At 37.6% G+C, this 56833-nt stretch carries 66 protein-coding genes and 1 riboswitch (1 of these 67 cut by a window edge); of the genes, 55 read left to right on the top strand and 11 right to left on the bottom strand.

Annotated elements, in window-relative coordinates:
- Positions 1–187, bottom strand: partial view of a DUF1189 domain-containing protein gene (locus ABES02_RS21355; RefSeq protein ID WP_430139411.1) — the beginning only. 587 nt of this gene lie to the left of the window's left edge; the window shows 187 of its 774 coding nt (coding positions 1–187); the start codon lies at positions 185–187; its stop codon lies beyond the left edge, outside the window.
- A 113-nt stretch (positions 188–300) separates the two neighbouring features.
- Positions 301–996: a Crp/Fnr family transcriptional regulator gene (locus tag ABES02_RS21350; RefSeq protein WP_430139409.1), complete on the bottom strand. Its 696-nt coding sequence runs from the start codon at positions 994–996 to the stop codon at positions 301–303.
- Between the two features lie 343 nt (positions 997–1339).
- Here ABES02_RS21350 and ABES02_RS21345 point away from each other — a divergent pair, with 343 nt between their 5' ends.
- The 21 genes from ABES02_RS21345 to ABES02_RS21245 all read left to right on the top strand — a co-directional run bounded on the left by ABES02_RS21345 (position 1340) and on the right by ABES02_RS21245 (position 19934).
- Positions 1340–1948 (top strand): superoxide dismutase, encoded by a 609-nt coding sequence (locus ABES02_RS21345; protein WP_430139407.1) that lies wholly within the window; start codon positions 1340–1342, stop codon positions 1946–1948.
- A gap of 116 nt (positions 1949–2064) precedes the next feature.
- Positions 2065–3282 carry an MFS transporter gene (locus tag ABES02_RS21340; protein ID WP_430139405.1) on the top strand — a complete coding sequence of 406 codons (1218 nt, stop codon included), beginning with the start codon at positions 2065–2067 and terminating at the stop codon, positions 3280–3282.
- Between the two features lie 143 nt (positions 3283–3425).
- The gene (locus ABES02_RS21335; protein ID WP_430139403.1) at positions 3426–5528 is read left to right on the top strand and encodes a peptidoglycan D,D-transpeptidase FtsI family protein; all 2103 of its coding nucleotides are present in this window, start codon (positions 3426–3428) and stop codon (positions 5526–5528) included.
- A gap of 186 nt (positions 5529–5714) precedes the next feature.
- Positions 5715–6638, top strand: coding sequence for a phosphate ABC transporter substrate-binding protein (locus ABES02_RS21330; protein ID WP_430139401.1), 924 nt, complete (start codon positions 5715–5717; stop codon positions 6636–6638).
- Between the two features lie 137 nt (positions 6639–6775).
- The gene (gene pstC, locus ABES02_RS21325; RefSeq protein WP_430139423.1) at positions 6776–7645 is read left to right on the top strand and encodes a phosphate ABC transporter permease subunit PstC; all 870 of its coding nucleotides are present in this window, start codon (positions 6776–6778) and stop codon (positions 7643–7645) included.
- Positions 7642–8529, top strand: a complete 888-nt coding sequence (gene pstA / locus ABES02_RS21320) for a phosphate ABC transporter permease PstA (RefSeq protein WP_430139400.1) — start codon at positions 7642–7644, stop codon at positions 8527–8529. The genes pstC and pstA overlap by 4 nt, the downstream gene beginning before the upstream one ends.
- Before the next feature lie 14 nt (positions 8530–8543).
- Positions 8544–9368, top strand: coding sequence for a phosphate ABC transporter ATP-binding protein PstB (gene pstB / locus ABES02_RS21315; RefSeq protein ID WP_430139398.1), 825 nt, complete (start codon positions 8544–8546; stop codon positions 9366–9368).
- A gap of 12 nt (positions 9369–9380) precedes the next feature.
- The gene (pstB, locus tag ABES02_RS21310; protein WP_430139396.1) at positions 9381–10154 is read left to right on the top strand and encodes a phosphate ABC transporter ATP-binding protein PstB; all 774 of its coding nucleotides are present in this window, start codon (positions 9381–9383) and stop codon (positions 10152–10154) included.
- Positions 10155–10167: 13 nt separating this feature from the next.
- The gene (gene phoU, locus ABES02_RS21305) at positions 10168–10827 is read left to right on the top strand and encodes a phosphate signaling complex protein PhoU (protein WP_430139394.1); all 660 of its coding nucleotides are present in this window, start codon (positions 10168–10170) and stop codon (positions 10825–10827) included.
- 200 nt (positions 10828–11027) lie between these two features.
- Positions 11028–11660, top strand: a complete 633-nt coding sequence (locus tag ABES02_RS21300) for a hypothetical protein (RefSeq protein ID WP_430139393.1) — start codon at positions 11028–11030, stop codon at positions 11658–11660.
- Positions 11661–11714: 54 nt separating this feature from the next.
- Positions 11715–11864 carry a 50S ribosomal protein L33 gene (gene rpmG / locus ABES02_RS21295; protein WP_015594975.1) on the top strand — a complete coding sequence of 50 codons (150 nt, stop codon included), beginning with the start codon at positions 11715–11717 and terminating at the stop codon, positions 11862–11864.
- 54 nt (positions 11865–11918) lie between these two features.
- On the top strand, positions 11919–12485 hold the full coding sequence (locus ABES02_RS21290; RefSeq protein WP_430139392.1) for a 5-formyltetrahydrofolate cyclo-ligase: 567 nt from the start codon (positions 11919–11921) through the stop codon (positions 12483–12485).
- Positions 12482–13270 carry a DUF92 domain-containing protein gene (locus ABES02_RS21285; protein ID WP_430139390.1) on the top strand — a complete coding sequence of 263 codons (789 nt, stop codon included), beginning with the start codon at positions 12482–12484 and terminating at the stop codon, positions 13268–13270. Before ABES02_RS21290 ends, ABES02_RS21285 begins: the two co-directional genes overlap by 4 nt.
- A gap of 17 nt (positions 13271–13287) precedes the next feature.
- Positions 13288–14241 carry an L-lactate dehydrogenase gene (locus tag ABES02_RS21280; protein ID WP_430139389.1) on the top strand — a complete coding sequence of 318 codons (954 nt, stop codon included), beginning with the start codon at positions 13288–13290 and terminating at the stop codon, positions 14239–14241.
- 59 nt (positions 14242–14300) lie between these two features.
- A complete protein-coding gene (locus ABES02_RS21275; protein WP_430139388.1) occupies positions 14301–14495 on the top strand; it encodes a hypothetical protein in 195 nt (64 codons plus the stop codon).
- Between the two features lie 91 nt (positions 14496–14586).
- Entirely contained in the window at positions 14587–15621 is a 1035-nt protein-coding gene (locus tag ABES02_RS21270) for a rhomboid family intramembrane serine protease (protein WP_430139386.1), read from the top strand.
- 98 nt (positions 15622–15719) lie between these two features.
- Complete coding sequence (locus ABES02_RS21265; RefSeq protein WP_430139384.1) at positions 15720–16148, top strand: tetratricopeptide repeat protein; 429 nt, start codon at positions 15720–15722, stop codon at positions 16146–16148.
- 88 nt (positions 16149–16236) lie between these two features.
- On the top strand, positions 16237–16443 hold the full coding sequence (locus ABES02_RS21260; protein ID WP_430139383.1) for a YqgQ family protein: 207 nt from the start codon (positions 16237–16239) through the stop codon (positions 16441–16443).
- Positions 16444–16458: 15 nt separating this feature from the next.
- Positions 16459–17433, top strand: coding sequence for an ROK family glucokinase (locus ABES02_RS21255; protein ID WP_430139382.1), 975 nt, complete (start codon positions 16459–16461; stop codon positions 17431–17433).
- Between the two features lie 102 nt (positions 17434–17535).
- The gene (locus ABES02_RS21250) at positions 17536–18723 is read left to right on the top strand and encodes a M14 family metallopeptidase (RefSeq protein ID WP_430139381.1); all 1188 of its coding nucleotides are present in this window, start codon (positions 17536–17538) and stop codon (positions 18721–18723) included.
- Positions 18724–18812: 89 nt separating this feature from the next.
- Complete coding sequence (locus ABES02_RS21245) at positions 18813–19934, top strand: hypothetical protein (RefSeq protein WP_430139380.1); 1122 nt, start codon at positions 18813–18815, stop codon at positions 19932–19934.
- A 58-nt stretch (positions 19935–19992) separates the two neighbouring features.
- On the opposite strand, the gene ABES02_RS21240 is transcribed toward ABES02_RS21245, so the two are convergent.
- Positions 19993–20169, bottom strand: a complete 177-nt coding sequence (locus tag ABES02_RS21240) for a DUF2759 domain-containing protein (RefSeq protein WP_430139378.1) — start codon at positions 20167–20169, stop codon at positions 19993–19995.
- Between the two features lie 225 nt (positions 20170–20394).
- Between ABES02_RS21240 and ABES02_RS21235 the strand changes: the two genes are divergently transcribed.
- Entirely contained in the window at positions 20395–21030 is a 636-nt protein-coding gene (locus ABES02_RS21235; RefSeq protein WP_430139377.1) for an MBL fold metallo-hydrolase, read from the top strand.
- 149 nt (positions 21031–21179) lie between these two features.
- A complete protein-coding gene (locus ABES02_RS21230) occupies positions 21180–22271 on the top strand; it encodes a class I SAM-dependent methyltransferase (protein WP_430139376.1) in 1092 nt (363 codons plus the stop codon).
- A gap of 229 nt (positions 22272–22500) precedes the next feature.
- On the opposite strand, the gene ABES02_RS21225 is transcribed toward ABES02_RS21230, so the two are convergent.
- Both ABES02_RS21225 and ABES02_RS21220 read right to left on the bottom strand, forming a co-directional pair.
- Entirely contained in the window at positions 22501–22743 is a 243-nt protein-coding gene (locus tag ABES02_RS21225; RefSeq protein WP_430139374.1) for a DUF2626 domain-containing protein, read from the bottom strand.
- Between the two features lie 82 nt (positions 22744–22825).
- Entirely contained in the window at positions 22826–23524 is a 699-nt protein-coding gene (locus ABES02_RS21220) for a helix-turn-helix transcriptional regulator (RefSeq protein WP_430139372.1), read from the bottom strand.
- Between the two features lie 215 nt (positions 23525–23739).
- Between ABES02_RS21220 and comGA the strand changes: the two genes are divergently transcribed.
- The 8 genes from comGA to ABES02_RS21180 all read left to right on the top strand — a co-directional run bounded on the left by comGA (position 23740) and on the right by ABES02_RS21180 (position 27980).
- Complete coding sequence (comGA, locus tag ABES02_RS21215; RefSeq protein WP_430139370.1) at positions 23740–24825, top strand: competence type IV pilus ATPase ComGA; 1086 nt, start codon at positions 23740–23742, stop codon at positions 24823–24825.
- Positions 24812–25843: a competence type IV pilus assembly protein ComGB gene (gene comGB / locus ABES02_RS21210; protein ID WP_430139369.1), complete on the top strand. Its 1032-nt coding sequence runs from the start codon at positions 24812–24814 to the stop codon at positions 25841–25843. The genes comGA and comGB overlap by 14 nt, the downstream gene beginning before the upstream one ends.
- 18 nt (positions 25844–25861) lie before the next feature.
- Positions 25862–26176 (top strand): competence type IV pilus major pilin ComGC, encoded by a 315-nt coding sequence (gene comGC / locus ABES02_RS21205; RefSeq protein WP_430139367.1) that lies wholly within the window; start codon positions 25862–25864, stop codon positions 26174–26176.
- Entirely contained in the window at positions 26173–26613 is a 441-nt protein-coding gene (gene comGD / locus ABES02_RS21200) for a competence type IV pilus minor pilin ComGD (protein WP_430139366.1), read from the top strand. Before comGC ends, comGD begins: the two co-directional genes overlap by 4 nt.
- Entirely contained in the window at positions 26597–26929 is a 333-nt protein-coding gene (gene comGE, locus ABES02_RS21195) for a competence type IV pilus minor pilin ComGE (protein ID WP_430139364.1), read from the top strand. Before comGD ends, comGE begins: the two co-directional genes overlap by 17 nt.
- A complete protein-coding gene (gene comGF / locus ABES02_RS21190) occupies positions 26874–27353 on the top strand; it encodes a competence type IV pilus minor pilin ComGF (RefSeq protein WP_430139362.1) in 480 nt (159 codons plus the stop codon). Before comGE ends, comGF begins: the two co-directional genes overlap by 56 nt.
- Positions 27350–27733, top strand: a complete 384-nt coding sequence (gene comGG / locus ABES02_RS21185; protein WP_430139360.1) for a competence type IV pilus minor pilin ComGG — start codon at positions 27350–27352, stop codon at positions 27731–27733. Before comGF ends, comGG begins: the two co-directional genes overlap by 4 nt.
- Before the next feature lie 61 nt (positions 27734–27794).
- Positions 27795–27980 carry a YqzE family protein gene (locus ABES02_RS21180; protein WP_430139358.1) on the top strand — a complete coding sequence of 62 codons (186 nt, stop codon included), beginning with the start codon at positions 27795–27797 and terminating at the stop codon, positions 27978–27980.
- 63 nt (positions 27981–28043) lie between these two features.
- Here the strand turns inward: ABES02_RS21180 and ABES02_RS21175 are convergent, their stop codons facing one another.
- Both ABES02_RS21175 and ABES02_RS21170 read right to left on the bottom strand, forming a co-directional pair.
- Entirely contained in the window at positions 28044–28835 is a 792-nt protein-coding gene (locus tag ABES02_RS21175) for a YqhG family protein (protein WP_430139357.1), read from the bottom strand.
- On the bottom strand, positions 28813–30501 hold the full coding sequence (locus ABES02_RS21170; RefSeq protein WP_430139355.1) for a DEAD/DEAH box helicase: 1689 nt from the start codon (positions 30499–30501) through the stop codon (positions 28813–28815). The genes ABES02_RS21175 and ABES02_RS21170 overlap by 23 nt, the downstream gene beginning before the upstream one ends.
- Before the next feature lie 166 nt (positions 30502–30667).
- Positions 30668–30755, top strand: a riboswitch (glycine riboswitch).
- Positions 30756–31018: 263 nt separating this feature from the next.
- Between ABES02_RS21170 and gcvT the strand changes: the two genes are divergently transcribed.
- From gcvT to gcvPB, 3 genes are read left to right on the top strand one after another with little or no spacing between them, the layout of a single operon-like run.
- The gene (gcvT, locus tag ABES02_RS21165) at positions 31019–32122 is read left to right on the top strand and encodes a glycine cleavage system aminomethyltransferase GcvT (protein ID WP_430139353.1); all 1104 of its coding nucleotides are present in this window, start codon (positions 31019–31021) and stop codon (positions 32120–32122) included.
- Positions 32123–32140: 18 nt separating this feature from the next.
- Positions 32141–33487: an aminomethyl-transferring glycine dehydrogenase subunit GcvPA gene (gene gcvPA / locus ABES02_RS21160; protein ID WP_430139352.1), complete on the top strand. Its 1347-nt coding sequence runs from the start codon at positions 32141–32143 to the stop codon at positions 33485–33487.
- Positions 33480–34940, top strand: a complete 1461-nt coding sequence (gene gcvPB, locus ABES02_RS21155; RefSeq protein ID WP_430139350.1) for an aminomethyl-transferring glycine dehydrogenase subunit GcvPB — start codon at positions 33480–33482, stop codon at positions 34938–34940. The genes gcvPA and gcvPB overlap by 8 nt, the downstream gene beginning before the upstream one ends.
- A 144-nt stretch (positions 34941–35084) precedes the next feature.
- Here gcvPB and ABES02_RS21150 read toward each other — a convergent pair whose 3' ends face one another.
- Complete coding sequence (locus ABES02_RS21150) at positions 35085–35468, bottom strand: rhodanese-like domain-containing protein (RefSeq protein WP_430139348.1); 384 nt, start codon at positions 35466–35468, stop codon at positions 35085–35087.
- A 194-nt stretch (positions 35469–35662) separates the two neighbouring features.
- On the opposite strand from ABES02_RS21150, the gene ABES02_RS21145 reads away from it, so the two are divergent.
- The 4 genes from ABES02_RS21145 to ABES02_RS21130 all read left to right on the top strand — a co-directional run bounded on the left by ABES02_RS21145 (position 35663) and on the right by ABES02_RS21130 (position 41560).
- Positions 35663–36499, top strand: a complete 837-nt coding sequence (locus ABES02_RS21145; RefSeq protein ID WP_430139347.1) for a lipoate--protein ligase family protein — start codon at positions 35663–35665, stop codon at positions 36497–36499.
- A 385-nt stretch (positions 36500–36884) separates the two neighbouring features.
- Positions 36885–39443 carry a vitamin B12-dependent ribonucleotide reductase gene (locus ABES02_RS21140; protein ID WP_430139345.1) on the top strand — a complete coding sequence of 853 codons (2559 nt, stop codon included), beginning with the start codon at positions 36885–36887 and terminating at the stop codon, positions 39441–39443.
- A 310-nt stretch (positions 39444–39753) separates the two neighbouring features.
- Positions 39754–40206 (top strand): C40 family peptidase, encoded by a 453-nt coding sequence (locus tag ABES02_RS21135; RefSeq protein ID WP_430139344.1) that lies wholly within the window; start codon positions 39754–39756, stop codon positions 40204–40206.
- Positions 40207–40687: 481 nt separating this feature from the next.
- Positions 40688–41560, top strand: coding sequence for a patatin-like phospholipase family protein (locus tag ABES02_RS21130; RefSeq protein WP_430139342.1), 873 nt, complete (start codon positions 40688–40690; stop codon positions 41558–41560).
- Between the two features lie 17 nt (positions 41561–41577).
- On the opposite strand, the gene ABES02_RS21125 is transcribed toward ABES02_RS21130, so the two are convergent.
- Positions 41578–41970 carry an SA1362 family protein gene (locus ABES02_RS21125; RefSeq protein WP_430139341.1) on the bottom strand — a complete coding sequence of 131 codons (393 nt, stop codon included), beginning with the start codon at positions 41968–41970 and terminating at the stop codon, positions 41578–41580.
- Between the two features lie 56 nt (positions 41971–42026).
- Positions 42027–42971, bottom strand: a complete 945-nt coding sequence (locus tag ABES02_RS21120) for a DUF1385 domain-containing protein (protein WP_430139339.1) — start codon at positions 42969–42971, stop codon at positions 42027–42029.
- 243 nt (positions 42972–43214) lie between these two features.
- Between ABES02_RS21120 and ABES02_RS21115 the strand changes: the two genes are divergently transcribed.
- The 17 genes from ABES02_RS21115 (at position 43215) to ABES02_RS21035 (ending at position 56028) form a co-directional block, all read left to right on the top strand.
- Positions 43215–43712 carry a YqhR family membrane protein gene (locus tag ABES02_RS21115; RefSeq protein WP_430139338.1) on the top strand — a complete coding sequence of 166 codons (498 nt, stop codon included), beginning with the start codon at positions 43215–43217 and terminating at the stop codon, positions 43710–43712.
- A gap of 78 nt (positions 43713–43790) precedes the next feature.
- Positions 43791–44852, top strand: a complete 1062-nt coding sequence (locus ABES02_RS21110; protein WP_430139337.1) for a M24 family metallopeptidase — start codon at positions 43791–43793, stop codon at positions 44850–44852.
- 21 nt (positions 44853–44873) lie between these two features.
- Positions 44874–45431 carry an elongation factor P gene (gene efp, locus ABES02_RS21105; protein WP_430139335.1) on the top strand — a complete coding sequence of 186 codons (558 nt, stop codon included), beginning with the start codon at positions 44874–44876 and terminating at the stop codon, positions 45429–45431.
- Positions 45432–45741: 310 nt separating this feature from the next.
- Entirely contained in the window at positions 45742–46239 is a 498-nt protein-coding gene (locus tag ABES02_RS21100; RefSeq protein WP_430139333.1) for a DUF6803 family protein, read from the top strand.
- Positions 46240–46398: 159 nt separating this feature from the next.
- On the top strand, positions 46399–46842 hold the full coding sequence (locus ABES02_RS21095; protein ID WP_430139332.1) for a PCYCGC motif-containing (lipo)protein: 444 nt from the start codon (positions 46399–46401) through the stop codon (positions 46840–46842).
- A gap of 11 nt (positions 46843–46853) precedes the next feature.
- Complete coding sequence (locus tag ABES02_RS21090; RefSeq protein WP_430139331.1) at positions 46854–47507, top strand: c-type cytochrome; 654 nt, start codon at positions 46854–46856, stop codon at positions 47505–47507.
- 255 nt (positions 47508–47762) lie between these two features.
- Positions 47763–48815 (top strand): hypothetical protein, encoded by a 1053-nt coding sequence (locus ABES02_RS21085; protein ID WP_430139329.1) that lies wholly within the window; start codon positions 47763–47765, stop codon positions 48813–48815.
- A 13-nt stretch (positions 48816–48828) separates the two neighbouring features.
- Positions 48829–49281: a cytochrome c maturation protein CcmE gene (locus ABES02_RS21080; protein WP_430139327.1), complete on the top strand. Its 453-nt coding sequence runs from the start codon at positions 48829–48831 to the stop codon at positions 49279–49281.
- A gap of 25 nt (positions 49282–49306) precedes the next feature.
- A complete protein-coding gene (locus tag ABES02_RS21075) occupies positions 49307–51289 on the top strand; it encodes a heme lyase CcmF/NrfE family subunit (RefSeq protein WP_430139325.1) in 1983 nt (660 codons plus the stop codon).
- 1 nt (position 51290) lies between these two features.
- The gene (locus ABES02_RS21070) at positions 51291–51794 is read left to right on the top strand and encodes a cytochrome c-type biogenesis protein CcmH (protein WP_430139323.1); all 504 of its coding nucleotides are present in this window, start codon (positions 51291–51293) and stop codon (positions 51792–51794) included.
- Between the two features lie 12 nt (positions 51795–51806).
- Entirely contained in the window at positions 51807–52181 is a 375-nt protein-coding gene (locus tag ABES02_RS21065; RefSeq protein ID WP_430139321.1) for a hypothetical protein, read from the top strand.
- The gene (locus ABES02_RS21060; RefSeq protein WP_430139319.1) at positions 52178–53173 is read left to right on the top strand and encodes a hypothetical protein; all 996 of its coding nucleotides are present in this window, start codon (positions 52178–52180) and stop codon (positions 53171–53173) included. The genes ABES02_RS21065 and ABES02_RS21060 overlap by 4 nt, the downstream gene beginning before the upstream one ends.
- A 22-nt stretch (positions 53174–53195) precedes the next feature.
- Positions 53196–53900 carry a heme ABC exporter ATP-binding protein CcmA gene (ccmA, locus tag ABES02_RS21055; protein WP_430139317.1) on the top strand — a complete coding sequence of 235 codons (705 nt, stop codon included), beginning with the start codon at positions 53196–53198 and terminating at the stop codon, positions 53898–53900.
- Entirely contained in the window at positions 53897–54577 is a 681-nt protein-coding gene (locus ABES02_RS21050; RefSeq protein WP_430139315.1) for a heme exporter protein CcmB, read from the top strand. Before ccmA ends, ABES02_RS21050 begins: the two co-directional genes overlap by 4 nt.
- Before the next feature lie 3 nt (positions 54578–54580).
- A complete protein-coding gene (locus ABES02_RS21045) occupies positions 54581–55342 on the top strand; it encodes a cytochrome c biogenesis protein (RefSeq protein WP_430139313.1) in 762 nt (253 codons plus the stop codon).
- A gap of 12 nt (positions 55343–55354) precedes the next feature.
- Positions 55355–55486: a CcmD family protein gene (locus tag ABES02_RS21040; protein ID WP_430139311.1), complete on the top strand. Its 132-nt coding sequence runs from the start codon at positions 55355–55357 to the stop codon at positions 55484–55486.
- 29 nt (positions 55487–55515) lie between these two features.
- On the top strand, positions 55516–56028 hold the full coding sequence (locus tag ABES02_RS21035; protein ID WP_430139309.1) for a TlpA family protein disulfide reductase: 513 nt from the start codon (positions 55516–55518) through the stop codon (positions 56026–56028).
- Between the two features lie 51 nt (positions 56029–56079).
- Here the strand turns inward: ABES02_RS21035 and ABES02_RS21030 are convergent, their stop codons facing one another.
- On the bottom strand, positions 56080–56745 hold the full coding sequence (locus tag ABES02_RS21030; RefSeq protein ID WP_430139307.1) for an SIMPL domain-containing protein: 666 nt from the start codon (positions 56743–56745) through the stop codon (positions 56080–56082).
- Positions 56746–56833 lie beyond the last annotated feature (88 nt).

Here is a 56833-nt window from a genome sequence, read left to right as displayed (position 1 = left end):
TAATGATTGATTGAGCCGAATTTATTCCAGTAGAAAGTGCTGTACTTAAGAAAATAATAGACGGCAAAACGGAGATAAGTGATAGGAAGAACACATATAAAATGGTTTTTCCAATTCCTTGAAAACGGAATAAAGCAATATCCTTTGGAGAATATATACTTTTAATAAATTGCTTAAAAATATTCATAAAGACCACCTTCAGTTAGATTCACCATTCTATTGTAGCTTTTGTAAACCTTATATACAAGAAATGAGCTATTATTGAAGCTTATTTGCTTGTTGAAATGAAGGTGGCAAAAATTAGTTTAATCCACAAATTTCAAATGAACAATTTTGACAATCAACTTCCTCTTTTAAATAATGGATATTTTTAACGGTGAATGTCTGATTTTCATATAAAATAACGTCTTTTTCCCGCAATTCTTTTAAGGCTCTTTGAATAACTTCTCTTGTTCCATATGTTAAATTAGCTAATTCTTGGTGGGTTAATGGCAGGTCAATGAGGATTCCATTTTCAGTCATAACGCCATAGGAATTGCATAAGCGGATAAGGATTGAATATAATCCACCCTTTTTCCCATTCATAATTAAATCTTGGCATTTCATTTGTGCTTTTAAATAACCTGTACTCAACCAAGAGACAAGGGAATTCATAGCCTCTGGATCCGTTAATATAAAATCTTCAAATTGTTCCCGTTTAATGATAATGAGCTCACAGTCCGTCATAGCCTTAGCGTAGAATTGATAATGCGGATTTGTCTTGAAAAGCTGATACTCGACAATTAATTCCCGGTCATTTAGGATTTTTAAAATGAAATCCTTTCCCCTGAGATGGACTCTGCCAAGAGAAATACTGCCTTTAAGTAATAAATAAACATTGTTGACAGGGTCTTTCTCTTGAAAAAGAACGGAACCTGATTTAATCTTTTGTACTGGCTCTAATTTTTGAAAAAATTGAACCATTAAACTATATATGGAAAAGCTGCTTTTCTGCATTTTTGTCACTCCTTTTCACCCTTCATTTTGATTTAAATGCTTTATTAACATCATGTCAATAAAGCATTTACTTGTTTTGGGTGTGACTAAAGTCAGATATGACAAATATCGTTGACAGAAAGCCTTTTGCTTATTTATGACAACTTTTCGAAAGTTCAATAAGTAATTAATTTTTAATTCTGCAAAGAATAAAAGTTGTTCAAATGGGGATGGTAATGATGGTGAATGTAAGCATTTTATTTGAAACGAAGTCACAACTTTGGTATGTTAAGAACAAAGCTTTAGAAATATTCTAAATATGGCTAAAGCCAATAATTTCATGGATACATAGGAGGAGTTTATCATGGCATTTGAATTACCAAAATTACCTTATGCAGAAGATGCGCTTGAACCACACATTGACAAAGAAACAATGAACATTCACCACACTCGTCATCACAACACATATGTGACAAATCTAAACGCTGCATTACAAGGTAATGAAGAATTACTATCTAAATCTGTAGAAGAAGTAATTGCAAATTTAGATGCAGTGCCTGAAGCTGCTCGTACAGCAGTTCGTAACAATGGTGGCGGCCATGCTAACCATTCATTATTCTGGCAAATCCTTTCACCAAATGGCGGCGGTGCACCAAGTGGTGAACTTGCTGATGCAATCAGCAATAAATTTGGCAGCTTCGAAAGCTTTAAAGAAGAGTTTGCAAAAGCTGCAACAACTCGCTTTGGCTCTGGCTGGGCATGGTTATCTGTGTCAAATGGCGAATTAGAATTATCAAGCACTCCAAACCAAGACTCTCCATTAATGGAAGGTAAAACACCAATTCTTGGACTTGATGTATGGGAGCATGCATACTACTTAAAGTATCAAAACAAACGCCCTGATTATATTGCATCCTTCTGGAATGTAGTAAACTGGGATGAAGTAGCAAAGCGTTATAACGAAGCAAAATAAACAACATTAATACGTTAATGAAGGCAGCCTAATCAGCTGTCTTTTTGTTTCCCCAAAAATTGAATAATAACAACCGCATTGTTAAAAACTACCCATAAGATAAAGGGGAGTTTTTTATGGCAAAAAGATTTAAGCTTTTAGGTGATGTTGAATTAACAAAAGATTTATCACTATTACTGATAATTGGCGGATTGTATTCATTGAGTGTTGCTTTATCCAATACGTTTGTGAATATTTATCTTTGGAAGCAAACAGGGAAATATTCGGATATCGCCCTATATAACCTTTCGATTGTTGTTTTGCAGCCCTTGACGTTTATTCTGGCAGGGCGGTGGGCAAAGAAAATTGACCGGGTGATTGTTCTTAGAATTGGGGTTATCTTTTTGTCACTTTTTTACCTGATGGTATTAATCACAGGTACAAAGGCGGCTACTTTTTTGCTTTTATTAGGAAGTTTGCTTGGAATCGGCTACGGTTTTTATTGGCTTGCCTATAATGTCTTGACCTTTGAGATTACTGAGCCAGAGACAAGAGACTTTTTTAATGGTTTTTTGGGAATATTATCTTCCATTGGTGGAATGATCGGACCTATTGCATCAGGAATCATCATAACCAGATTTGAAAAGTTCACTGGGTATACGATTGTATTTGGATTATCATTAGGCCTTTTCGCGCTGGCAGTTTTAATGAGTTTTTCATTGAAACCACGGCCTGCAAATGGGAGATATTGCTTTAAACGGATTTTAGAGGAAAGAAAATTGAATGAAAATTGGCGTCTCATTACCAATGCCCACTTTTTTCAGGGTCTAAGAGAAGGGACGTTTTTATTTGTTATATCCGTCTTTGTTTATTTGTCGACCGGAAGTGAGATGGCTCTAGGAACTTTTGGTCTTTTGAATTCAGGAATATCATTTATTGCTTATTTCTTAGCCTCACGTTTGATTAAAAAAAGTCAGCGGAAAAAAGCGATTCTTATTGGTGGAATCATTCTATACGCTGCTGTTATCATCGTTGTTTGGGATGTAAGCTATGCAAAATTGTTAATCTATGCAGGTATGATTGCGATTGCTTATCCGCTTTTGCTCGTCCCGTATATGTCAACGACCTATGATGTTATCGGAATTGGTTGGAAAGCGGCGGAAATGCGAATTGAATATATAGTTGTTAGAGAAATTTTTTTAAACTTTGGAAGGATTGTTTCCATATTATCCTTTTTAGCAGCCGTAACCTGGTTTAATGCGGAAAAAAGCATTCCAATCTTACTATTATTTTTGGGTGCGGGTCATACATTGATTTATTTTTTCATAAAAAGAGTCCATCTGCCAGTTGCTTAATGCGATGAGTATTTCTACAATACTCATCGCATTTTTGTCGAAATTTAAAAATTGGTAAGGGTTATTCATAGAAAAAAGGGACATTATCTAATAAAATAGAGAAAGTTATGTTAGCCCCTGAAAAAAGGAAGTGTATATAGACCTTGAATAATAAAAAGAAAAAGAAGACGCATGTCCCATTCCGCTTGAACATGTTATTCTTTGTTGTGTTTATGCTATTTTCAATCCTCATTCTCCGACTAGGGGAATTACAAATAGTTTTTGGGGATGATTTTAAACGTGAAATTGAGAGAACAGAGGATGTTACTGTAAATAATCCAGTTCCCCGCGGGAAAATGTTTGACCGAAATGGCAAGGTTATCGTGGATAACACCCCGTTAAACGCGATTACCTATACTAAAACTCAAAAAACATCCCAAAAGGAAATGATCGATACAGCCGAGAAATTAGGGAAATTAATTAGTATCGATACCTCAAAAGTACCTATCCGTGATAAAAAGGACTTCTGGATTTTAAAACATCCAAAAGAAGCAAAAGCAAAAATAACCAAAAAAGAATGGGATTTATTTAAACAAAAAAAATTAGACGATAAACAAATATATCAGAAACAGCTTGATCGAGTATCTGATAAAGAAATTAATAGTATTAAAGGCGAAGAACTTGAAACATTAGCGATTTACAGACAATTTAATAGTGGGTATGCCTTAACACCGCATATTGTTAAAAACAAAGATGTTACGCCGGAAGAATTTGCGATTGTCAGCGAAAATCTAGAGAATCTCCCAGGTGTTGATACGACAACCGACTGGGATCGAAAGTATGCATTTGAAGATACGCTAAAATCGATATTAGGGGATGTTTCCTCGTCACAGTCAGGTTTACCTAAAGAATTGTTAGATAAATATCTTGCCCGAGATTATAGCCGTAATGACCGTGTAGGAACGAGCTATCTTGAAAAGAAATACGAAGATGTTCTCCATGGTCAAAAGGCAAAAATTAAAAATGTAACAGATAAATCGGGCAATATCCTCTCAACAGAAGTAGTTTCCGAAGGTAAGCGAGGAAAAGATCTTGTTTTAACAGTAAATATGGATCTCCAACGTGAAACAGAAAAAATCATTGAAGAAGAAATGTGGAGTGCTAAGCAAAAACCGAATACAGGCCTGTTAGACCGAGCCTTTGTTGTCGTCATGGACCCACACACAGGTGAAATATTAACAATGGCCGGAAAGCAGATTGGAAAAAATAAAAAAACAGGCAAAACGGAAATGCAAGACTATGCCTTAGGCACGTTCACTTCCTCTTATAATGTTGGTTCCGCCGTTAAAGGTGCGACCATACTAACCGGATACAAAACCGGAGCAATTAGACCAGGCAGTACTCAACTGGATGAACCATTAAAAGTAAAAGGTACCCAGGTTAAAAAATCGTGGAAAACCTTTGGTACCATCAATGACTTAAGAGCTCTTCAAGTTTCATCAAACGTCTATATGTTCAAAACAGCCATTGCCATTGCAGGCGGGCATTATGTCTACAACCAACCTTTGGATCTAGACTATTCTGCCTTCGATACGATGCGCAGATCCTTTAGTCAATTTGGCCTCGGAAGCCGAACAGGAATTGACTTGCCCGGAGAAACGGCTGGAGTTACCGGCGCCGAAAAAAAACCTGGTTTGCTCATGGACTTAGCAATCGGACAATATGATATGTATACACCTTTACAACTTGCCCAGTACGTGTCCACGATTGCTAACGGCGGCAATAGGATTCAACCACATATTGTGAAAGAAATACGTGAGCCAGTCATGGAAAATAATGAACTGGGTCCTATTATTGAAGAAATCCAACCCAAAGTATTAAATCACCTGGATATGAAGGATCAATGGATCAAACGTGTTCAGGAAGGGTTTCGAATGGTCATGCAGGTTGGCGATGGAACGGCAGTCAGTTTCTTTAAGAGCGCTGCCTATCACCCGGCTGGAAAAACGGGTACAGCACAGGCCTTTTACTATGGTTCAGATAGAAAGAAATGGGGTACTCCTGTCATGAACTTAAGTCTTGTCAGCTTTGCACCATCTGACAATCCTGAAGTTGCCATTGCCGTATTGGTACCCTGGGCCTATCAAGGAAACACTGGTCCGAGCATCAATAACTTAATTGGCCGAAGAGTTTTAGATGCATATTTTAACTTAAAGAATACAGGACAAGCTACTGAAACTACTGATACAAATACTAATAGCCATTAAATATTCTTAACACCTGTCTCCGTCAGAGGCAGGTGTTTTTTTGTTTTTTCATTTACACAATCTCAACATTGATTTACAAAACCTTTACAATTCATTCAAACTCGCTTAACAGTAACTGATTATTATTAAACATGTAAGGCAGACAAACATAGTAATACACCAAATTTCTTAGGGGGAATAAAAGGAATGAAAAGTATGAAAAAATTAAGCCTACTTACAATATTTGCAGCGTTAATGGTATTTATGGCTGCATGTGGAGGCGGCACTTCTAAAGATAAGTCAGAAGGAACCGACAAAACTACAAAAACTGAAGAAAAGAAAGAACTTTCCGGCTCATTAGTCGTTTCTGGTTCATCAGCTATGCAGCCATTAGTGGCAGCGGCAGCTGAAGAATTTATGGCTGCTAATCCAAATGTCGATATTCAAGTAAATGCAGGCGGATCTGGTACAGGCTTGTCACAAGTTGCTGAAGGATCTGTTCAAATTGGTAACTCCGACGTTTTTGCGGAAGAAAAAGAGGGTATCCCAGCTGATCAGCTTGTTGACCATAAAGTAGCGGTTGTTGGAATGACCGCAGCAGTTAACCCTAAAGTTGGCATTAAAGATATTAAAAAAGAAGATTTAATTAAAGTTTTCACTGGAAAAATCACGAACTGGAAAGAACTTGGCGGGAAAGACAAAAAAATCGTTCTTGTAAATCGTCCTGACTCTTCAGGTACACGTGCAGTATTTAATAAATTCGCACTTGATGGTGCAACTCCAGCTGAAGGTATCACAGAAGATTCTTCAAACACAGTTAAAAAAATTATTAATGAAACAGATGGCGCTATTGGTTACCTTGCATTCTCATACTTCACTGATGATTCTGTAACGCCGCTTGCGATTGATGGTGTAGAACCAACTGCGGAAAATGTACAGTCTGGTAAATTCCCAGTATGGGCATACCAGCATTCTTATACAAAAGGAGAAGCTACTGATCTTACAAAAGCATTCCTTGACTATATGATGTCTGATGAGATCCAAAACACCTTATTAAAAGAGCAAGGATATCTTCCTGTAACAAAAATGGAAGTAGAACGTGACGCAAAAGGAAATCAAAAAAATAAATAATGCTTGGTTCAAAATAATGAACGGGGTAAATGCACAATTGCATTTACCCTATTATGACGTAGTTTAGGAGTGATTGTCGAATTATGGAAAAGTTAGCTCCTGCAAAAGACAGGTTGTTGAAATCTAAAAAAAATTATATGAATGGAGAAATGCGGGGAAGATTAATTGTTCTTTTGTGTGCCGTGATCATGATATCTGCCACAATATCCATTACCATTTTCTTAGGTACAAAAGGGTTACAATCCTTTATTAAAAATGGTGTAAGTCTTATTGAATTCATAACCAGTAAGCACTGGAATCCTACCAATCAAGCCAGCCCTGAATATGGTGCTTTACCATTTATTTTTGGATCGTTTGCTGTTACCTTTCTTTCTGCACTTATAGCAGCACCATTAGGGATTGGCGGAGCGATTTTTATGACGGAGATTGCACCATCTTGGGGAAGAAAAATCTTACAGCCTGTTATTGAGCTATTAGTGGGGATTCCATCCGTTGTTTATGGATTCATCGGGCTTACAGTTTTAGTACCATTTATTAGAGAAAAAGTTGGCGGACTTGGATTTAGCTTGCTTTCCGGAATGATCGTATTGTCAATTATGATTTTGCCAACAGTTACAACTATTGCTACGGATGCAATGAGTTCTTTGCCAAAAAATCTGCGCGAAGGTTCCTATGCATTAGGTGCAACACGCTGGCAGACAATCAGAAAAGTGTTAGTCCCTGCCGCTATGCCTACACTATTAACCGCAATCGTGCTTGGGATGGCAAGAGCATTTGGGGAAGCACTTGCCGTTCAAATGGTCATCGGTAACGTTAGAGACTTACCAACAAGCTTATTAGACGCGTCTGCGACATTAACCACCATCATTACGTTAAATATGGGCCATACCACTTATGGCAGTGTGGAAAATAATACACTTTGGTCAATGGGCTTAATTTTATTAATTATGTCGTTCGCGTTTATTCTCCTGATCCGTTATCTTTCTTCAAGGAGGAAAATGAAATGAACAGTAAAACAGCCGATCGGATTGCAACGGGCGTCTTTATTGCCATTGCCATCATTATCGTTTCCATACTAGTAGGGTTATTCTATTATATTTTGGTCAATGGGTTAAAACATATTTCTCTAGAATTTTTAACCACTCCTTCAAGCAATGTACGTGCTGGAGGTGGAATTCGTGACCAATTGTTCAATTCATTTTATATATTACTCATTACGATGTTAATTGCCGTTCCTCTTGGGGTTGGTGGGGGAATCTATATGGCTGAATATGCTAAACCGGGAAAAGTAACAGATATTATCCGTTCTTGTATTGAAGTATTGGCATCACTTCCGTCCATAGTAATTGGTATGTTTGGTTTATTAATGTTTGTTAACGTAACGGGATGGGGTTATACCATCTTAGGGGGAGCCTTAGCATTAACTGTATTTAACTTACCTGTCATTGTACGCGTTAGTGAGGATGCTATTCGTTCTGTTCCTCGTGATTTGAAAGAAGCCAGTCTTGCCTTAGGGATTACTCATTGGCATACAATTAAAACGGTACTTTTACCTAGTGCTTTTCCATCTATTTTAACTGGGGCGATTCTTGCTGCAGGCCGTGTGTTTGGAGAAGCCGCTGCACTATTATTTACAGCAGGTCTATCAACACCAAGACTCGATTACGCAAACTGGAATCCATTTTCCCCGCAATCGCCATTAAATATTTTTCGTCCAGCGGAAACGCTGGCAGTCCACATTTGGTCTGTAAATACACAGGGATTAATTCCGGATGTGGAAGAAGTTTCGAATGGATCGGCAGCTGTTTTAGTACTTTCAGTATTAATTTTTAACTTATTGGCAAGATGGATTGGAAGTAGGATTCATAAGAAGATTACTGCAACTAAATAAAAGGGCGGGGAGATATGATGGTTACAGCTTTTAAGGAAAAAGAAATCGGAGAACAAGCTGTTCAATCAAACAGCCAAACACAAAAAGAACAAATATTAAAGGTCAATAATTTAGAAATATTTTATGGAGAAAAACGAGCAGTAAATGGCATATCCTTGGATATTGAAAAAAATTCCGTTACAGCTCTCATAGGACCATCCGGCTGTGGAAAGTCTACTTTTTTAAGAAGTATTAATCGAATGAATGACCTGATTCCTGGAGCAAGGGCTGAGGGAGAAATCATTTATGAGGATCTTAATATTCTGTCAGATCAAATTAATGTTGTTGCCTTACGTAAGGAAATTGGCATGGTATTTCAGAAGCCAAACCCATTTCCTAAATCAATTTATGAAAATATTACACATGCCCTTAAATTTGCAGGTATCAAAAAGAAAAGCTTGCTAAATGAATTAGTTGAAGAAAGTCTGCAAAAAGCAGCATTATGGGATGAAGTAAAGGATAGGCTCCACAAATCGGCTCTGTCACTTTCAGGCGGTCAGCAGCAACGACTTTGTATTGCTAGGACGATTGCCATGAAACCAACTGTCATGCTCCTTGATGAGCCGTCCTCAGCACTCGACCCGATTTCAAATGCTAAAGTTGAGGATCTGATTGTTGAGCTGAAAAAGGATTATTCCATTATCATTGTTACCCATAATATGCAGCAGGCATCACGTATTTCAGATAAAACTGCGTTCTTTTTAAACGGTGATTTGATTGAATTTGACAATACAGAAAAAATCTTTACCAATCCATCTGTCAAAAAAACAGAAGAATATATTTCTGGAAGGTTTGGATAAGGGGGAAAAGGTATGGCAATTACGACATTAACCAGAGAAATATTTGATATTAAAGACCTTAATTTGTGGTATGGTGAGCATCATGCTTTAAAGAACATCAACTTTCCGATTAATAAAAAAGAGGTTACGGCTATCATTGGTCCTTCTGGCTGTGGTAAATCTACGTTTATAAAAACACTAAACTTGATGATAAATATGGTCCCAAATGTAAAAATGACTGGGGAAATCAATATTAATGGTCAAAATATCTTAGATAAAAAAATAGACTTGGTAGAACTGCGCAAACATGTTGGGATGGTTTTTCAAAAGGGTAATCCGTTTCCACAGTCGATCTATGATAACGTTGCATATGGGCCAAGAATTCATGGGATTAAGCGGAAAACCCATTTAGACGAAGTTGTCACAAAATCATTAATGGACGTAGCTTTATGGGATGAAGTGAAGGACCGTCTCCATGCCCCTGCTTTAGGGCTTTCTGGTGGACAGCAGCAAAGATTATGTATTGCGCGGGCCCTTGCAACAAAACCAGATGTGCTATTAATGGATGAACCGACCTCCGCGCTAGATCCGATTTCAACTTTAAAAATAGAGGAATTAATTCTTGAACTGAAAGAAAAATATACGATTGTGATTGTTACCCATAATATGCAGCAAGCCTCGAGGGTATCAGATAAAACAGCATTCTTTTTGATGGGTGAATTAATAGAATTAGATTCAACTTCGACTATTTTTTCAAATCCTAAAGATTCGCGCACTGAAGGCTATATTACGGGAAGATTCGGATGATGGGGTGGCTAATATGAGTACAAGAGCAAACTTTGATCAAAATTTAAATGAATTGAAAGCCATGCTTTTAAAAATGGCAAAAAAGTCGGAGCAAGCTATCAAGGAAGCCATGATTGCTTTGATTAACCAGGATATTGAAAGAGCGAAGGTAGTCATCGATGGTGATAATGAAATTGATGAATTGGACCAAGTAATAAACGACAAAGCATTATTATTGATCGCAAGAGAATCTCCCGTGGCAACTGATCTTAGGAAGATTAATGTCGCTTTAAAGGTATCATCAGAATTGGAAAGAATGGCTGATATGGCCGTAAATATTGCTAAATCTGCCGTGCATATAGGAAGAGAAAAACATATAAAAGAACTAATTGATATCCCTAATATGATGGAAATGGCACTAGAAATGGTTTCAGATTCTATTACTTCCTATTATTCCGAAGATATTACAATTGCAAGAAAATGTGCGGAAAAGGATGACAATGTTGATAAAATGTTTGGAATCTTAATCCAAGAGCTGTTGGGATACATTCCACGAAATCCAAGCTCGACGAACCAAATTATCCAATTAGCATTTGTGTGCAGATTTTTAGAGAGAATTGCCGATCATTCAACCAATATTGCCGAGAACGTCGTATATCTTGTATCTGGACAACGTGTTAATTTGAATGCCTAAGGTGAAGCATAATGCTTCACCTTTTTTGTCGAAGCCAAAGCAAAAAGCGACAATTTGCGTTTATTGTCTCCTTGCCAATCTGATGATAGGATTAAATTAACAATAAGTATGAATAATTTGTCTATTTCCACATATATTGATTGTTTGCACTAACGCCAATAATTTGTATCATCAAATAATTTGTAAAAGGTGAAGGTAATATGAATCTAACAGAGCATCAAAAAAGAAAACAAAATCTCGTCAGTCCAGCTGCAATAGAATCGCTTCAGTATATTCCTGGGATTTGGGTAAATGGAAAATATTATTGGTTTCCTAATAGCACAGAAAAGGTAATATTTGATGAAGAGTTGGTAATCAAAGTAAAGAAAGAACAAATCCACTCGAAAATTCGTTTTTCAAGTATTTATGTAAGTAATCACAGTAATCAAAAAAAAGAAGTTAAAGTTTTAGCGATGCACCATTATTCAAATATTAACAAAGACAATTTAACGTTTGTTTCGCCAACTGATAATAGAATTTTTCATGTGGCAGAAAATAATGTTTTTCTCATAAATGCCAAATATGAAGGTTTTGGAATAAGAGAATATACAACTATTCCTCAATGGTCTGCTTTTACAGATCAAATATGGAGTTCACTTCAAACAGGAAGCTTAAAATATCAACCGATGGCTGGTGGTCCTGCTGCTAGTATTTTTGCTATGAAAATGACTTTAGGAAAGCATGAGACCAGAAAAATGAACACTTGGTCGATTGTTGGATCCAACAAAAATGAATTGATTTCCATGGAACAAGGGCTTTTTAAAAATCCACTAGCATTTCCTTTTGAAAAATGATATTATAGAAAAGTCGTATGAACGAACTAGCTTAATCGTTTGGAGGGAAATAACATGCGTGTTAATATTACGTTAGCTTGCACTGAGTGTGGAGACCGTAACTATATTTCAACAAAAAATAAACGTAACAACCCAGATCGTCTTGAGCTTAAGAAATATTGCCCAAGAGAAAAGCGCACAACAGCACACCGTGAAACAAAATAAGCAGTAGGGCTTCCTGCTGCTTTTTTTGTTGCATAAAAAAGGAGGTCATTTTATATGTTTGACAAAAACACCCTTCGTAAACAAATGAAAGAAACACTCTCAAAGCTTTCAAAACCCATCTACGAGGATTATTCTTATAAAATTGCCAGCAGGCTGTATAATGAAGACGTCTGGAAACATGCAAACATAATTGGAATCACCGTTTCAGCACAACCTGAGGTCGATACATATCAAATTATTCGGAAAGCCTGGGAAGAAGGAAAACAAGTCGTAATCCCCAAGTGCTATCCTAAGGAAAAAAGATTATCGTTTAGAACTTTGACTGAATTTTCACAACTGGAATCCGTGTTTTTTGGCTTATTTGAACCAATAGTTGATCTGACCACAGAAATAGAACCCGCCTCCATTGATCTTTTAATTGTACCTGGTTTAGCATTCACAAGAGATGGTTATCGGTTGGGATTTGGCGGGGGGTACTATGACCGGTTTTTAACTAATTACATCGGAGAAAGTTTATCACTGGCCTTTAACCAGCAAATCATTCCACAATTCGCTGTTGAAAAGCACGATATTCCTGTTTCGAAAATTATTACACCTGAAGAGACCGTAAAAATAACATGATGGAAGCCGTTTTGATATCAGGTATGATCATCATTGCCAGCTTTGTAGGTTATAAAGATAGATCCTTAACTAAATCAGGCGCTTTTGCGGCTATTTTTGTTGGACTGGCTGTTTATTTAGGTTTTGGTGTTAAGGGGCTAATCCTGCTCGGCACCTTCTTTGCCTCATCAAGTTCTTGGTCAAAATATAAAAGCTCGGATAAGCGGAAAATTGAAGAGAAGCTAGCTAAAGGTGCAACTAGGGACTGGCGCCAGGTTGCAGCAAATGGAGGTGCTGCCGCACTTTTTAGTATCATCTATTATTTCCATCATGTTGAACTTTGGTTAATTGGATTTGTTGTCTGCTTAGCAAGCGCTAATTCTGATACCTGGGCATCTGAAATAGGGAGCTTAAGTAAAAATAACCCTATATACATACGCACATTTAAGCGAATTGAAAAAGGGACTTCCGGGGCAATCAGTTTATTAGGAAGTTCAGCGGCATTAGGTGGATCCCTATTGATTTCATTGATTAGTATGTGGTTTTTTCAATTAACAATTTTTGAAAGTAGTATCGTTTTTCTGTTAGGGTTTTTAGGGAATATCATTGATACTCTGATAGGGGCCTTTTATCAACAAGAATTTAAATGTAAAAAATGTGGAATTCAAACAGAAAAACGGGTTCATTGTGGGCTGACAACAACTCGAACAAAAGGTTTTCCGTTTGTGGATAATGATATGGTTAACTTCATTTCAGGTTTGACAGCTGCCATTATTGCGATAGGGTTTATTCATCTTATTGATTAAGTTAGGAGGAAGTCAGTATGTTAAATCGTGTAAATAGGGTTGCTCTCATAGGAACAGGCTTTGTCGGGTCAAGCTATGCATTTGCCTTATTAAATCAAGGAATCACTGAAGAGCTTGTATTAATCGACTTAAATAAAAATAAAGCAGAAGGCGATGCAATGGATTTAAATCATGGGCTGCCTTTTGCCCCATCCCGAACAAAAATATGGTACGGCGGCTATGAAGATTGCGGGCAGGCAGACCTTGTTGTGATAACGGCAGGCGCCAATCAGAAGCCAGGTGAAACCCGGTTAGACCTTGTGGAGAAAAATTCAAGAATTTTCAAGGGCATCGTTGAAGAAATCATGGCTAGCGGCTTTGATGGGATCTTTTTAGTAGCCACCAATCCAGTAGACATTTTAACCTATGCCGTATGGAAGTTTTCTGGACTTCCAAAAGAACGCGTTATCGGATCTGGTACCATATTAGATACAGCCCGATTTCGCTTTTTACTGGGTGATTATTTTGACGTTGATACGCGAAATGTTCATGCTTATATTATTGGGGAACACGGTGATACAGAGCTGCCAGTTTGGAGCCATGCCGATATTGCTGGAACCTCCATCTCTGAGTGGACAAAAAATAAACAAGACTTTAGACAAGAGGATCTTGACCAAATCTTTTTAAACGTTCGAGATGCAGCCTATCATATCATTGAGCGAAAAGGGGCTACTTACTATGGTATTGCCATGGGCTTAGTGAGATTGACAAAAGCATTATTACAAAATGAAAATTCAGTTCTTACTGTATCCGCTTATTTAGACGGTGAATATGGTCAAAACGATATATACATTGGTGTTCCTGCTGTGGTAAATCGAAATGGAATAAGAGAAATTGTCCAGCTTGAATTGAATGAAGAGGAAAAACAAAAATTTACGAATTCTGTAAATGTATTAAAGAAAACAATGGAGCCAGTTTTTAAAAATATTTAAGTACTACAATTGGATAAAATAGTTATTATCATCACAGAATAGTAGCAGGAGGGATGAAAATGTCTCGAATGTTAACGTCTATTTTAATGATAGGGTCAATTGGTTATTTTGCATTCCGTTACCGATACCGTCTGATTAATGTTTTGCTCGGTTCTAGCTGGATGCGCAGGATTGCAGTAGGTTCATTTATGAGTATGCCAGGCGTAAAACAGAAAATGATGCAATCGGTATTTGGAAGACCATCTGAATGGTGAAAACCACAGATGGTTTTTTATTTTGATATTAATGGAACGAGCCATTTCGGTTATAATGAAGGAAACGAGGCTTATTGAAAGTTGGTGAGATATGAATAGTAAAGAGGGGTACATATTCTGGAGGCTGGCCTATTTTTTAATAGCTGATCATGGCTATAGAATGATCCAATTATTTGAGAACCAACGAGAGCTATGGCTTGAAAAATTTGAAAATAAACAAGCTCCTATTATTAGAATGCTTCTCCATGATTTAGATTGGAGCAATACAATGCAAAGAGACATTGAGTTCACTGCAGCAAATGGAGAAAGGGTGCGCGGGCAGATTGGTCGCCATGAATTAAATGTTATCAACATTTATGTCAGTCAACATCCACCTGTAGATGATTATGAATTCCGTATCGACAAACCGTATGTCTATCCTGACTCTAATAAAACCACTGTTCGTTCAATCATCTTGGCAAAGGATATATATGATTCCGGTTTCAGTCAAATGTCCAACTTGCTCCAAAAAGAGGTTCATTTTCCGATTAAAGAGGATGTTTTAGAAACAGAAGTGGAAACGCTTAAAAAGACAGCCTTGGGCCATGCTATTCAAAAAATGAAAACGGAAAAAGCCATCCTTTCGCACGGCAAACCTTTTTACACCTATCTATTTATCTTCATTCAAATAGCGATGTACATTTGGCTTGAGCTACATGGAGGAAGTACCAATACTTCAACACTACTTAAATATGGGGCGAAATTTAACCCCTATATCCATAATGGAGAATGGTGGAGATTTATAACACCGATTTTTCTCCATATTGGATTTGGGCATCTTGCTATGAATTCCATCAGTTTGTATTTTCTTGGAACAGCAGTGGAACGAATCTTTGGAAATCTTCGCTTTTTATTTATCTATTTATTTGCAGGGGCCGCGGGTTTTATTGGCAGTTTTTTATTTAGTGATAATATTTCGGCAGGAGCAAGCGGAGCGATTTTTGGTTGTGCTGGTGCACTGCTTTATTTTGGACTTTCTTATCCGAAACTTTTTTCACGAACAATGGGTCCGGCATTCATCATCATTTTATTATTGAATCTTTTCTTTGGATTTTCCAATCAAGGTATAGATAATGCAGGCCAATAGGCGGGTTAATCGGCGGCTTTCTCGCGTCAGGAGTGGTTCATCTCCCTAAAAAGAAGAAGCCCTTATGGCAGCTTTTATTTTTACTAGCGGCAACAGCTGTGTTATGGGGGACTTTATCATATGGTTATAGTAATGTTGCTGAAGGTAAAGATCAACAGTCTAATTTAATTGTTGCACAGGAATATATTAAACAAGAAAATTATGAGCAAGCATATCAAATACTAAGAGAGGTAGAAAAAGATTCTACACATCCCTCTGAACAAGTTTATTTCTTATTGTCTTTTGTCGAAATTAAACAGAGGATGCTTGAAGATGCCCAAAGTCATTTATTACGTGCAATCCAATTAAATCCTAAATTCACTGAGGCTCATTATAACCTTGCACTCGTTTACTTAGAAGAAAATGACTTTATAAAAGCCAAAAAATATGCTGAGGAAGCGGCAAAGTTAAATCCTGATAAAAAGCAATATGCAGAGTTAGTCAAACAAATTAATCAGTTACTTCAATCATCTGGCCATTTAGAATAATATTGCCTTGAGGAGACTGGTGGCTTGGGTTATACTTTTTCTATTAGAATAAATATTTTCTCCATTTTTCAGACTAAGGAGACCCTAGATGAAGACGATTTATGATATTCAGCAATTTTTAAAGAAATTTGGAACGATTATTTATATTGGAGATCGGGTTGCAGACCTTGAAATGATGGAAGCAGAATTAAACGAGCTGTTTCAATCCCAATTGATTGAGCAGAGAGAATATCAAACCGCTCTATTAATTTTGAGGCAAGAAATACAATTCCAAAAAGAAAAAAATCAAGCATAAAGATGGGTGAATAAAATGTCAGAACAGCTGATAGTCGGAGTAGATTTAGGTGGTACTACAACGAAAATAGCTTTTATTACAATGGATGGAGCAATTAGCTACAAATGGGAAATTCCAACAGATAATTCAAATGAAGGTCAAAATATTACTTTTAATCTTGCAAAATCAATTGATGAAAAAATTCATGAGTTAAACATTCACAAAGATCAGTTAATAGGAATCGGGATGGGTGCACCAGGACCGGTAGATTATGAATCTGGGATTATTTTAAATGTAGTGAATTTGGGCTGGAAGGATAATTATCCATTAAAGAAAAGCCTTGAAGAAGCAACGTTTTTAACAGCAGCAATTGAAAATGATGCAAACTGTGCAGCATTAGGAGAAATGTGGCAAGGTGCAGGGAATGGAGCGAAGGACCTTGTTTGTGTAACGCTTGGAACGGGAGTAGGCGGCGGTGTCATTGCAAACGGGAACATTATCCAAGGTGCAAACGGTGCAGCCGGAGAAATCGGCCACATTACCGTGATTCCATTTGGTGGTGCTCCTTGCAATTGCGGGAAAACAGGATGTCTCGAAACCGTGGCCTCCGCAACAGGTATAGTTCGGTTGGCAAGAGAAGAAGTTTCGAAAAGCGGTTCACAGGGTGAATTAGCTGAAAAGCTTCATACATCCGGAAAAATCACGGCCAAAGATGTTTTTGATGCTGCTCGAAATGGTGATCCTCTGGCTGTAAAGGTTTTAGAAGAGGTTTCCTTTCATTTAGGATTTACTTTAGCTAGTATCGCCAACACACTCAATCCGGAAAAAATTGTGTTGGGCGGCGGTGTTTCAAAAGCTGGTGATATTTTATTAAACGGTGTTCAGGAAAACTTTGAGCGATTTGCCTTTTCTTCAGTAAAGAATTCTACTAAAATAGCAGTTGCCACACTAGGGAATGATGCAGGTGTTCTAGGTGCGGCATGGCTCATAAAAAATAAATTAAATAAATAGGATTAGATAAAGACTGAGCCTGCATTTTTGCAGGTTTTTTCTTTTAAAAATCATTTTTTCTAATCTCTTTCATATGTTACATATAAAATGGAGGGAGATAATATGGAAATTATTGTACGCTCCGGGGATACCTTTTCATATTTAAGTAATTTGTTTATGGTACCACTCAATCTTATTGTTGATTCCAACCCTAAAATTGATCCAGCTAATATGAAAGTTTCTGAAAAGATACAATTACCTGGTTATATTTCTATTCCATATACCATTAAAGAAGCCGATACTATTTGGAAAATAGCAGAATCGAAACATTTAGCAGTGGATGCGATTCAAATACTAAATCAAAACAAGGATTACAATCAATTAACGATTGGTGAAACAATTTACTTGCCAGAAAGAATTAAGAAGCCTTTTACAACAACAAAAGCTGCTTATGATTATAAGAGTTTAATAAAGATTATCAATCATTTTATAAAAACGTACCCATTTATTAACGTTAATACAATCGGAAAAAGTGTCCTTGGGAATTCAATTCAGGAAATTCGGATTGGAAAAGGTATTAAAAAAGTACATATGAATGCCTCTTTTCATGCGAATGAATGGATTACAACCATGGTCTTGATGAATCTGTTAAATAATTATTTACTCTCGTTAACAAATGGCTGCTTGATACATGGTAGAAATGCCATAAATTTATATCAAGAAGTGGAATTATCGATTGTTCCGATGGTAAACCCCGATGGTGTAGACCTGGTCTTAAATGGCCCCCCATCCAGTTTCAAGGACGAGGTCATCAGTATCAATGATGGCAGTGATGATTTTATTCATTGGAAGGCAAATATAAGGGGAATTGATTTAAATAATCAATTTCCGGCTAACTGGAATCTATGCAAACAAAACAAACGGCCAAAAGCTCCTGCACCAAGAGACTTCCCTGGCGAACAGCCATTAACAGAACCTGAAGCTATCGCCATGGCTGATTTGGCTAAAAATAATCCATTTGATTGTATTTTAGCCTTTCACACCCAAGGGGAGGAATTTTATTGGGGCTATGAAGGTTTTGAACCAGAGGAATCAGAGTCAATGGCAAAAGAATTTGAAAGAGTCAGTGGTTACGAAGCAATTCGTTATGTAAATAGCCATGCAGGATATAAAGATTGGTTTATTCAGGAGTTTAAACGGCCAGGTTTTACTTTAGAATTAGGAAAGGGGATAAACCCCCTGCCACTTTCACAATTTCCTGAAATCATGAAACGCTCGGAAGGGATATTTTTTGCAGCCCTTTATTTATAAATTTTCAAAGCTCATTACTTGTAATGTGCATATATTCTCATTAAAATTAATTATCAATATAAAATTCAGGGATTAAAGGAGGGGGATAGGTGAATCAATTAAGAGGAACTTTGTCGATCATTTTAATTGTTTTGACCCTCCTTTTGGCAGCATGTGCCAACAAAGAACAGCAAAAGCCTAAATTGACTAATGAAAATAATAAACCCAAAACAACGATTACAACACAAGTAAGTGCTTGGAAATTACCGATATCTTCGCCAGATGGTGAATTTTACAAGATTGCTGGGTGGCTTTCAGATACTGAACTTATTTATATTACCAATTTAAATCAGACTTCAAATGTTTATCGGTATCATTTATTAACAGGTAAAAGTGACTTGATTTTTAAAAGTAAGTATCCAATCGTGACAGTCCAAATTAGTCCATCAAAAAAGTATCTCTTGATTCATTCCTCTCCATCTTCGTATGAAGGCTTAGTAACGATTATCGATGCAAAAGGAATAGAAAGGCTTAGCAAATCATTTGCCTCTTATGAGTTAGAATTTGAGTGGAATCCTTATAACGAGGAGCAAATCCTCGTTTCAAATTTTGCTGAAGATTGGACATTTAAAGTGTTGTTACTTGATATGAAAAAGGCAAATACGAACGAAGTATCACTACCGCAGCCTTTTATAAAGTGGCTAAATGTGAAAAATATTGCTTTTTTAAATTGGGATAAGAATAGCCCGTCATTATTTGCTCCCCTCATAGAAAAGGACTTAGAAAGTGGAACCGAAAAAAACATAGTTCCTTCAGCAATTCAATTTTCGGCATTTCCTAATTTACTAATGATTATCTCGGTGAATAAGCAAGATCAATCAGTTGCAACCTATTCTTTTTCTAACCAAAGTAAAAATAAAATTTTCACGTTTTCTATCCCACAGCTAACAAATTTCTCTGATTGGTTAGTGCCTTTTTATGATTACAATGAGAATAAAGGGCAATTCTATACTCTAAAACCGCTGAGCAGTGGTGAGATGGATTCTTATACCGATGGTTTTCAGCTTGCGCAATATGATCTAAAGAAGGGGACCAACAAAGTAATAATGGATGGCTTAAAAAATGAGCCCATTAATATTTCACCATCAGGTGAAGCCATTTTATATGGAAACAACTTTGAAAAAATGATTGATATCAAAACCAAAAAAATATATGAACTGATAAAAGAATAAAACCTTACAAATTCTGAATAAAAAAAGACTGTCAGCTGACAGTCTTTTTTTCCTAAACTTAGTGAGCTCCAGTTGGAAAACCTGATTCAACAATTGTCATGACTGTAAACCAGCCAAAAACAAGAAACGAAGCTACTCCCCAAAATGCACCTAGCATATTTTTATTCTTTAGTGATCTTAATCCTCCAAATGCAGCAAGAACGGTTATGAGAGCAAAAATAATAACCAAACCCATGAGAAAACCCCCTTTATAAGTATTAAGCAGGCAGATAGCCTAAGTACTAAGAAAATTATGTAACTATATTATATACATTCGATTCCTATTTTATATTTTTTTCTTTCATTTGTCGAGAGTCCTTCCTCAATTTTAATATCCCCCTTTAATCGCATTTCTTTCTCTCAACCTGAGTAATAGTGTAAAATAATTGTATCTAAATTCCAAGTTGGAGGAACTATTAAAATGAAATGGCAGCAAATTCCCTTAGGAAGCATTCAAACTAATTGCTACATCGTTGAAAATCCTGATAAGTCATGCTTAATTTTCGACCCTGGTGGTGAAGCAAAAAAACTAATCAATTTGTTAACAAGGAGAGCTTTAAAACCTGTTGCCATCCTGCTAACCCATGCGCACTTTGATCATATTGGTGCAGTAAATGAGGTAAGAGATTCTTATGAAATCCCTGTCTATGTTCACAAACAGGAAGAAAAATGGCTTGGCGACCCTGCGTTAAATGGCTCGCAATTCTTTAGGTTAATGGAAGAAATCAGAGTTCGACCTGCCGATCATCTTTTAAAAACTGAGGGCGTCATGAAAATTGGTGAATTTGAATTTACAGTTTTTCATACACCAGGTCATTCTCCAGGAAGTGTATCTTTTTATTTTGAGCAGGAAGGGTTTGTCATCTCTGGTGATGCTTTATTTCAAGGTAGTATTGGTCGTACGGACCTTGCTGGAGGGAATCATAACTTGCTTCTAAAAAGTATTCATGACAAGCTTTTAACCTTACCGGAGGAAACATATGTCCTGTCAGGCCATGGCCCTGTAACCACCATTGTCGATGAAATGGACAGCAATCCATTTTTGAACGGGTTTTAAAATAGAAAGACCCTTCTCCTAATGAGAAGGGTCTTTCTGGGGGATGTTCTATTAATTAATAATGGGAGGGGATATTGTTAAGCTACTAACCTTACAATATAATAAAGTTTCCACTATGTCAATAGTGTTAATTAAAAGGAGCAGCAGAGATGAAAACCTATTTAAAACAGTTAATATTAAATTCACCATCCCAGCAAATTACATATGCTGATTTCATCGGTGCAGCACTTTATCACCCAGAACAAGGATATTATATAAAAGAAAAACAGAAAATTGGTCGTCAAGGTGATTTTATTACGACGAGCAATATTTCTGACGTGTATGGCAGAATCATCGCTAAATGGTTTTCACGATTATGTGATAGCGCAAAAATTGAACCTGTATTTTGCGAAATTGGTGCAGGGAACGGCCGCTTTGCCCAGTCCTTCTTACAAGAGTGGAACGAAACAGTCAAAACCCCATTAAAATACGTGATTGTAGAAACGAGTCCTTATCATAGGAAATTGCAAAAGGAATTACTACAGGCGTTTCCTTCAGTTTCACAAATAACGAGCTTGAAGGAAATGCAAATGTTTGACGGTGTGATCTTTTCAAATGAACTTTTTGACGCACTCCCCGTTCAGGTAATCGAAAAAAAGAATGGTCAGAATTATGAAGTAATGGTGGGGCTTGAGAATGAAGAATTCATTGAGCAAATGATTCCATTGGAAAATCAAGATATTCTCAACTTTTTACAGGAGAGTAAAATTGTTTTGAAGGAAAATCAGCGAATTGAGGTTCCACTGGCCATGGCGAACATGCTAAAGGATATCTCAAGTGTTCTAACAAGAGGGCTTGTCGTGACAGCAGACTATGGCTATACAAATGATGAGTGGATGGAACCAAGAAGAGCACGCGGAAGCCTAAGGGGATATTATCAGCATAAAATGATCGATAATATCCTGCAAAATCCTGGAGAGATGGATATTACAACCCATATCCATTTTGATTACCTTATTCAAAAAGGGGAACAGGTTCATTTACGATGTATAACCAAGCTTAGACAGGATGAATTCTTACTTAAAACCGGTATTTTAGAGGAATTAGAGAATCATTATGATCCCAACCCTTTTTCAGAGGTTAGCAAAAGAAACCGCGCCATCCGCAGCTTAATATTGCCTTCTGGAATGAGCGCTTATTTTCATATAATCATTCAACAAAAAGGTCTGTCCTTAAGTGAAAATGAAGTTTTCACCCTATAAAAAATGGCTGTGTTAAATTTGGTTGTTGATTTTCGCTCGGGGCACTCGCTTTCCGCGGGGAGGCCCTGGAGCCTCCTCGGCGCTTTTGCGCCTGTGGGGTCTCCAGTGACCTCTCTATCCCGCAGGAGTCGAGTGCCCTCCGCTCCAATCAACAAGGTTCAAAATCAAAATTGACCTTTAACACACCCTAAAAAATAAAAACGCCGGATAAACGGCGTTTTTACTTTTTTTATTCTCCTCCACCAAGCGGCATCATGAACGTTGTCCAATATGTAAAGCCCGCGAAGAAAATCGTTAAATATGCTCCGAACACATACATATACATACGCTCGGAAAGTTTTAAATAGCTAAGTAGAACGAAGAATCCTGTTTGGGCTAAGAATAGCATAGCTGTCTTATCCAAATCACCAAGAAATAACATAACGGTGAAAATTCCCGTCCAGAACCCACAAACTCTGAACATGCGATCCATATGTATCCCTCCTTTTACCCTACGATACCATCATTACAATATTATAAAGAAAAGGAGGTGCAATGTAAATAATGGTTTCGAATTAGTTTGTAACAAGCGCCTGATAGGAGCAGGTTTCACATCCAGTAATCATATTTTCTTTTTCAATCAGCTCAACGGATTCAAAAAGAGCTCCAAACATTCCTTTTAAAAATTCGTGGTGCATACTGCAAACTGTTTCCGTATGCACCTCTGCTACTTCTTTAAAAGGACAATTGAATATTTGGAAGTAAATTTTTGTCTTGTCACCATTAGCCTCAAATTCCGGATAGAATCCTGCAAGTGTTGCAGCACTTTTTAATATAGTTAGCTTTTGATCGAATTCTAATTCTTCGCCTAAAGATCTTTTTGCCATTTCCTGCTCAATAATCTCAGCCCCAAAACGCTTTCCTGTTAAGAAAAGAGCCTCTCTGCCTGCTTCTCCAAGAGAAATCATGGTTTGAATCGCAACTTTTGATAAAAGCATATAATCGCGGTATGGGAAGTGAAGCTGAATCACATCATCTGATAAACGGTATAATCTGCTTGGTCTCCCGCCTTTACCTGTTTTCTTTGTTTCTGATACCAGCATATTGACATCTTCGAGCTTGGATAAATGCAGCCTTGCCACATTCGGATGAATATTAAAATTATCTGCTACTTCCTGAACAGTTACTTCTTGATGGCGTTTCGTAATGTATTGATAAATGTAGTACCGCGTTGGATCTGATAAAACGTTTGTTATTTTCAATGTCTGTTCCATCTCTAGTTCACCTCGGACCCCCATAATTTATTCCATTATAATACAGCCATAAAAAAGAGGGAATGAGGTTAACAACGTAAACACTATATGTTTAGAAAATGTTCACAATTACAGACTTTATATTGTAACAATATAAATAAAAAAATTTTATTTTTTAAAAATAAAGAAGGAAAAGATAGAACTATGTCGAAAATTTACACAAACAAAATTAAAAGGTGGTGTTACCCATTGGCAGCTCAATTGAAATTTTAGCAAACAAGATCATCACAGATGCGGCCAGGAACCAGGCAACAGATATACACATTATCCCACAGAGGAAAGACACACTTGTCCAGATTCGTTTAACCAACAAGCTTATTCCCCGATTATCACTTCCAAAAGAAGAATGCGACAGATTAATTTCACATTTTAAATTTACAGCAAATATGGATATCGGAGAAAGAAGACGTCCGCAAAACGGGGCCATTTTTTGTGAGGTTGACGGAAAGTTAATGGGCCTAAGGCTTTCTACCCTACCATCTAACAGCAGAGAGAGTCTGGTCATCCGGCTTCTGCCACAGCAAGAACAAATCCCTTTTCATCAACTATCACTTTTCCCTTCTATGACAAGAAAACTACTAGCTCTCCTTAAACACGCTCATGGATTAATCATTTTCACCGGCCCTACAGGCAGCGGAAAGACCACCACACTCTACTCCCTATTGAATGAAACTGCCCATCTATTTCACCGCAATGTTATTACCTTGGAAGATCCAATTGAAAAAAACTATGATTCCGTTTTGCAGGTTCAAGTTAATGAAAAAGCAGGCGTTACCTATGCGGCCGGACTAAAAGCTATTCTTCGGCATGATCCCGATATCATAATGGTTGGGGAGATCAGGGATGCCGAAACGGCAAAAATTGCCGTGAGAGCAGCTCTCACCGGGCATTTGGTTCTATCTACGATGCATACAAGGGATGCTAAGGGTGCTGTTTATCGCCTTCGGGAATTTGGCGTGAATTGGCTAGAGGTGGAACAGACATTAATTGCTGTCACAGGACAAAGATTGGTTGAGTTGACCTGCCCATTTTGTCAGGGAGATTGTACACCATTTTGTTATTCGTATGGAAGATGGAAAAGAGCTAGTGTATTTGAGTTGTTGTCTGGAAGAAATTTAAACTCAACTATGAAAGCGGCAAAAGGAGAAAATATTGAACCCCGCTACAGGACGATTAAAGACGTGATAAAAAAGGGAATTGCCCTTGGATATATTCAAGAGACTGAGTTTGACCGATTGGTGTACGATCATGAAAAAACGTAAATGGTCTATGAATGAACAGTCAAGTTTCTTAAAAAGGATTGGTGAACTTTTAGCCAGGGGGTATCCAATTGCAGCAGCAATTGAGTCCATATCTTTTCACTTACCTAAACATCGAAAGGAGGAATTAAATGATTGTTTAGAGGAATTAAAAAGAGGTATACCATTTCATCATGCCTTAGAAAATCTTGGGTTTCACAAAGATTTAATCGGTTATGTTTATTATGCTGAACAGCATGGCAGTTTTGCAGAAGCGCTACTTGAAGGAAGCAGTCTTGCCCAGTTGAAGGGGAAGGAAATGAGCAAACTGTTAAAATTACTTCAATATCCATTATTATTAGTTTTTATCACTGGTATTCTATTTGTGTTTGTGGAGAATACCCTGCTGCCAAGATTTACAACCCTCTTTACATCACTTGGCCTTGAAGCGAATTTCTTCACTAAGGTTATCTACACCTTTGACAATTATTTTCCTATCATTATTGAGTCTTTGCTGGGTATTTTTTCCTTAACAGCAATCTACTACTACTACATCTTCCGAAAATTCTCTATCCTGAAGCAACGGGAACTGTTAGTCCGGATCCCTATTGCTGGCAGGATCCTCAAATTGCTGTTTACCCACTACTTTTCCATTCAATTAAGTTTCCTTTTATTCGGCGGAATCTCGGTCTCAGAAGCTTTGTTACTTTTTGAACAAAATGAAAGACAGCCCTTCTATAGCCAGCTCGGGAAAATGATTAAATTAAAACTTGTTTCTGGAGAACAATTAGAATCGATAATAGCTTCTTTTTCATTTTTTGAAAAAGAATTTTCGATGATTGTGCGACACGGTCAAGAAAATGGAAAATTAGAGCAGGAATTACTATTTTTCAGCAAGCATTGTGTGTCAACCATGGAGGAAATGATTGAAAAATGCTTGAAAACGATTCAGCCAACTCTTTACTTATTTATTGGATTTCTTGTTGTGTCAATGTATCTAGCAATTTTATTACCAATGTTCCATCTATTAGATGGAATATAAAAATGGGAGGTTAAAAGGATGAATATAAAAAAAATGAATAATGAAAAGGGCTTCACATTAATCGAAATGATGATCGTTATGCTGGTTATATCTGTTTTATTAATAATCACCATCCCGAATGTCGCAAAACACAATTCCAATATAAATAACAAGGGCTGCGATGCCTATGTAAAAATGGTACAAGCCCAGGTTCAAGCCTATCAAATGGAAAAAAATAAAATTCCGACTCTTGATGAGCTCGAAACAGCGGGATATTTAAACAATAAAGGCTGCCCAAATGGTAAGTCTGTTGTGATTGATTCAGAAGGAAATGTCACAGTTGCTTCATCATGAGGAATAGCCAAAAGGGATTTACATTAGCTGAATCCTTAGTCGTTCTTTCCATCTTTATGATTCTTTCCCTAGTGACTGCTATTTCCTTAAAACCAGAGCAAATTGTCATCGAAGATACAGCCTTTTTTACGCAATTGAAGGCGGATTTATATTATGCCCAAAATTATGCTATTTCCCATCAACACGAAGTTTCTGTTGTTTTTACTCCCAGTGAATATAAGTACACAATGTTTTTGCGAAATGGGTTGCCACCAATCGTTGAAAGGAAATATTCGACCAATATTTATATAACGGAAGGAACGCTCCCATTATATTTTAAATTCCTGCATGATGGAAATGTGAACAAATTTGGTTCCTTGGTGATTCAAACTCAAAAAAATGATTATTTAATGACTGTTTTGATTGGAAAGGGACGGTTCTATGTTACGGAAAAATAACGGATTCTTTTTGCTTGAACTATTATTATCTCTTTCAGCGCTTTTGATGGTTTGTCTGTTTCTTATCCCTTTGGTTATCGAAATGAGGGATCAAACAAGAACGTTAGAAATAGAAAAAAAGGCACGGCAAATCATGTTTGAGGAGCTACAAGCAAAATTAACCAATAATCAGCCACTTACAAATTACTCAGTAAATCTGAATAACATTAATTACAAAATCTCTTGGACTGATTCCATTCAGCCTAAGGAGGTGTGCGTAAGTGTTGATAAAGAACCATTTCATAAACAAACCGAAATCTGCGGAAACCTTGAATGAAAAAGGTTTTACGCTCATCGAAGTGCTGATTGCCCTGTCTATTTTTTCAGTCATTGCCCTCTTTATGTCGCCCATTTTTCAAATTATCCTAAATAATAAAGACTCCCAAGCAGAATTACAGGCAATGGAGTGGGAGGTATTTTGCAGTCAAATTAAAAAAGAAATCCGCTTGTCAACGAAAGCACAAGTGATATCTGGTCGATTGATTCTTACTAAGGACGCAGACACCATTCAATATGAAAAATATGGATCCAATCTGCGGAGAAGGGTAAATTCTACTGGACATGAAATTCTTCTGCAAAATGTATCGGAGTATTCTTTTTCCATCCTCAATAATTCAGTAAAAGTAATGGTAAAGGATCTTTTGGGAAAAGAGTATTCTATGGTGGCCTATTCATTAGTGAATTGGAATGCAGGACCATGAAAAATGCGGAGAGTGGATTTACCTATCCTTTAACACTATGCATGCTAATCATTTTTCTTATGTTTTTCTCAATTCATGTTGAAAAATTACTAAGTGAAAGAAAAATAGCACATGAAACGTCTACAATCCTGCAAGAGGAGTATTATTACCTCATTTCAGTGAAAAAGATTGAAAGCCTTTTCCAATCTGGAGGTTCGATTCCTTCAAAGGGGACGCTCGTATACCAAAAAGGAAACATGGGATACCAGGCTGAGGTACCTGCTGGATATGTTCAAAGAGTTAATTTTACTTTATGCATGAATTCAGGTGAAACTTTAAATGGGATTGGCTATTTTGATACAAGGTCAAAAAAATTAATAAAATGGGTAGAAATGAATTAATTTGATTCGAAATAATAAAATTTGGACATACTGTTATTTGTACTAAAAGGCAGGTGTGTCCATGAAAACGAATGATTATGTAAAATATATGACCCAAACCATCGTTAAATATGCAGACCAGCCAAAAGAGGAACGAAAAAGGCTTCGTCAAGAGCGTAAGGAAGCAAAGGCTTCATTTTGGTATCGATGGTTTGGAATTCTCCCTTATGTCCTCTACACGGAAGTAAAGAAAAGAAGAAAAATGTAATTGGATGACAAAAAACCTGTGTAGATTTAATCTATACAGGTTTTTCTCGTCTTTATAGATTTTTCATATAGCCTTTTCGGTTAAATAGAAGAGGCCGCCATTGATGAAAGAAATGTTAATTTTGGGCTCGTATTGTTCCTTAAGAGCTTGTCTTTCGGTTTCATAGCTGTCGTTTTCTTCTTCAGCATCCTCATAGAAATGATCCAATAACTGTAAATCTTGCTCCCACCGTTTCTTTGCGTCCTCTGCCCAAGAATGGTCCTCTTCTGCAATCATAGATTTTAGATAATTTTCAATTCTAGACATTCCGCTTTTCGGCTTTACTAATGGTGATAAAGTAAACGAGTAATCGGGTATTTTGGGTGTCAGTGGAATTTTCAGTAACCGTTCATGGAAATCCTCCACCATTTGCCCATTAATCAGCTGCAAACCGATGGATTTAAAAATATCCCGTTTTCGGTCGCATTGATAAGAAATTTTTACATTCATACATAGCCATGGCAGCATGGGAGTTTGGCTGCTGCCATACCGATGGTTTTCGTAGAGCCTAATATAGCTGGCTAGATTTTTCGTCGATTCAAATATTTGGTGAAGCCGTGGTGAGCCAAAATGGATGATTTCTCCTTTCACATTTTCAGGGGCTACCTCTTGATTGGTAATAAACGTCAGTTTCATCGGATTCGGAATTCCGCCAGTTTTCTCTAAATAGTGCCAGTAAAAAGGGCGGTTCATTAATTCTTTATCGAGTTCAATCGTTAGCTGTACGGTTAAAAACCCCGGTTTATTTTCGACAATCTGACAATCGTTGGCTTGAAAATAACTCATAAGAAAGTTATGAATTTCCTGCTGCTGCATGTGTATCTCCTTTCTTCATGCTTTCGGCAAATTCAATCATTGATGATAAATTTTCCATTTTAATCCGCATTTCACCTTCCGAGGCGGATTGTCCGAAAATTTCAATTAAATGATCTTCAATGTTGCCGAATTCCAGTTTCGTTAGAATATCATCCAACTCGCCAATAACCTTTTCAAATAAATGTATTTTTTCATATAAAAGCTTTAGAATATGTTCTTCGACGGTGTTTTTTATTGCAAAATTATAAATCATAACATCCTTTTCTTGCCCGAGGCGATGGATACGTCCTATCCGCTGCTCCAGCCTCATCGGATTCCATGGTAAATCAAAGTTAATAATATGGTTGCAAAATTGCAGGTTAATCCCTTCTCCGCCCGCTTCTGTTGCGATTAGTACTTGTGCTTGTTTTTGAAACAGTTCTCGCATCCAATCTTTTTTACCTCGCTTAAACCCACCGCGAAAAGGGACAGAAGAGATTCCGTGCTGCTTTAAAAACCATTGCAAATACAACTGTGTAGCCCTGTATTCGGTGAAAATAATCACTTTGTCATTCACTTTTTGAATTAACTCAAGCGCTTTTTCGGCCTTTGAATTTTTCTGGACGGCTTCTACTTTTTTGATCAGATACTGGATTTGGTTCTCAAAGGCTTGTGATGGATTTTCCTTTTTTTGAAGCATATTTTTTAGTGTGTAAAAAACTGCTTCCCTGCTGCTACAAGCTTCCCTTTGCAATGTCATGACTGAGAAGGCACTTGTTTGTACCCAGTCACCCTCACTTTTAAGGTCTGAAATGGACTCATAGAGTTCTTTCTCCGGTGGTGTGAATTCAATTGGAATAGTTTCAACATGACGTTTTGTCCATTCAATCCCAGTATCAGCACGACGGTTTCGAATCATGACCTTGTTTACTAATTGTTTTAAATGTTCATCATCATTTAGGGAACGTGAATCGCGTTTGTACTTTTCAAAGAATGCTGTTTCGCTGCCTAAATGTCCTGGTTTAAGGAGGGAAACAAGATTGAAAATTTCTTCGATTCTATTTTGAATCGGTGTGGCAGTCAACAACAAACAAAATTTCTTTTTTAGATTTTGAACAAATTCATAGTTTTTCGTTTTATTATTTTTTAGTTTATGTGCTTCATCGATAATAATAAGGTCATAATCCTGCTGGTAAATAATGTCCCGGTGAGGATTTCGCTTTGCTGTATCAATCGAAGAAACCACCACATCACATTGTTCCCATACATAGCTTTTTCTTTGGGTAATGGCAGGGATAAAGAACTTGCTATTCAGTTCAATTGCCCATTGGGTGACTAATGAGGCAGGAACAAGTATTAACACCTTTTTTACAAGTCCCCGAATCATGTATTCTTTTAAAATCAACCCTGCTTCAATGGTTTTTCCAAGTCCGACTTCATCGGCAAGTATTGCTTTTCCGTTCATATTTTCAATTACTTGTTTAGCCGTTTCGAGTTGGTGCGGGAGCGGGGTTAAATTAGGCAGGTGATTCGGTGCCTGAAGACCCTCGAAATCAGGGATAACCAAATGTTTTTCGACCCCTATTGCTAGTTTAAAAAGCTCCCAATTTCCCCATGGACCATCGTTGTCAATTCTATGTAAAAATTCATCCTGCCAAGAGGAATCAAATTCAATTTTTACCGACATGGTTTCAGCTCCTTTTCCTGCATAAGTTCGTTATAAAAGTTATTGCTCAATGTATTGTTTTAATGGTAGGATGATATTAGCTTTGAAAGTTTTAAATATTTTAATAAGGTAAATTATTTTAGAAGTATAATTAGTATGACCAAATTGGAAAATATTATAAATGCGAATGATAACAAGGGGAGAGACTACTATGTAGCGCCGAAGGAGCAAGCAGATGATGTGAATCTCTCAGGCAAAAGAACTCTTGTTTGACGCAGCTCTGGAGAGTGCTGTAAAAGCTTTAGCAGCCACCAAAGGGGAAAGCCAATCCAGGTTAAACTTTCAGGTGCAAGGACAGAGACCTTCTTACGTTTCAAGGGAGGTTTCTGTCCTTTTTTATGTTTTCCTTTGTCTTAATGCTTTTCTTATGATGAGAAAAGGATAATAATTTTCCTGATTTTGTTAATGGGTTTTATCTCTGTTAAAGAGTCAATTTTTACGAATAATGAACATGTAAATGATTGAAAGGGGATTTATGATGACTGAATTAAAACGCACTCCGCTTTTTGATGTTTATAAGGAATACGGCGGGAAAACGATTGATTTTGGAGGATGGGAGCTTCCAGTCCAGTTTTCAAGCATAAAAGAAGAGCATGAAGCAGTCCGTACCAGAGCTGGTCTCTTTGATGTTTCCCACATGGGGGAAGTAGAAGTAAAAGGCACTGACAGCTTACATTATTTACAAAAAATGATGACGAATGATATTTCTAAAATTAAAAACGGCGGTGCCCAGTACACAGCAATGTGCTATGAAACCGGTGGTACAGTTGATGATCTCCTTGTATATAAAATCGAAGACAATCACTACTTATTAGTGGTGAATGCATCAAACATTGAAAAGGATTATAAATGGCTTGAAGATCATGTTGAGGGTGACGTCAGTCTTGAAAACCTTTCTGAAAAAATGGCTCAGTTAGCTATCCAGGGACCTCTTGCTGAAAAGGTACTTCAAAAACTTACGAAAACTGATTTAAGTGAAATTGGCTTTTTCAAATTTCAACAGGAAGTTACTTTAAATGGTAAAAAGGCACTTGTATCCAGAACTGGTTATACAGGTGAAGATGGTTTTGAAGTTTATTGTGATTCCTCAGATGCAGCCTTGCTTTGGAAAGAAATTTTACAAGCAGGGGAAGAAGATGGGGTGCTTCCTTGCGGATTAGGAGCACGTGATACATTACGTTTTGAAGCCGTATTAGCTCTATATGGCCAAGAATTATCAGCGGAAATATCACCGCTGGAAGCCGGTATTGGTTTCGCAGTGAAATTAAATAAAGAAGCAGATTTCATTGGTAAGGAAGTATTAAAGGGGCAAAAAGAAAACGGTCTTCCTAGAAAACTAGTGGGGATTGAAATGATTGACCGTGGTATTCCACGTCATGGTTATCCTGTCTACAATGGTGAACAATTAATTGGTGAGGTTACTACAGGTACACAGTCACCAACTTTAAAGAAAAATATCGGACTTGCTTTGATTAAGACTGAATTTGCAGGTCTTGAGTCAGAAGTGGAAGTTGAAATTCGCGGTAAACGCTTGAAAGCTACAGTAGTTCCAACACCTTTTTATAAAAGAGAAAAGAAATAACAGAAGGGAGCTAGGTTTATGAAACATCGCTATTTACCTATGACTGAACAAGATAAGAAGGCAATGCTTGACACGATTGGTGTTTCCACGATTGAAGAGCTCTTTAGTGATATTCCTGAAAAAGTAAGATTTAAGGGAGAGTACAATATTAAAGAGGCCAAATCTGAAACTGCTTTAATGAAAGAACTTTTTAAAATGGCTAGCCGCAATGCGGATTTAAAAAGAAATGTTTCATTCTTAGGCGCCGGTGTTTATGACCACTACATGCCTGTAATTGTCGACCATGTCATTTCACGCTCAGAATTCTATACGGCTTATACACCCTATCAGCCAGAAATCTCACAAGGTGAACTTCAAGCCATCTTTGAATTCCAAACGATGATTTGTGAATTAACCGGAATGGATGTTGCAAACTCTTCAATGTATGATGGCGGAACTGCCCTTGCAGAAGCTGCGATGCTTAGCGCTGGTCATACAAAACGAAAAACAATTCTAGTGTCAGGTGCCGTTCATCCGGAGTCCCGTGAAGTTCTTAAGACTTATGCAAAGGGGCAATACCTAGAAGTAATTGAGGTGCCAGCGAACGAAGGTGTTACTGACATTGACGCCTTAAAAGGATTGGTAAATGAGGATGTTGCAGCCGTGATCGTTCAATATCCAAACTTCTTTGGTAGAATAGAACCTTTAAATGAACTGGAAGAAATCATTCACGAAAATAAATCAATTTTTGTAGTCTCAAGCAATCCATTATCACTTGGAGTATTAACACCTCCTGGCAAATTTGGAGCCGATATCGTCATTGGTGATGCGCAGCCGTTTGGTATCCCAACTGCGTTTGGTGGACCGCACTGTGGATTTTTTGCGGTGACTAATAAATTAATGCGTAAGGTTCCTGGACGTCTTGTTGGTCAAACAACGGATGACCAAGGCCGCCGCGGTTTTGTTTTAACCCTGCAGGCTCGTGAACAGCATATCCGTCGTGATAAAGCGACTTCTAATATTTGCTCGAACCAAGCGTTAAATGCCTTGGCTGCATCCGTCGCAATGACAGCTCTTGGTAAAAAGGGTGTTCGTGAAATGGCTGCTGCCAATTTGCAAAAAGCTTATTATGCGAAAACAGCCTTTAAAGAAGCAGGCTTTGAAGTGATTAATGATGGTCATTCCTTTAATGAGTTTGTGGTCAAATTAAATAAGCCAGTAAAAGAAATCAATCAGCAGCTTCTAGCAAAAGGAATCATTGGCGGTTATGATTTAGGCCGTGATTACGCAGAGTTGTCTAACCATATGCTTGTTGCGGTAACTGAGCAAAGAACTAAGGAAGAAATAGATACTTTTGTGAAAGAATTGGGGGATATGCATGCATAATCAAGATCAAGCGCTCATTTTCGAACTAAGCACACCCGGCCGAATTGGATACAGTCTTCCGGAAATGGATGTTCCAGAAGCAGATCTTACTGGCCTTCTCCCAGAAGGATATTTACGAGTAGATGAGCCAGAGCTACCTGAAGTATCTGAGCTTGATATCATGCGCCATTATACGGCCCTTTCCAGAAGAAATCATGGGGTAGATTCTGGTTTTTATCCACTTGGCTCATGTACGATGAAATACAATCCAAAAATCAATGAAAATGTTGCCCGCTTTAATGGGTTTGCCCATGTACATCCATTACAGGACGAAAGCTCTGTCCAAGGGGCACTTGAGCTTTTATATGACTTGCAGGAACATTTGATTGAAATTACCGGAATGGATGAAGTAACCCTTCAACCAGCAGCTGGTGCTCATGGAGAGTGGACAGGATTAATGATGATCCGTGCCTACCATGAAGCTAATGGGGATATGAAGCGTACGAAGGTAATCGTACCTGATTCTGCGCATGGTACGAACCCAGCTTCTGCAACAATAGCTGGACTAGAAACCATCACGGTTAAATCAAATGAGAACGGACTCGTCGATCTTGAGGATTTAAGAAGAGTTGTCGGTGAAGATACGGCTGCGCTCATGTTAACCAACCCTAATACATTGGGTCTTTTTGAAGAAAATATTCTTGAAATGGCTGAAATTGTCCATGGTGTAGGAGGAAAGCTCTATTACGATGGTGCGAACCTAAATGCTGTCCTTTCAAAAGCAAGACCTGGTGACATGGGCTTTGACGTCGTGCATTTAAATCTTCATAAGACATTCACTGGCCCGCATGGCGGCGGTGGTCCTGGTTCAGGTCCAGTCGGAGTTAAAGCAGACTTGATACCATTCCTGCCAAAACCAGTGATCGCAAAACGCGGTGAAGAGTATATCCTTGATTATGACCGTCCGCAATCAATTGGCCGTGTGAAGCCATACTACGGGAACTTTGGTATTAACGTTCGTGCATACACTTATATCCGTTCTATGGGTCCAGATGGCTTAAAAGCAGTGACGGAATATGCAGTATTAAACGCGAACTATATGATGAGAAGATTGGCAGAATATTATGATCTTCCATTTGATAGACATTGTAAGCATGAGTTTGTTTTAAGCGGCAGACGCCAGAAAAAATTAGGCGTGCGTACGCTCGATATCGCCAAGCGCCTGCTTGACTTTGGCTACCATCCGCCAACCATTTACTTCCCGTTAAACGTGGAAGAGTGTATTATGATTGAGCCGACAGAAACGGAATCAAAAGAAACGCTTGATTCATTTGTCGATATCATGATTCAAATTGCCAAAGAGGCAGAGGAAAATCCAGAGGTTGTTCAAGAAGCACCGCATACGACTGTTGTCGGCCGTATGGATGAAACAACTGCGGCAAGGAAACCAGTTTTGAAATATCAAAAGGCTTAATAAATTTAGGGATGATTCGTTTGTGAATCATCCCTTTTTATTGGGGAAAAATGTCTAAATGTCCGAAGTGTTAATAAAAATGTCCAAAACCAAAACTACACAAAAAAGGTTCCGGACTCGACTCCGGAACCTTAATTTAATCAATTATTTCTTTGCTTTTACTTTACCAGACCACTTTTTAAACCCGCCTTGCAGCTGAGTTAAATCTTTATAGCCTTTACGGTGTAAAAATTGCGCCGCACGTGCACTGCGCATGCCGCTTTGGCAATATAGAAATACTGGCATGTCTGGGCGAATTTCTTTACTGCGCATTCTCATTTGTGACATCGGAATATTACGTGCTCCTAAAATATGACCGCCTTCGAACTCGTTGGGTTCACGAACATCTATGAGTTGTGCCTTTCGGTATCCTGCACGGAACTCTTCTTCAGTAACCGTTTTTACAATCCTCTTTTGATAGAAATAAGTGAAAACGGTGTAAATAATGACTGCTACGATAACGATTAATAAGAAATATAGTTGATTCAATTTCTTTTTGCTCCTTTCAAGCTTTACTGCACTAGTAATTATTATATAAGTGAATCCAAGAAAGATAAAGATGCATGGAAAAAAATCTTTTCATAATGACTAATAAAATTATACCAGAAACCTTTCATTTTGAATTCCTATCAGATTTTGGTAGACTAAACTTTGAATTAATACTACAAAAATGAGGTTTTTGCATGGAAAAAGAAGTTTGGCGGTTTATTGATACAGGAAATAGTTCACCATCCTTTAATATGGCGTTAGATGAAGCATTGTTGGACTGGCATAGTGAAGGGAAAATTCCGCCAGTAATCCGTTTCTATGGCTGGAATCCTCCTACATTATCTGTCGGATATTTTCAAAAAGTAGAAAAAGAAATTGATATGGAGGCAGTAAAGGCACACCAACTGGGTTTTGTCAGAAGACCTACTGGCGGACGAGGGGTGCTGCATGAGCATGAACTTACATATAGTGTGATTGTTTCAGAGGACCATCCAGAAATGCCTAAAACTGTCACAGAGGCTTACCGCGTGATTTCGGAAGGAATTTTAAAAGGGTTTCACCATTTAGGACTAGAAGCTTATTTTGCTGTTCCAAAAACAGCGGAAGAACGTGATGCTCTAAAAAACCCCCGTTCTGCTGTGTGCTTTGATGCCCCGAGCTGGTATGAGCTTGTGGTAGAGGGCAGGAAAGTGGCAGGCAGTGCACAAACGCGGCAGAAGGGCGTTATTCTTCAACACGGATCGATTCTATTAGATTTGGATGAAGAGAAACTGTTTAGCTTATTTAAGTATCCGAGTGACCGCGTAAAGGAACGGATGAAGAAGGCCTTTAAAGACAAAGCGGTTGCGATTAATGCGATTAGTCCAAGGAGGATTACGCTGGAGGAAGCCAAGGAAGCGTTTTATAAAGGATTTGCCGAAGGGCTGAATATTGAACTGGAATCGTATCAGTTGAATGAAGAAGAATTAGCGTACGTTAATAAAATTGCGAAAGAACGTTATGAAAATGATGAGTGGAATTTTAAAAGGTAATAAAGGCGAATTGACTCGCCTTTTTTTAATGCACTGAAATTTCCTCAATTGCCTTTGTCCAATGATCCCATTTTAGATAGATAAATAAATCTCAAACCTCAAAAATTGCTAAATTTTGCTGTTTTTTGCCGAAAAACCTATGAAATCTTTTATTTTCTTTTAATCTTATTTGTTTTTAAGTTTGACAAAATCGATGTTTTTTGCGTTGTCTACAATATATAGTAGTGTCGAAAATATTTTCGGTACCATATATTGATTTTTAGTTGATTTATTCTGCGATTCTATGTTAACTTATGTTTATTAAGACAACTAGATATAGCATAGCTTACTAGAATCTGACACAATATACAGAATTTATTAATTGTAAATAGAAGGAGATGTTTTCATGTCTATAGTTTTTAGACAAAAAATGAATATCGATTTTGAGAGGTTGAATGAGGACATCCGCTTGTTTCCCCAAGTGCACCCAGTAACCCCAGATATGAAAATTACCCACAAGGGCGTTTCACGATTGGTCATGCTTGATCGATATACCTTTAAAGATACTGCAAAAATTACCCTGACGAATGGTGACTTTGTTGTTTTAACTATTAAGGAAGACCCTAAATTCCCAGCACGTGGTCTTGGCACCATCATGGAGATTGACTGGGAGAATAAAAAGGCAAAGGTTTTAGTGGAAGAGGAATTCAGAGGTGTTCTGGATGACCCACAGGAATCTGAAACTGGACTTATCTGGCGCTCGCTTGACATAATCGAAAAGCCATTGGAGCTTTTCTACGAGCAGATTGCCAAAAGGAATGCAACTGGTCTAGCATCGGTTGAAGAAACAGAAGAGAAGCGGATTGAATGGACTGAAAAGTTTTATCAAGAGCTTGTGAATATGAACTTCATTCCGGCTGGACGCGTTCTCTATGGAGCGGGGTCAGGAACAGAGGTTACATTCTTCAACTGCTACGTAATGCCGTTTGTTCCGGACTCTCGTGAAGGGATCTCAGACCACCGTAAGCAGGTTATGGAGATTATGAGTAGGGGCGGTGGTGTTGGTACGAACGGTTCGACATTAAGACCTCGTAACACCTTGGCTAGGGGTGTAAATGGTAAGTCATCCGGGTCGGTTTCTTGGCTGGATGATATTGCGAAACTCACTCACCTAGTTGAACAGGGTGGGTCAAGACGTGGGGCTCAAATGATCATGTTGGCGGATTGGCACCCAGACATTATTGAATTCATTATTTCAAAAATGCAAAATCCAAGAATTCTACGATTCTTAATTGAAAATACAAACGATGAAACAATTAAAAAACATGCAAAAGATAAGCTAAAGTTAACTCCACTTACACTTCAAGAAACAGCAATGTACCAAGGAATTGTGAATTATAAAAACATTCCTGGCTTAGGTGGTTTTAGTGATGGCATTATTGCCGAGGCAGAAGAAAAACTGGAAACTGGTGGTAATTATACAGTTCACAATCCAGAATTCTTGACTGGTGCAAACATCTCCGTTTGTTTAACTAAAGAATTTATGGAAGCTGTTGAAAATGACAGTGACTATGAACTTAGATTCCCTTATGTTGAACACTACAATAAAGAGGAAATGAAAGTTTACAACGAAGAATGGCATAAAGTCGGCGATGTTCGAGAGTGGGAAAAGCTTGGTCACAAAGTACGTGTTTATAAAAAAATCAAAGCTAAAGAGCTTTGGAATCTAATCAATATTTGCGCAACCTACTCTGCGGAACCGGGAATATTCTTCATTGATAATGCTAATGACATGACAAATGCGAAAGCATATGGTCAACAAGTTGTAGCGACAAATCCGTGTGGTGAGCAACCTCTCGCACCGTATTCTGTATGTAACCTTGCAGCAGTTAACCTCGCTGAAATGGCTGATAAGGATACAAAAACTGTCGACTTTGAAAAATTAAGTCAAACAGTTGCTGTCGGCGTCCGCATGCAGGACAACGTCATCAATGCAACGCCTTATTTTTTGGAAGAAAACAAAAAGCAAGCACTTGGTGAACGTCGTGTTGGGCTTGGAGTTATGGGGTTACATGATTTACTTATCTACTGTGAAACCGAATATGGTTCACCTGAAGGTAACCAACTCGTTGATCAGGTATTTGAGACAATTGCAACTACTGCATATAGTACATCGATAGAATTAGCTAAAGAAAAAGGAAGTTTCCCATTCCTAAATGGTGAAACATATGAACAAACAAGTCGTTTACGCCAGGCATTCATTGAAACTGGATATATGAAAAAAATGCCTGAAGATATTCGTGAGTCAATTCTAGAAAGCGGAATTAGAAATTCTCATTTACTAACTGTTGCTCCTACGGGATCCACTGGAACAATGGTTGGCGTTTCAACAGGATTAGAGCCTTATTTCTCATTCTCATATTTCCGTAGTGGCCGTCTAGGCAAATTTATTGAAGTAAATGCAGATATTGTTCAAGAATATCTTGAAAAGCACCCAGAAGCAGATCCAAACAATTTGCCAAAATGGTTTGTCACTGCAATGGAGCTTGCTCCTGAAGCGCACGCTGATGTACAATGTGTCATCCAGCGCTGGATTGACAGTTCAATTAGCAAAACGGTTAATGCACCAAAAGGATACAGTGTAGAACAGGTTGAAAAAGTATATGAGCGTCTATACCGGGGTGGTGCAAAGGGTGGTACTGTCTATGTCGATGGTTCACGTGATTCTCAAGTACTAACTCTTAAGGCAGAAGAAAACACCAATGAGCAGTTATCAATGTTTGATGAAAAGCCAAAGCAGCATGTCGTCCTTGTCGATACCATCAGTGACCTTCGTTCAACTGACGTAACCATTGGTTCTGAAGTTGGTAACACATGCCCGGTCTGCCGCAAAGGTAAAGTTAAAGAAATTGGCGGCTGCAATACTTGTACAAACTGCAATGCTCAATTAAAGTGTGGATTATAGAATTTTTACGGCGGATGGAAGAGAACTTTCCATTCGCTTTTTTATTATTGGGATTGTTTAAGTCTAACTTTTTATGCATTGTCCCAAAAACGAAAAAAGTGAGCTCATACGGTAAATGCAAGCGAGTTCCATTTACCCAAAAACGTAAAAGTGAACCTCAACGGTAAATAAAAGAGTGTACTAAACAATATACATGCAAAAAAATATTCTAGAATAATTTTTGTAACATAAATGTAATATGGATGTGACCTCTATGTCACTCTTTCCTTGTATAGTATGAGTATCAAATCACTCCAAGGGGGACTGACAAATGTTAAAGAAACTTATCGCAGCTCTAGCAATTACAGCTACAATAACAACTTCTTTATTTGCCACAGCGGGTGATAAAGCGGAAGCAGCATATTATCATACAAAAGCAATATCGGTAGCAAAAGCCAATTTAGGCGTTCCTTATAAATGGGGTGGAATTACACCAAGAGGTTTTGACTGTTCAGGTCTAGTAAAGTATTCGTTCGGACAAGCAGGTAAAGTATTGCCAAGAACAGCAGCAGAAATGTATTACACAAAAGGGTACCGAGTTAGTTCATTACAAGTAGGGGACTTAATGTTCTTTGCGCCAACTAAAGCAAGCAGACCTGATCACGTTGCGATCTATATTGGAGCAGGTAAAATGATTATGGCATCATCTTCGAAGGGTGTAATCACTACCTTTACAAGCAACAGTTACTGGAAACCAAGATATATCGGAGCAAAACGTATCTAAATAAGGATTAAATGAAAAAGGACATCGTTATCGCGATGTTCTTTTTGTATAGTATTTTAATTCCATTCTCATATAGATTCTACGTGACCGTATTAGCAGATTAAGCCTTAATTGGGTAACGTAGTCAGTCTCTACGTGACCGATAACAAAGTTATAGACCTAATTGGGTAACGTAGTCAGTCTCTACGTGACCGATAACAAAGTTATAGACCTAATTGGGTAACGTAGTCAGTCTCTACGTGACCGATAACACGGTTATAAACCTTACTGGGTAACGTAGCCGCCTTCTACGTGACCGAAAACAATGTTTCAACCCATATTTAGTAACATAGCATGAACAATTTAAGAATTTATCTGGTCCCCTACACAAAAGATGCCGTCAAAAAGCTTCATAAAAAAAATTTTCTCCTTGTCCACCGTACTATTTTGCTTTAAAGCCGCTTAAAAATGTAACAATGACTTCATCTTGGGAGTGGCTGCCATGAAAATAGACGGCGTTTTTTCTGGGGGAGGTATTAAAGGCTTTGCACTCGTTGGAGCCTGCGAAGAAATCGAAAACAGGGGATTGCAGTTTGTCAGGGTAGCAGGTACCAGTGCAGGTTCAATTGTGGCGGCATTAATTGCTGCCGGCTACACAAGCAAAGAAATTTATCAAATGATTGATGAGCTGGAAATGTCCAAACTGCTTGATGCACGAAAACCGATTATACCTTTGCCATTTATAAAATGGCTATCTGTTTATTGGAAACTTGGTCTTTACAAAGGAAATGCATTTGAAAAATGGATGAAAAAAAAGCTGGAAGCTAAAGGGGTTCGAACATTTTCCGACCTTCCTCCACAAGCACTCCGAGTCATTGCATCAGACCTTTCAAATGGACAAATGGTCGTATTGCCAGATGACCTCGGAAAATATGGCATCGAGCCTGGTTCATTCCCCATCGCCAAAGCAATTAGAATGAGCTGCAGCATTCCATATTTTTTCGAACCCGTTAAGATGCGATCGAACATTTTAGTGGATGGCGGAGTATTAAGTAATTTCCCAATGTGGCTGTTTGATAAGGAAAACATTCAAAAGGTTAGACCAGTTCTTGGAATCAAGCTTAGTCCCAATGAATACGAACATAAAAAGCATAAAATTAACAATGGCATACAATTAATGGGCGCACTGTTTGAAACTATGAAGGATGCCCATGATGCCAGATATATCTCCAAAAAACATGCAAAAAATATCATCTTTATTCCTACAGAAGGTATTTTCTCAATAGAATTCACCTTAACAGAGGAAAAGAAGCAAAAGCTGTTTGCTCTAGGAAAAGAGCATGCAGAGCAGTTCCTAAAAACATGGTGTTATTAAAGAAAAAAATCGAGCCTCTAAAAAGATGCTCGATTTTTCTTTTTGCTCTTTTTCCCATCAATGACCGTGAGATGAGCAGGAGATTTCTTTTTTGTCTTGCTACTTTTCTTTAATGAAGATAACGTCCCAAGAGTAGGGCTCTTAATAGTGGAATCCCCACTCTTTTGCTGTAATCGTTTTTTCGACTGTTTTGCTGCTTTAAGAAATGCCCGCTGCTCTTTTTTCTGGGGGCTAGAATTTGAAAACTTCCGCACTACAAAATAAATGACTAAACCAATCAATGCGATGACAGCTATTCTCTGAATGAAACCGGCAGGATTAGCTGTAAATGAGCCATAAATACCAAGTAAGGCAAGAATAATAAGAACGCCAACAATAAACACGGATGTCCGATTTTTCAAGAAAGCCACCTCCCTAAGAGCATCTTAAGCATTTTTTTTATCTTTTAAACCCTTTAAAACAAAGATTAAACAATTTCTTCCTTTTCAAAAGAGATCTCTGAATCCTGCTCTCTTCTTAACAATTCGTTAAAGGAAAGGATTGCAACTTCCACTTGGTCATCATTTGGTTCCTTGGTCGTTAATAACTGTAGCCAAAGACCGGGCAGGCCTAAATATTTTAATACAGGAATATCTCTTAGTTTGTTCGTAATTTGTAGTACTTCAAAAGCAATGCCCAGTACAACTGGTATTAAAAGAATTCGGTCGACAATCCGTAGCCAAAGTGGAGAAGTTGGTACAAATAAATAGACAAATACACCAACAACGACTGTAAAAAGGATGAAACTGCTGCCACATCGATAATGAAGGCGAGAATGAGCCTGAACATTTTCAACTGTTAATTCGACCCCAGCCTCAAAGGTATTTATTACTTTATGCTCAGCCCCATGATATTGAAACACTCTTTTAATTAGAGGGGTAAGTGAAACAAAATAGATATAACAAAGGAGCAGCAAAAGTTTAAATAAACCCTCTACTAGTACTTGAGCAACATCTGATGGAAAGACGGGTTTTGTTAACTCAGCCAAGAAGACTGGAATTAAGGTGAAGGCGAATTTTCCGAATAAAAAAGAAATGACCCCTATCGCGGCTACCCCAAGATACATCGTTAATTTGGAGACCTCTTTTTCTTTTATAGTCGGATCATCTTTTGGATCAACATCAAATCTTTCGGTGGAAAAGTTTAAATGTTTGGAGCCATTTGCACTTGCTTCAATAATGGCGATAATCCCTCTAATAAAAGGGATTTTTTTTAAAACGGAAAAAGTATGATTTGCTTTACGAGGTAAATGAAAATATTCTACAGAATGATCTTTTCTGCGGACCGCGGTCACATAATGATGTTTTCCGCCAAACATGACTCCTTCTACAACGGCTTGACCGCCATAAACGGGTTTTTGAGTATGGGACATAGTATGAACACCAACCTATTACAAAAGTTGCACAATAGCAGAAATGATAAATCTGTATGTACTTAAATGTATTCTACTAGAAAAATGAAAAAACCTCTAGGAATGACATGATTTTTCCATCTTAATCAGTAAAAATTTTTTTATATGCAAGGGATTGACCCCCTAGGGACATAATAAGGTGGAATTTATTCTAACCCTTACAAGTTTTGTAAAAAATATAAAGGAAAAATGGAGGTTCTATCTATGGCTAACGTACTACAAACAGATGATTATCCAAAACCAATGTCATTTCCTGTGATGGTATTTTGGACTGGTTTATTTGGTGGTGTTTTTTGGGGATTTATCGGGTTTATTGCCAATTATTTAAGCTTTACGGAAATTCACCCCAATGTCATCCTCGAGCCATGGGCTTTTGGGGATTGGAAGAACAAATGGCTGGGAACAATAATATCCTTAATATTACTCGGAATTATTTCGGTCATCGCTGCTTTTGTATACTATTTATTTTTAAGAAAATTTAAAGGATTTTGGTTTGGAATTGGCTACGGGATTATCTTGTATTTATTAGTATTCTTTGTTCTAAATCCTCTTTTTCCAGGGATAAAACCATTTTTGGATTTAAGCAGGGATACCATCATTACTACCATTTGTATATATATCGTATATGGAATCTTTATTGGTTATTCCATAAATTATGAGTATCAAAATAATATCGCACAAGAGAATGAGACTTCCACATAATTTGTAATTAGTCTGAATTCGCAGGTTGTGGTAAAATATTTGTGTCCTTGATTGGATTTGAAAAGGAGAGTGGAAACGATGGAGAAATTAGAAAAATTAAGATCAAGCTTCGGATCAAATGGAATTGATGGGATTTTAATTACAAGCCCATATAATCGCCGGTACATATCAAATTTTACAGGATCAGCTGGAGTTGTATTAATAAGTGCCGATAAAGCTCTTTTTATAACAGATTTCCGCTATATTGAGCAGGCAACTAAACAATGCGAAGGTTTTGAAATTATCAAGTTTTCTAGTTCCATTCCTGAAGAAGTGGCCCTGCAGGCTAAAAATTTGGGCATTCAAAAGCTGGGAGTGGAAGAGGATTATTTAACATACTCTTCCTTTAAAGTATATGAAAAAGAAGTAAAAGCTGAACTTGTTCCTGTATCAGGGGTTGTTGAAAAATTACGCTTGATTAAGACTGATGCAGAGATTAAGATATTAAAGGAAGCAGCGGATATTGCTGATGCTGCATTTAAGCATATTTTAGATTTTCTTCGTCCTGGAAAAACTGAACTTGAAGTATCGAATGAGTTGGAATTCTTTATGAGAAAAGCAGGAGCGACCTCGTCGTCTTTTGATACCATTGTTGCATCCGGATATCGTTCTGCGCTTCCGCATGGTGTAGCCAGTGATAAAGTAATCGAAAAAGGTGATATGGTAACTCTTGACTACGGTGCGTATTATAAGGGTTATGTTTCTGACATCACAAGGACAGTCGCGGTTGGTGAGCCTGAAGCGAAGCTGAAAGAGATTTATGATATTGTTCTTGAAGCCCAATTACGTGGAATGGCTGGAATCAAACCTGGAATGACTGGTAAGGAAGCAGATGCTTTAACGAGGGATTACATAACAGAAAAAGGTTATGGTGAATATTTTGGACATTCAACTGGTCATGGAATCGGGCTTGAGGTTCATGAAGGTCCTGGACTTTCCAGTAAAACGGATATTGTATTGGAACCAGGAATGGTTGTAACGTGTGAACCGGGTATTTACATTCCAGGCCTAGGCGGCGTTCGAATTGAAGATGATACATTGATTACCAAGGACAATAATGAAACACTTACTCATTCTACAAAAGATCTCATTATTTTGTAACGAACTTAGGAGGATTTAAACATGATTTCTGTTAACGATTTTCGTACCGGGTTAACTATTGAAGTGGATGGCGGCCTATGGCGCGTTCTTGATTTCCAACACGTAAAGCCAGGAAAGGGTGCAGCTTTTGTCCGTTCCAAACTCCGTAACCTTCGTAATGGAGCCATTCAAGAAAAAACCTTCCGTGCGGGTGAAAAAGTTGAAAAGGCACAAATTGATAACCGCAAAATGCAATACCTATATGCAAGCGGTGACGGGCACGTGTTTATGGATATGGATTCATACGAACAAGTAGAACTGCCAGCAAACAACATTGAATATGAGTTAAAGTTTTTAAAAGAAAATATGGAAGTTCACATTATGATGTTTAATCATGAAACACTTGGAGTAGAATTGCCAAACACGGTTGAACTAGAAGTAACTGAAACAGAGCCAGGAATTAAGGGTGATACTGCTTCCGGTGGAACGAAGCCTGCCACACTTGAGACGGGATTAATTGTTCAAGTTCCTTTCTTCGTAAACCAAGGTGACAGATTAATTATCAATACTACAGAAGCTTCATACGTTTCAAGAGCATAATTAATGAACGAAAAAAGCCTTAGTCCGTTTGTAACGGTACTAAGGCTTTTTTTATTAAGGCTTTTTTCGCAAAGATTATTGTTTTCGTATAAGTTTATCAACCCGTATAACTAGAAGCTTCGTAGCATCTTTTCGTAAGAACATTTGCGAAAATTGCCTAGAAACTTAGTAAATGAACCTTATTAAGTTTCAAAAGCAACAAAGCTTACGAAAAGAGCCTTTATTAACAAATTCTCCAAAGTTTCTCCTTAGTTTCTGCACACATTTTTTTTACATTAAAAGTGTAAACAAACTAAAGGAGTAGATAAACATGAACATGACGCATTATATGGGATTATTAGCCGACAATCAGCCTTGGAATTTAATTATTTTTATGGCAATTCCAGTTATCTGTGCTGAAACCATTGCGATTACTGAATTGGGCATCCTATTTACACGCAACTTATATGGCGGTTTAAGAAAAGTTAATAAAATAGTAAGCATTATTGCTGGTTTTTATTTTACAGGGATTTTCGTTTACTTAGTGAAAACGGCATACATTCCATTAACTGTAAATGGAGAATGGAAAGGTTGGATTGATGTTGTTGCTGTAACCTTTTATTTACTCGGGATTGTACCACTCCTTGGAATGGCACTTTTAGATTTAGGTATTATTTATAAAAACAAAACGGCAGAGGAAAAGTTAAAAATTCATGCTTTTTTTGTTGGGATGTTTCTAGTAGTTGCCCACGTAGCGATGATATTTGGTATGGTCGATCCATCAATTGGAACTGTCAGCCATGCGGGGCATGACATGATGAATATGTAATATCAAAACGCTGGAGATATCTAAAAGGATTTCCAGCGTTTGTCTCTTAACTATCGTGAAAACTTCACCAAATAGTAAGAATTGCAAACCATACAACTAATCTCAATTTGCTAAAATTAATTTGAAAAAATAAATGAAAGGGAAGGGGTGACACAGAATATGAAACGAATAGCATCTCTTTTATTTTTTGCCATTGTAATGGTTATAGTGGCAGCTGGCTGCAGTTCCAAGTTAGATGATATCAAACTAGATAAAAAGCATAAACCTCTGCCTGACTATGTATTAAATTCATCTGAAAAAGTCCAAGAAACATATATTATGGCAGCAACTTATCCGGAAGTAGTAGCTTCTGTTCCTTGCTATTGCGGCTGTACTGTTGAGGGGCATAAGAGCAACCTTGATTGCTTTGTCAGCCAGGTTGGAGACGATAACGCAGTGGAAGGCTGGGATCAACACGGTATTGGGTGTGATACATGCATAGATATTGCCCGGGATGCAGTAGAAATGCATGTTGATGGAAAAAGTACAAAGAAAATTTACGAATTAATCACTAAGAAATATGAAGATTACGGGGAGCCAACTCCAACACCGGAACCAAAGTAAGGGAGTAACCCATGAAAAAAATACTAATCGGAACTTACATTTTGATTATTATTGGAATTATCTTTTGTATAGGTAATAGTGGACTATTCAATAGTGAGAACTCTAAGGCTATTGCTGCAGGAGAAAAAGTATATAATCAAAATTGTCTAACCTGTCATGGTGAAACAGGAAAAGGTGAAGGATCCAAAGCTGGGACAGCGGTAAACAATCAACACTTTTTAAGCTCTGTTTCTGATAAAGACCTGTATAATTATGTGAAATATGGAAGAGATGGGACAGGTATGCCTGCTTACGGACCAAGATTATCTGAAAAGGATTTGAAAAATCTTGTAGCATTCATGAGAGATTGGCAAACTGAGGAAATTGACTTTGATGTCCCAAAAGCAATTTCTGGTGATCCGCTTCGAGGAGAGAAACAATATAATCTGTATTGCCTTAATTGTCATGGTGAAGCAGGGGCGGGGAAATTAAAAATGGGAACCGCTCTTACGAATCCACTATATTTAAAGTATACAACGGATAAGGAGATTTGGATTGACATAGCTTACGGTCGTGAAGAGACACGCATGGGGCCGTCCTTAAAGGGTCTAGAGGGTGCTCGCCAGCTTAAAGAAAAGGATATATCTGATATTGTTGCCTATATTCGTTCCTTAGAGGAAAAATAAGATATTTAATAACAAAACCTTGAATCTACTAATTTGATTCAGGGTTTTTATTTTTCTAGAAAAATACAAGACTGCCAAATGTGAACATTTTGTGGTGGAATTTTGACTAAATCGTAACGATTTTTGTCTCTTAACAAAATGTTCAAGAGTGATTCAACAATGAGGGCTGTATAAAGATTATATTTATTTCAAAGAGGACTATAGTGAAAAATAACATATCAAGGATGAGCTTTTTTCAGGTCAAGGAGGATTAATATGCTTAAAAAGAAGTTGTTGGCATTATTCGTAATTACAGCATTTTTTACGAACTTCATTATTCCAAAGGCTAGTGCCGAAACAGCATTTCAAGCGGAAAAGTTTCCTTTTAAGGAAATGCAGATTCAAGTTATGCCAGAATTTGATTACCCAGAGGATTGGGGATCAAAAGATGTTCCTTCATTACTTGTTGGACAATACGGCACGATTAAAAACAAAAGCGGTCAAGATTATGATGGGAAAATCGAAATTCCAGCTCCAGCAATGGAAAAAGGTTTCGAAGCCTATTTAGTTGCAGAATTTCCAGAAGATGATAAGCCGGAAGTACAACGCCCCTACGATGTGGATAAAGAAAAAGGTCTCATTACTTGGAAGCCGGCAAAACCGATTAAGAATAACGAATCTTATAAATTTGTCATCGAATATTACACAAAGACAATCGACGTAAAGAGTAACAAGAAATTTACATATGAACTTAAAAGAAATGCTGACATCGAACAACTGGATGTAATCTTTTATGCGCCAATGAATGCAAAGGAAATCACTCTTGAACCAAAGTCGCAAAGTAATTCAAAAAATGAATATGGTGAAGAACTCTACTACTACCAATATAAAAATGTAAAAGCAAATGATAGCCTTAAATATTCATTTTCATATAAAAAAGATGGAACTGAATCAACGATGGAAGCGATAAACAAACAACAGCCGCCGAATGATGAAAACCATACAGGCGTAAGTGGTACAGCGACCGATCAAGTTAAAAAGACTGGAAGTGATAACTCAAAACAGCCTATTATAGGCGTTGGCGGTGCCTCTATAATCGGACTTGCCATTATTATTGCTGGAATCTTTGTTTACTTAGGGTTAAAAGGGAACTCACAACGGACAACAAAAGTAACAAAGCAAAATAAACTTCAACCGAAAAAACAAGCAAATTCAAAAAAAAATCACAAAACAGGAAATGAAGATGAAAAGAAGGAACTCCGTAAAAAGCTTTTAACCGGAAAGATTGATCAAGAGATGTACGATGAAGAAATGAAAAAATTAATTTAATGAGGTGATTAGAATGAAGAAAAACACACTTGTAATGCTCGGAGGATTTATTATTGCAGGGGCAATTGTATTTCTATTAATGGCGGCAACCCCTGGTTCAAGTGGAGTCGAATTAACCATGAAAGAGCTGCTCGCAACCCAAAACCAACATAAAGATGATTTTGTCACCGTTGAAGGTCTATTAATCGAAGACTCTATTAAATGGAATCCTGACAAAATTGAATTGAAATTTGATGTTAAAGACAACGACGGTAATATTTTGCATGTTATTCATAATGGACCAAAACCAGATAATTTCTCTGAAGGGGTTATCACTATCCTTCAAGGTGCTCCAACCAAGAAAAATACATTTGAAGCCGAAACAGTAAAAACGAGATGCCCTTCTAAATATGAAGGAAAAGATATGAAAAACTATGATCCTGAAAAACATAAACAAATGTTAAATCAACCACCGAAAGAAAAATAACAGGCAAACTTAAGAAGGTGACGAAATGTACTTATTTGCAAACGCAACAATTTATATAGGTCTGGCTATTGCCATTTATTCACTGCTCATCATGACGCTCGGAATAAGTAAAAAGGATCAAAAACTAGTTAACAGCGGTAAGGGCGGTATGATTGCATTATTAGTTTGTTCCGCAATGGCGATGCTTTCCCTTTTCTACCTATTAGCAACATCACAGTTCCAATTCGAATACGTTGCTGATTATACCAGCAGTGAACTGCCAATCATCTATAAACTTACAGCCCTATGGGCCGGCAATGCTGGATCCTTGTTATTATGGACATTCTTCTTAACGCTTTACATGATTATGATTGCTTTTTCCAGAAAGATGAAAGGGAATCCAATGGTTCCCTACATCTCAGCTATTCTTTTAGCAAATGCCGTTTTCTTCTTTTTCATCCTAGGGTTCGTCGCAAAACCATTTATTTTGTTAGACACAGTTCCCGTTGAAGGAAAAGGCTTAAATCCGATGCTTCAAAACCCTGGTATGATTATTCACCCAGTTACTTTATACCTTGGTTATGTTGGGCTAGCTGTACCATTTGCGTTTGCCATGTCAGCATTATTATTGAAAAATGTTGATGACTTCTGGATTAAAATGACAAGACGCTGGACGATTATTGCTTGGTTATTTTTAAGTCTTGGGAATATTTTTGGTGGTCAATGGGCTTACGTGGAGCTTGGTTGGGGCGGTTATTGGGCATGGGATCCAGTCGAAAACGCTTCGTTTATGCCATGGTTAACAGCCACTGCATTCCTTCATTCCGTGATGATCCAAGAGCGGAAGAACATGTTGAAAATTTGGAATATCAGTTTAATAATCGTTTCTTATGCACTAACTTTATTTGGAACTTTCTTGGTTCGAAGCGGAGTTTTAACTTCTGTTCACGCCTTTGCTAATTCAAATCTAGGATTATATTTCTTAATCTTTATGGGTGTTGCGGTCATTCTAGCATTATACGTTCTAATGAGCCGCTATAATATGCTAAAGCGAAGTGCCGGGGAATTCCAATCCTTCGTTTCAAAAGAAAGTAGTTTCTTAGTTAACAACCTTTTGCTTGTAGGGGCCGCATTTGCTGTATTCTGGGGAACAATTTTCCCACTTGTATCCGAAGCAGTTCGTGGTACAAAGGTGACAGTGGGGCTGCCATTCTTTAATAAAGTAGAAGCTCCAATTCTTTTATCGATGATGTTTGTCATGGCAGTTTGTCCACTCTTGGCATGGCAGAGATCAACTGTAAAAAACCTTATGAAAAACTTTTTGATTCCGACTATTCTTGCTGTAGTTGGAATGGGTCTTATGGCTGTTTTAGGGATCCTAAAGGCATGGGCCCTTATCGGGTACGGAGTAATTATTTTATTATTAGTCACGCACTTCTTAGAGTTTTATAGAGGGGTTAAAGCCCGCAGGAAGATGACGAAAGAAACGGCTATCGTTGCACTATACCGCCTAATGATTCGAAATCGCCGAAGATATGGCGGATATATTGTCCACCTTGGCATTGCGTTCATTACAATGGGTATCATCGGTTCGCAAAATTACGATGTGCAGACCATGAAAACCGTCCCACTTGGCAGCGCCATAGAGTTAAATAATTATCGCATTAATTACGATCGCCTGGACCAGAAAAAAGAGGGAATTAACGATATCGTCTATGCTGATGTAACCGTATTTAGAGATGGTAAAAAATTAGGCACCTTCCAGCCGGAAAAAGTCTTCTATGGAAACTGGGAACAGCCATCTTCTGAAGTAGCCATTATCTCCTCGGTTAAAGAAGACTTATACATCGTATTAAGTGCTTGGCAAGATGATGGAAAAGCAACCTTTGTTGTAAAAATAAATCCTATGATGAACTGGCTATGGATTGGTTCCTTCATGATTGTTATAGGCGCTCTATTTGCAATCTGGAATGGAAAATTTGGAAATGTTACTCCGAGATACACAGGAGTACGTAGAGAGGTGTCTTAACGTGAAAAACAAAATTTATCTAGGGCTCCTCATCATTGCGTTTATCTTTCAAGGTTCATTTTTTCGTGTTGAAGCAAAGCAAATCGACTATAAGTCTGCTGAATTTAAAGCTGTTGCAGAGCAATTTGCCTGTACATGCGGCTGTGGTCAAGACCATTTTGAATGTGATCCCAATACTTGCAGTTTAACTACAGAGTTCAAAAAAGATCTAGTTGGGATGATGAATAAAGGCTGGGATAAGGATAAAATCCGTAAATATTACGTCAATATTTATGGTGAGGAAATCCTGACTTCACCTGAGAAAAGCGGTTTTAGCTTAACAGCATGGGTCCTTCCTTTTGTAGTACTTGGAATTGCTGCTATCGCAGTATTTATTCTCATACTTAAATGGGTCAAGAAAAAAAGGACAGATGAACCAGCCGTTTTAATGCAAAGCACAGAGGATGAAGTAGAGGAAGAAATTCTATCCTCCATGATCGATGAAGAACGCAAAAAGTATCTTTAGGATGTGAACAAAATGCACGATATCTCAATCATTTCGATGATTTTTACAGCTGCCTTAGCGCTTACTTGTCTATTTTTAATATTATCACCATATTTTAAGTGGGATACTTATATACAGGCTGGTGCGAAGAGTCAGGATTTAGGTTCGACTAAGGAAGCACTTCTAACCACCTTAAATGAACTCGAGTTTGAATACAAAATGGATAAAATCTCTCACGCTGATTATAAAAATTTAAGGAAACAGTATGAAGTAGAAGTTGCTAACATTTTAAAAGAAGAAGAACAAGTAACGGAAACACGAATTGATAATGATTTGATGGCTGAAGTGGAAAAGGAAATCGAGGCTCAAATGAAAAACTATCAGCAAAAAAAGGGGGAAGGAAAGTGATTAAGAAAATCACCATTCTCCTCCTTGGACTGATGCTGCTAATCCCCTTAAACGGATTAGCAGCAATTAATTCAAAGATATCGGTAGATATGCATTATCTGGTTGTTAGCCCAGCAGAAGATGGGTCAACCAATATGATGAATATGGTTAATTACTCAAATACAGCAGCGCAAGAATATAAAGGTGATGGTTCTGGTGAAGCAGTCCTAAAGGTAACTCTGCCAGAAGGAGCAAAGGATCTAAACTTTTTAGATAATCAAATTGCTTTTAAACAGGTAGACAAGGGCTTTATAACCACTACTCCGATCCCAGGTAATCAAACACAGGTGCTGCCATACAGCTATCGAATGCCAAAGGGTAAGGAAATTAATATTACAGTTGACTATAAAGTGCAATCTATGCAAATTCTTGTTCCTGAAGGAATGGGCAGCATTGAAGTCAAAGGTGCAGAAGCAACAAGTCAAGGGTTATTCCCATTCGATGACCAGAAGTACTATGGATACACCATTGAAGGGTTGGCCGAAAATCAGACCTTCACATTAGTTTATGATAAAGATAAGCAGCCTCCAGCAAGTGAGACTAAAGGAACGGGTACTACTAGTGATAATACAAAAAATAGTAGCGTAACCCATACAGCACCGGCTTTTCATAATCCAGGACATCTTAGAATGTGGGCACAATCGCCATTACATCGTTTTAATCCGCATGTGTTTCTAATTATTATATTGGCCATCATCGTGGCGGGTATTGCCTATTTTGCCTATTTTAAAAGAAAAGCAAGATTGGAAGAAGAAAGACTGGGTGCAGATAAGGAAGAAGCAGCTTTTAAACAATTAATGGCAAAGCAAAAAGCAATTTTGGATAAAATTATTGAACTCGAAGAAACGTTTGGTGATGGGAAGCTGTCGGAGGCAGAATACCATGCAAAGCTGGATGCATATAAACAGCATTTAGTTCAAGTGAAGTTAAATTTACGGCATTTCATAGATTAGCAGCTGGGGGGAGGGAGCGCAAATGATAGAAATAAAGAAACTGACGAAGCAAGCTGATAATAAGCTGATCTTACGTGGTGTAGACCTCCAGGTGAAAAAAGGGGAAACGGTAGCCATCCTAGGGCCTAATGGGGCAGGTAAAAGCACCTTACTCAAGGTACTGGCAACGCTAATTAAACCCACATCAGGTATGGTGAAAATCAATGGTTTGGAGCTAAAAAAGAACCATATCGAAATTAAAAAAATATTAGGTTATTTACCCCACTCCAGTTTGCTTTATGAGCATTACTCTCCATTGGAAAATCTTGTTTTTTTCGGAAAGGTATATGGCGTTAAGGAAGTTGAACAGCGAGCAATAAAACTTGTGAAGGATGTTGGGCTATCCTTTTTCTTGAATGAACCGGTTAAGAACTTTTCTCGTGGAATGATCCAAAGAATTGCGATTGCCCGAGCCATTGTCCATGATCCAGAGGTTCTGCTCTTAGATGAGCCACATACTGGTCTGGATCAAGGGGCTATATCCATTTTAAATAATGTTATTCTTTCCATGAAAGAAAAGGGAGCTACCACATTAATGGTAACCCATGATTTCAAGCAGGCAGCAGAAATTTGTGACCGCATAATCATTGTTAAAAACGGAAAAATCGTTGATGATTTTAAAGTTGAGAACCATAACTTAGACTTTGTTTCCGAAAAATATGAACTGCAGGTGGAGGGTGTGTCATGAATATATTTCGTACAGCTCTCCTGCTCGCTAAAAAGGATTTATATTCAGAACTGAAAACGAAACAAATTTTAGTTACACAAATTATTTTTGCTGGACTTGTGATTGTTGTTTTCAGTTTTGCTTTTGACCCAGCAAATAACACAACAAAGGCTGTTATTCCAGGTGTTATTTGGGTCATTATCGTGTTTTCTGGGATTCTAGGACTAAATCGATCATTCATATCGGAACAGCGGAATGATACGATGCAGGGCCTATTGGTTGCCCCGATGGAAGCAGCAAGTATATATTTTGGTAAGTTTCTGGCAAACTTCGCCATGATCCTGGCTGTGGAACTCGTATCCATTCCGTTTTTATTTCTATTATTTGATTTTAAATTTCTAGGTAGTTTTCCCTATTTTATTTTAGTCATATTCTTAGGCAGCTTTGGATTTATCGCCATTGGGACATTTTTAGCCGCACTCGCTGCCAATTCAAAAAGCAGCGAAATGCTATTGCCGTTATTGTTATTCCCCATTACAACTCCAATTCTAATTGGTGTTGTTCAGGCAACGAAAATTATTTTAACCAATATGGAAAAGCTTTCGAGCGCAATCGCATGGATTCAATTGGTTTCCGCGTACGATGTCATTTTCTTTGTGGTTTGTTTCTTATTAATTGATTATGTGCTGGAGGTTTAGGTTATGAGTATGAATCTCGAACGAGAGAAAGCGGTGCTTCCCGGGTCTTCACTGACTGAAACAAGAGGAGTAAATCTATCAAAAATTTTGTTTGGTGCATCAGTCATTTCCATGCTAGTTTCACTTTATTTTATCTTTATATTTGCGGCCGAAGAATCAACCATGCGCGCTGCACAAAAAATCTTTTATTTCCATGTGAGTTCAGCATGGTTGGCCTTTCTAGCCTTTTTTGTCACCTTCGTATTTAGTATTTTGTTTTTAATTAAAAGGAAAAGAATTTATGATACTTATGCCTATGTTTCAGCAGAAATCGGCGTAGTATTCACCATCATTGTTTTAACAACTGGACCGATTTGGGCAAGATCGGCATGGAATACTTGGTGGGTTTGGGAACCACGTTTAATTACCACGTTAATCCTTTTCTTTATCTTTGTAGCCTACATTATGATTCGTCAAATGGATGGTGTTTGGGATAAAAAAGCTCGTTTGGCTGCTGTTTTTGGAATCATTGGGTTTGCAGATGTTCCGATTGTATTCTTTGCGATTCGCTGGTGGCAAACAAAATTCCACCCAATTGTGTTTGGGGAAGGCCCATCACAAAAAGGCGGCGGTATTGAGGATACCATGTTAGTTGCCCTTCTTGTTACGATTACGGCATTCACTATTCTTTATTCTTATCTTCTTCATAAGGGCGTTTCTTTTGAAAATATGAAACTTAAAGTAGACCGTTATAAAGAAAAATTAAGAGAAGCATTGGATAAATAGGAGGAATTGATCATGAATTATGAATATATGTTAGGTGCTTATTCTGTTGCTTGGGTTGTCATTTTTAGTTATATGTTCATTCTTGGAAAAAGACATAACAAACTTAAGAAAGAAATTGAATTCTTAAAACAGCTTGATAAATAATATGTTGGATTGCGTCAGGAGGAAGTCTGATGAACAAGCGAGTTGGCAAATTGCTCGTCATGATTCTAATCATTGGGATGTTTGGCTTTTTTGGGTATAGTTTAGTAACGAAGGGCAAACATACAGATGTTGGTGATAAGGCTTATAATTTTGAACTGCCAAATTTGGATGGAAGCAAAACGAAGCTAACTAATTATAAAGGTAAAGTAGTGATTTTGAATTATTTTGCTAGCTGGTGTGCACCTTGTAAAGAAGAGTTCCCTGAACTTGCAGCCTTTCAAAAAGACTATGGCAGTAAATATCCTTTACTTATGATAAACCGCGGAGAAACCATCGATAGAATCAATAAAGTTACAAAAAAAAATCAAGAAGGCATGACCTACTTATTTGATTATAATGCGAAAATTTCTAAACTATATAATGTAACAGGACAGCCAGAAACCTTTGTTATTGATCAACAAGGTGTAATTAGAGAACACTACAACGGCCCTGTTACCGAAATGCAGTTATATAATTGGGCAAAGAAGTACGATATTAAATAATTCCATTTAAAAAAAGGATTGAACCATTTAGCTATGGTCCAATCCTTTTTTTTAGAAGTAATGAAATTCGGCCAATACACTGGCCTTTACAATAATTTGTCCCGGTTCAATCTGTGTGGAGGCAATCCCTTTAACCATGGCTTCGGCCTGATATAAATAAGGTTGGATTGTTGGCCCTCCCTCAACGACTAAGCTAGGAGTCTGTATTAATGTCACATTCAATGAACCTGCAATCGTAATCGCCTTTTGAAGGGCATTGGAAAGTGCAAGCTTTAGAGCTTGCTGATAATAGGCATCCTTGTTTTTTACTTTAAATTGGACATTTGAAACAGAATTCACTCCGTTTTGAACAGCTGTATCCACTACTTTTCCAATAATTGATAGATCGTCTATTTTCGCCTGCAGAATATGGGTGATTTTGTAACCGCGAAATATTTGTTTTCCCTGTTCGTAATCATAATCTGACTCAATCCGGTAATCGAAGGTTTGGATATGATCTTTGCTGATTCCAAGCGATACTAAAGAATCTATTACTTTGGAGGATTCTTGAGAATTTTGCTGCTGGGCTGCGATTAATTCCTTCTTTTCAGTTATAACCCCTAAGTTAACGGAAGCGGTGTCCGGTTGTACCGCTAATTCTCCTTCCCCATTCACTTTAATTAAAGATCCCCCAATTTTAGAATGTCCGTTACGAATGGGCTGTTGGTAATGGTACACAAATCTTCCCTCCAAAAAGCTTTTATTTTTCTATAAGCTATGTTAAAGAACATTGCTGATTTCTAAGCTCGTTGATTGGAGCGGAAGG

The sequence above is a fragment of the Neobacillus pocheonensis genome, from assembly GCF_050477905.1.
GTDB classification, from domain to species: Bacteria; Bacillota; Bacilli; order Bacillales; family Cytobacillaceae; genus Neobacillus; species Neobacillus pocheonensis_A.
Note: the sequence above shows the minus strand (reverse complement) of the source record. Positions and strands in the feature narration are given on the sequence as shown.

Excerpts from the sequence above, each read along its gene's own strand:
- ABES02_RS21350 (WP_430139409.1), bottom strand. The coding sequence starts at position 996 with ATGCAGAAAAGCAGCTTTTCCATATATAGTTTAATGGTTCAATTTTTT.
- ABES02_RS21345 (WP_430139407.1), top strand. The coding sequence starts at position 1,340 with ATGGCATTTGAATTACCAAAATTACCTTATGCAGAAGATGCGCTTGAA.
- ABES02_RS21340 (WP_430139405.1), top strand. The coding sequence starts at position 2,065 with ATGGCAAAAAGATTTAAGCTTTTAGGTGATGTTGAATTAACAAAAGAT.
- ABES02_RS21330 (WP_430139401.1), top strand. The coding sequence starts at position 5,715 with ATGAAAAGTATGAAAAAATTAAGCCTACTTACAATATTTGCAGCGTTA.
- pstC (WP_430139423.1), top strand. The coding sequence starts at position 6,776 with ATGAATGGAGAAATGCGGGGAAGATTAATTGTTCTTTTGTGTGCCGTG.
- pstA (WP_430139400.1), top strand. The coding sequence starts at position 7,642 with ATGAACAGTAAAACAGCCGATCGGATTGCAACGGGCGTCTTTATTGCC.
- pstB (WP_430139398.1), top strand. The coding sequence starts at position 8,544 with ATGATGGTTACAGCTTTTAAGGAAAAAGAAATCGGAGAACAAGCTGTT.
- pstB (WP_430139396.1), top strand. The coding sequence starts at position 9,381 with ATGGCAATTACGACATTAACCAGAGAAATATTTGATATTAAAGACCTT.
- phoU (WP_430139394.1), top strand. The coding sequence starts at position 10,168 with ATGAGTACAAGAGCAAACTTTGATCAAAATTTAAATGAATTGAAAGCC.
- ABES02_RS21300 (WP_430139393.1), top strand. The coding sequence starts at position 11,028 with ATGAATCTAACAGAGCATCAAAAAAGAAAACAAAATCTCGTCAGTCCA.
- rpmG (WP_015594975.1), top strand. The coding sequence starts at position 11,715 with ATGCGTGTTAATATTACGTTAGCTTGCACTGAGTGTGGAGACCGTAAC.
- ABES02_RS21290 (WP_430139392.1), top strand. The coding sequence starts at position 11,919 with ATGTTTGACAAAAACACCCTTCGTAAACAAATGAAAGAAACACTCTCA.
- ABES02_RS21285 (WP_430139390.1), top strand. The coding sequence starts at position 12,482 with ATGATGGAAGCCGTTTTGATATCAGGTATGATCATCATTGCCAGCTTT.
- ABES02_RS21280 (WP_430139389.1), top strand. The coding sequence starts at position 13,288 with ATGTTAAATCGTGTAAATAGGGTTGCTCTCATAGGAACAGGCTTTGTC.
- ABES02_RS21275 (WP_430139388.1), top strand. The coding sequence starts at position 14,301 with ATGTCTCGAATGTTAACGTCTATTTTAATGATAGGGTCAATTGGTTAT.
- ABES02_RS21270 (WP_430139386.1), top strand. The coding sequence starts at position 14,587 with ATGAATAGTAAAGAGGGGTACATATTCTGGAGGCTGGCCTATTTTTTA.
- ABES02_RS21260 (WP_430139383.1), top strand. The coding sequence starts at position 16,237 with ATGAAGACGATTTATGATATTCAGCAATTTTTAAAGAAATTTGGAACG.
- ABES02_RS21255 (WP_430139382.1), top strand. The coding sequence starts at position 16,459 with ATGTCAGAACAGCTGATAGTCGGAGTAGATTTAGGTGGTACTACAACG.
- ABES02_RS21250 (WP_430139381.1), top strand. The coding sequence starts at position 17,536 with ATGGAAATTATTGTACGCTCCGGGGATACCTTTTCATATTTAAGTAAT.
- ABES02_RS21240 (WP_430139378.1), bottom strand. The coding sequence starts at position 20,169 with ATGGGTTTGGTTATTATTTTTGCTCTCATAACCGTTCTTGCTGCATTT.
- ABES02_RS21235 (WP_430139377.1), top strand. The coding sequence starts at position 20,395 with ATGAAATGGCAGCAAATTCCCTTAGGAAGCATTCAAACTAATTGCTAC.
- ABES02_RS21230 (WP_430139376.1), top strand. The coding sequence starts at position 21,180 with ATGAAAACCTATTTAAAACAGTTAATATTAAATTCACCATCCCAGCAA.
- ABES02_RS21225 (WP_430139374.1), bottom strand. The coding sequence starts at position 22,743 with ATGGATCGCATGTTCAGAGTTTGTGGGTTCTGGACGGGAATTTTCACC.
- ABES02_RS21220 (WP_430139372.1), bottom strand. The coding sequence starts at position 23,524 with ATGGAACAGACATTGAAAATAACAAACGTTTTATCAGATCCAACGCGG.
- comGB (WP_430139369.1), top strand. The coding sequence starts at position 24,812 with ATGAAAAAACGTAAATGGTCTATGAATGAACAGTCAAGTTTCTTAAAA.
- comGC (WP_430139367.1), top strand. The coding sequence starts at position 25,862 with ATGAATATAAAAAAAATGAATAATGAAAAGGGCTTCACATTAATCGAA.
- comGD (WP_430139366.1), top strand. The coding sequence starts at position 26,173 with ATGAGGAATAGCCAAAAGGGATTTACATTAGCTGAATCCTTAGTCGTT.
- comGE (WP_430139364.1), top strand. The coding sequence starts at position 26,597 with ATGTTACGGAAAAATAACGGATTCTTTTTGCTTGAACTATTATTATCT.
- comGG (WP_430139360.1), top strand. The coding sequence starts at position 27,350 with ATGAAAAATGCGGAGAGTGGATTTACCTATCCTTTAACACTATGCATG.
- ABES02_RS21180 (WP_430139358.1), top strand. The coding sequence starts at position 27,795 with ATGAAAACGAATGATTATGTAAAATATATGACCCAAACCATCGTTAAA.
- ABES02_RS21175 (WP_430139357.1), bottom strand. The coding sequence starts at position 28,835 with ATGCAGCAGCAGGAAATTCATAACTTTCTTATGAGTTATTTTCAAGCC.
- ABES02_RS21170 (WP_430139355.1), bottom strand. The coding sequence starts at position 30,501 with ATGTCGGTAAAAATTGAATTTGATTCCTCTTGGCAGGATGAATTTTTA.
- gcvT (WP_430139353.1), top strand. The coding sequence starts at position 31,019 with ATGACTGAATTAAAACGCACTCCGCTTTTTGATGTTTATAAGGAATAC.
- gcvPA (WP_430139352.1), top strand. The coding sequence starts at position 32,141 with ATGAAACATCGCTATTTACCTATGACTGAACAAGATAAGAAGGCAATG.
- gcvPB (WP_430139350.1), top strand. The coding sequence starts at position 33,480 with ATGCATAATCAAGATCAAGCGCTCATTTTCGAACTAAGCACACCCGGC.
- ABES02_RS21145 (WP_430139347.1), top strand. The coding sequence starts at position 35,663 with ATGGAAAAAGAAGTTTGGCGGTTTATTGATACAGGAAATAGTTCACCA.
- ABES02_RS21140 (WP_430139345.1), top strand. The coding sequence starts at position 36,885 with ATGTCTATAGTTTTTAGACAAAAAATGAATATCGATTTTGAGAGGTTG.
- ABES02_RS21135 (WP_430139344.1), top strand. The coding sequence starts at position 39,754 with ATGTTAAAGAAACTTATCGCAGCTCTAGCAATTACAGCTACAATAACA.
- ABES02_RS21130 (WP_430139342.1), top strand. The coding sequence starts at position 40,688 with ATGAAAATAGACGGCGTTTTTTCTGGGGGAGGTATTAAAGGCTTTGCA.
- ABES02_RS21120 (WP_430139339.1), bottom strand. The coding sequence starts at position 42,971 with ATGTCCCATACTCAAAAACCCGTTTATGGCGGTCAAGCCGTTGTAGAA.
- ABES02_RS21115 (WP_430139338.1), top strand. The coding sequence starts at position 43,215 with ATGGCTAACGTACTACAAACAGATGATTATCCAAAACCAATGTCATTT.
- ABES02_RS21110 (WP_430139337.1), top strand. The coding sequence starts at position 43,791 with ATGGAGAAATTAGAAAAATTAAGATCAAGCTTCGGATCAAATGGAATT.
- efp (WP_430139335.1), top strand. The coding sequence starts at position 44,874 with ATGATTTCTGTTAACGATTTTCGTACCGGGTTAACTATTGAAGTGGAT.
- ABES02_RS21100 (WP_430139333.1), top strand. The coding sequence starts at position 45,742 with ATGAACATGACGCATTATATGGGATTATTAGCCGACAATCAGCCTTGG.
- ABES02_RS21095 (WP_430139332.1), top strand. The coding sequence starts at position 46,399 with ATGAAACGAATAGCATCTCTTTTATTTTTTGCCATTGTAATGGTTATA.
- ABES02_RS21090 (WP_430139331.1), top strand. The coding sequence starts at position 46,854 with ATGAAAAAAATACTAATCGGAACTTACATTTTGATTATTATTGGAATT.
- ABES02_RS21085 (WP_430139329.1), top strand. The coding sequence starts at position 47,763 with ATGCTTAAAAAGAAGTTGTTGGCATTATTCGTAATTACAGCATTTTTT.
- ABES02_RS21080 (WP_430139327.1), top strand. The coding sequence starts at position 48,829 with ATGAAGAAAAACACACTTGTAATGCTCGGAGGATTTATTATTGCAGGG.
- ABES02_RS21075 (WP_430139325.1), top strand. The coding sequence starts at position 49,307 with ATGTACTTATTTGCAAACGCAACAATTTATATAGGTCTGGCTATTGCC.
- ABES02_RS21065 (WP_430139321.1), top strand. The coding sequence starts at position 51,807 with ATGCACGATATCTCAATCATTTCGATGATTTTTACAGCTGCCTTAGCG.
- ccmA (WP_430139317.1), top strand. The coding sequence starts at position 53,196 with ATGATAGAAATAAAGAAACTGACGAAGCAAGCTGATAATAAGCTGATC.
- ABES02_RS21050 (WP_430139315.1), top strand. The coding sequence starts at position 53,897 with ATGAATATATTTCGTACAGCTCTCCTGCTCGCTAAAAAGGATTTATAT.
- ABES02_RS21045 (WP_430139313.1), top strand. The coding sequence starts at position 54,581 with ATGAGTATGAATCTCGAACGAGAGAAAGCGGTGCTTCCCGGGTCTTCA.
- ABES02_RS21040 (WP_430139311.1), top strand. The coding sequence starts at position 55,355 with ATGAATTATGAATATATGTTAGGTGCTTATTCTGTTGCTTGGGTTGTC.
- ABES02_RS21035 (WP_430139309.1), top strand. The coding sequence starts at position 55,516 with ATGAACAAGCGAGTTGGCAAATTGCTCGTCATGATTCTAATCATTGGG.